The 56,361-nt window shown below is 61.2% G+C and carries 57 protein-coding genes (2 of these 57 cut by a window edge); 32 read left to right on the top strand and 25 right to left on the bottom strand.

The genetic code is table 11. The features are described from left to right. The 3 genes in view from D109_RS0105965 to D109_RS0105955 are tightly spaced (at most 40 nt apart) and all read left to right on the top strand, a layout consistent with a single transcriptional unit that may run on beyond the window. Positions 1-393: the 3' portion of a colicin E3/pyocin S6 family cytotoxin gene (locus D109_RS0105965; RefSeq protein WP_017476125.1), read on the top strand. The gene continues 744 nt to the left of window position 1, outside the view; the window shows 393 of its 1,137 coding nt (coding positions 745-1,137); the start codon falls outside the window, past its left edge; it ends in the stop codon at positions 391-393. After that, positions 390-614 (top strand): hypothetical protein, encoded by a 225-nt coding sequence (locus D109_RS0105960; RefSeq protein ID WP_017476124.1) that lies wholly within the window; start codon positions 390-392, stop codon positions 612-614. Before D109_RS0105965 ends, D109_RS0105960 begins: the two co-directional genes overlap by 4 nt. Positions 615-654: 40 nt before the next feature. Beyond that, positions 655-1,278: a DUF3916 domain-containing protein gene (locus tag D109_RS0105955; RefSeq protein WP_017476123.1), complete on the top strand. Its 624-nt coding sequence runs from the start codon at positions 655-657 to the stop codon at positions 1,276-1,278. Between the two features lie 38 nt (positions 1,279-1,316). On the opposite strand, the gene D109_RS0105950 is transcribed toward D109_RS0105955, so the two are convergent. Together D109_RS0105950 and D109_RS0105945 are read right to left on the bottom strand one after the other, a co-directional pair. Next, positions 1,317-2,690 (bottom strand): sensor histidine kinase, encoded by a 1,374-nt coding sequence (locus tag D109_RS0105950; RefSeq protein WP_017476122.1) that lies wholly within the window; start codon positions 2,688-2,690, stop codon positions 1,317-1,319. Beyond that, on the bottom strand, positions 2,687-3,349 hold the full coding sequence (locus tag D109_RS0105945; RefSeq protein ID WP_017476121.1) for a response regulator: 663 nt from the start codon (positions 3,347-3,349) through the stop codon (positions 2,687-2,689). The genes D109_RS0105950 and D109_RS0105945 overlap by 4 nt, the downstream gene beginning before the upstream one ends. Before the next feature lie 147 nt (positions 3,350-3,496). Here D109_RS0105945 and D109_RS0105940 point away from each other — a divergent pair, with 147 nt between their 5' ends. The 9 genes from D109_RS0105940 (at position 3,497) to phnX (ending at position 12,648) form a co-directional block, all read left to right on the top strand. Further along, complete coding sequence (locus tag D109_RS0105940) at positions 3,497-3,763, top strand: PepSY domain-containing protein (RefSeq protein ID WP_017476120.1); 267 nt, start codon at positions 3,497-3,499, stop codon at positions 3,761-3,763. Next, complete coding sequence (locus tag D109_RS0105935; RefSeq protein WP_017476119.1) at positions 3,763-4,308, top strand: cytochrome b/b6 domain-containing protein; 546 nt, start codon at positions 3,763-3,765, stop codon at positions 4,306-4,308. Before D109_RS0105940 ends, D109_RS0105935 begins: the two co-directional genes overlap by 1 nt. A gap of 23 nt (positions 4,309-4,331) precedes the next feature. After that, positions 4,332-5,600, top strand: coding sequence for an exo-alpha-sialidase (locus tag D109_RS0105930; RefSeq protein ID WP_026077805.1), 1,269 nt, complete (start codon positions 4,332-4,334; stop codon positions 5,598-5,600). Further along, positions 5,600-6,199: a hypothetical protein gene (locus D109_RS0105925; protein WP_017476117.1), complete on the top strand. Its 600-nt coding sequence runs from the start codon at positions 5,600-5,602 to the stop codon at positions 6,197-6,199. The genes D109_RS0105930 and D109_RS0105925 overlap by 1 nt, the downstream gene beginning before the upstream one ends. Continuing rightward, complete coding sequence (locus D109_RS0105920) at positions 6,199-8,217, top strand: LTA synthase family protein (RefSeq protein WP_026077804.1); 2,019 nt, start codon at positions 6,199-6,201, stop codon at positions 8,215-8,217. Before D109_RS0105925 ends, D109_RS0105920 begins: the two co-directional genes overlap by 1 nt. A gap of 126 nt (positions 8,218-8,343) precedes the next feature. Continuing rightward, complete coding sequence (gene psrA, locus D109_RS0105915; protein WP_017476115.1) at positions 8,344-9,435, top strand: iron-containing alcohol dehydrogenase PsrA; 1,092 nt, start codon at positions 8,344-8,346, stop codon at positions 9,433-9,435. A 92-nt stretch (positions 9,436-9,527) separates the two neighbouring features. Beyond that, the gene (locus D109_RS0105910) at positions 9,528-10,823 is read left to right on the top strand and encodes an MFS transporter (protein ID WP_017476114.1); all 1,296 of its coding nucleotides are present in this window, start codon (positions 9,528-9,530) and stop codon (positions 10,821-10,823) included. 36 nt (positions 10,824-10,859) lie between these two features. Then, positions 10,860-11,732, top strand: coding sequence for a LysR substrate-binding domain-containing protein (locus D109_RS0105905; RefSeq protein ID WP_017476113.1), 873 nt, complete (start codon positions 10,860-10,862; stop codon positions 11,730-11,732). Between the two features lie 88 nt (positions 11,733-11,820). Next, positions 11,821-12,648 (top strand): phosphonoacetaldehyde hydrolase, encoded by an 828-nt coding sequence (gene phnX / locus D109_RS0105900; protein WP_017476112.1) that lies wholly within the window; start codon positions 11,821-11,823, stop codon positions 12,646-12,648. A gap of 52 nt (positions 12,649-12,700) precedes the next feature. Here phnX and D109_RS1000000134530 read toward each other — a convergent pair whose 3' ends face one another. From D109_RS1000000134530 to D109_RS0105880, 4 genes are read right to left on the bottom strand one after another with little or no spacing between them, the layout of a single operon-like run. Then, on the bottom strand, positions 12,701-12,862 hold the full coding sequence (locus D109_RS1000000134530; RefSeq protein ID WP_017476111.1) for a hypothetical protein: 162 nt from the start codon (positions 12,860-12,862) through the stop codon (positions 12,701-12,703). Positions 12,863-12,892: 30 nt separating this feature from the next. Then, positions 12,893-13,276 carry a cytochrome c family protein gene (locus D109_RS0105890; protein ID WP_017476110.1) on the bottom strand — a complete coding sequence of 128 codons (384 nt, stop codon included), beginning with the start codon at positions 13,274-13,276 and terminating at the stop codon, positions 12,893-12,895. Beyond that, positions 13,273-13,707 carry a VOC family protein gene (locus D109_RS0105885; protein ID WP_017476109.1) on the bottom strand — a complete coding sequence of 145 codons (435 nt, stop codon included), beginning with the start codon at positions 13,705-13,707 and terminating at the stop codon, positions 13,273-13,275. Before D109_RS0105885 ends, D109_RS0105890 begins: the two co-directional genes overlap by 4 nt. Positions 13,708-13,730: 23 nt before the next feature. Continuing rightward, positions 13,731-14,273 carry a GNAT family N-acetyltransferase gene (locus D109_RS0105880; RefSeq protein WP_017476108.1) on the bottom strand — a complete coding sequence of 181 codons (543 nt, stop codon included), beginning with the start codon at positions 14,271-14,273 and terminating at the stop codon, positions 13,731-13,733. 362 nt (positions 14,274-14,635) lie between these two features. Here D109_RS0105880 and D109_RS0105875 point away from each other — a divergent pair, with 362 nt between their 5' ends. From D109_RS0105875 to D109_RS0105865, 3 genes are all read left to right on the top strand, one after another. Further along, a complete protein-coding gene (locus D109_RS0105875) occupies positions 14,636-15,013 on the top strand; it encodes a response regulator (RefSeq protein WP_017476107.1) in 378 nt (125 codons plus the stop codon). A 101-nt stretch (positions 15,014-15,114) separates the two neighbouring features. Next, positions 15,115-15,729 (top strand): biliverdin-producing heme oxygenase, encoded by a 615-nt coding sequence (locus D109_RS0105870; protein ID WP_017476106.1) that lies wholly within the window; start codon positions 15,115-15,117, stop codon positions 15,727-15,729. Continuing rightward, a complete protein-coding gene (locus D109_RS0105865) occupies positions 15,726-17,969 on the top strand; it encodes an ATP-binding protein (protein ID WP_017476105.1) in 2,244 nt (747 codons plus the stop codon). Before D109_RS0105870 ends, D109_RS0105865 begins: the two co-directional genes overlap by 4 nt. Before the next feature lie 306 nt (positions 17,970-18,275). On the opposite strand, the gene D109_RS0105860 is transcribed toward D109_RS0105865, so the two are convergent. Continuing rightward, on the bottom strand, positions 18,276-19,595 hold the full coding sequence (locus tag D109_RS0105860; protein WP_017476104.1) for an ATP-binding protein: 1,320 nt from the start codon (positions 19,593-19,595) through the stop codon (positions 18,276-18,278). Next, positions 19,592-20,302 (bottom strand): response regulator, encoded by a 711-nt coding sequence (locus D109_RS0105855; protein ID WP_026077803.1) that lies wholly within the window; start codon positions 20,300-20,302, stop codon positions 19,592-19,594. Before D109_RS0105855 ends, D109_RS0105860 begins: the two co-directional genes overlap by 4 nt. Positions 20,303-20,466: 164 nt before the next feature. Here D109_RS0105855 and D109_RS0105850 point away from each other — a divergent pair, with 164 nt between their 5' ends. The 5 genes from D109_RS0105850 to D109_RS0105830 all read left to right on the top strand — a co-directional run bounded on the left by D109_RS0105850 (position 20,467) and on the right by D109_RS0105830 (position 25,029). Then, positions 20,467-21,255 (top strand): VacJ family lipoprotein, encoded by a 789-nt coding sequence (locus D109_RS0105850; RefSeq protein WP_017476102.1) that lies wholly within the window; start codon positions 20,467-20,469, stop codon positions 21,253-21,255. Continuing rightward, positions 21,245-21,523 carry a hypothetical protein gene (locus tag D109_RS1000000132610; RefSeq protein ID WP_081585326.1) on the top strand — a complete coding sequence of 93 codons (279 nt, stop codon included), beginning with the start codon at positions 21,245-21,247 and terminating at the stop codon, positions 21,521-21,523. The genes D109_RS0105850 and D109_RS1000000132610 overlap by 11 nt, the downstream gene beginning before the upstream one ends. A 124-nt stretch (positions 21,524-21,647) precedes the next feature. Beyond that, a complete protein-coding gene (locus D109_RS0105840) occupies positions 21,648-21,842 on the top strand; it encodes a hypothetical protein (protein ID WP_017476100.1) in 195 nt (64 codons plus the stop codon). A gap of 114 nt (positions 21,843-21,956) precedes the next feature. Beyond that, positions 21,957-23,876 (top strand): alkaline phosphatase D family protein, encoded by a 1,920-nt coding sequence (locus D109_RS0105835; protein ID WP_026077802.1) that lies wholly within the window; start codon positions 21,957-21,959, stop codon positions 23,874-23,876. Positions 23,877-24,015: 139 nt separating this feature from the next. Beyond that, positions 24,016-25,029: a diguanylate cyclase gene (locus D109_RS0105830; RefSeq protein WP_017476098.1), complete on the top strand. Its 1,014-nt coding sequence runs from the start codon at positions 24,016-24,018 to the stop codon at positions 25,027-25,029. Positions 25,030-25,034: 5 nt separating this feature from the next. On the opposite strand, the gene D109_RS0105825 is transcribed toward D109_RS0105830, so the two are convergent. Then, entirely contained in the window at positions 25,035-26,063 is a 1,029-nt protein-coding gene (locus tag D109_RS0105825; RefSeq protein WP_017476097.1) for an amino acid ABC transporter substrate-binding protein, read from the bottom strand. Positions 26,064-26,257: 194 nt separating this feature from the next. On the opposite strand from D109_RS0105825, the gene D109_RS0105820 reads away from it, so the two are divergent. Beyond that, positions 26,258-27,124, top strand: coding sequence for a LysR substrate-binding domain-containing protein (locus tag D109_RS0105820; RefSeq protein ID WP_017476096.1), 867 nt, complete (start codon positions 26,258-26,260; stop codon positions 27,122-27,124). 89 nt (positions 27,125-27,213) lie between these two features. After that, the gene (locus tag D109_RS0105815) at positions 27,214-28,464 is read left to right on the top strand and encodes an aspartate aminotransferase family protein (RefSeq protein WP_017476095.1); all 1,251 of its coding nucleotides are present in this window, start codon (positions 27,214-27,216) and stop codon (positions 28,462-28,464) included. 44 nt (positions 28,465-28,508) lie between these two features. Here D109_RS0105815 and D109_RS0105810 read toward each other — a convergent pair whose 3' ends face one another. Then, on the bottom strand, positions 28,509-28,892 hold the full coding sequence (locus D109_RS0105810; protein WP_017476094.1) for a DUF1640 domain-containing protein: 384 nt from the start codon (positions 28,890-28,892) through the stop codon (positions 28,509-28,511). Beyond that, on the bottom strand, positions 28,882-29,151 hold the full coding sequence (locus D109_RS0105805) for a hypothetical protein (RefSeq protein WP_017476093.1): 270 nt from the start codon (positions 29,149-29,151) through the stop codon (positions 28,882-28,884). Before D109_RS0105805 ends, D109_RS0105810 begins: the two co-directional genes overlap by 11 nt. 293 nt (positions 29,152-29,444) lie before the next feature. On the opposite strand from D109_RS0105805, the gene D109_RS0105800 reads away from it, so the two are divergent. Then, the gene (locus D109_RS0105800; protein ID WP_017476092.1) at positions 29,445-30,782 is read left to right on the top strand and encodes a carbohydrate porin; all 1,338 of its coding nucleotides are present in this window, start codon (positions 29,445-29,447) and stop codon (positions 30,780-30,782) included. A gap of 101 nt (positions 30,783-30,883) precedes the next feature. Beyond that, the gene (locus D109_RS0105795) at positions 30,884-33,301 is read left to right on the top strand and encodes a glucose/quinate/shikimate family membrane-bound PQQ-dependent dehydrogenase (protein ID WP_017476091.1); all 2,418 of its coding nucleotides are present in this window, start codon (positions 30,884-30,886) and stop codon (positions 33,299-33,301) included. A gap of 60 nt (positions 33,302-33,361) precedes the next feature. Here the strand turns inward: D109_RS0105795 and D109_RS0105790 are convergent, their stop codons facing one another. The 9 genes from D109_RS0105790 to D109_RS0105750 form a co-directional block, all read right to left on the bottom strand. Next, complete coding sequence (locus tag D109_RS0105790; RefSeq protein WP_017476090.1) at positions 33,362-35,698, bottom strand: bifunctional diguanylate cyclase/phosphodiesterase; 2,337 nt, start codon at positions 35,696-35,698, stop codon at positions 33,362-33,364. Between the two features lie 203 nt (positions 35,699-35,901). Beyond that, complete coding sequence (locus D109_RS0105785; RefSeq protein ID WP_017476089.1) at positions 35,902-37,074, bottom strand: PotD/PotF family extracellular solute-binding protein; 1,173 nt, start codon at positions 37,072-37,074, stop codon at positions 35,902-35,904. After that, positions 37,071-38,045 (bottom strand): GTP-binding protein, encoded by a 975-nt coding sequence (locus D109_RS0105780; RefSeq protein ID WP_017476088.1) that lies wholly within the window; start codon positions 38,043-38,045, stop codon positions 37,071-37,073. Before D109_RS0105780 ends, D109_RS0105785 begins: the two co-directional genes overlap by 4 nt. Beyond that, the gene (locus D109_RS0105775) at positions 38,042-38,341 is read right to left on the bottom strand and encodes a hypothetical protein (RefSeq protein WP_017476087.1); all 300 of its coding nucleotides are present in this window, start codon (positions 38,339-38,341) and stop codon (positions 38,042-38,044) included. The genes D109_RS0105780 and D109_RS0105775 overlap by 4 nt, the downstream gene beginning before the upstream one ends. A 13-nt stretch (positions 38,342-38,354) precedes the next feature. Then, on the bottom strand, positions 38,355-39,104 hold the full coding sequence (locus D109_RS0105770) for an SDR family NAD(P)-dependent oxidoreductase (RefSeq protein ID WP_017476086.1): 750 nt from the start codon (positions 39,102-39,104) through the stop codon (positions 38,355-38,357). Positions 39,105-39,264: 160 nt separating this feature from the next. Continuing rightward, positions 39,265-40,026, bottom strand: coding sequence for an SDR family NAD(P)-dependent oxidoreductase (locus tag D109_RS0105765; protein WP_017476085.1), 762 nt, complete (start codon positions 40,024-40,026; stop codon positions 39,265-39,267). A gap of 11 nt (positions 40,027-40,037) precedes the next feature. Then, complete coding sequence (locus D109_RS0105760; RefSeq protein WP_017476084.1) at positions 40,038-41,378, bottom strand: MFS transporter; 1,341 nt, start codon at positions 41,376-41,378, stop codon at positions 40,038-40,040. A 42-nt stretch (positions 41,379-41,420) separates the two neighbouring features. Beyond that, on the bottom strand, positions 41,421-42,299 hold the full coding sequence (locus D109_RS0105755; protein WP_003234086.1) for a polysaccharide deacetylase: 879 nt from the start codon (positions 42,297-42,299) through the stop codon (positions 41,421-41,423). An 11-nt stretch (positions 42,300-42,310) separates the two neighbouring features. Continuing rightward, a complete protein-coding gene (locus D109_RS0105750) occupies positions 42,311-43,654 on the bottom strand; it encodes an amidase (protein WP_017476083.1) in 1,344 nt (447 codons plus the stop codon). A 335-nt stretch (positions 43,655-43,989) separates the two neighbouring features. Here D109_RS0105750 and D109_RS0105745 point away from each other — a divergent pair, with 335 nt between their 5' ends. The 8 genes from D109_RS0105745 (at position 43,990) to cmoB (ending at position 51,831) form a co-directional block, all read left to right on the top strand. Then, the gene (locus tag D109_RS0105745) at positions 43,990-44,979 is read left to right on the top strand and encodes a GntR family transcriptional regulator (protein WP_017476082.1); all 990 of its coding nucleotides are present in this window, start codon (positions 43,990-43,992) and stop codon (positions 44,977-44,979) included. 157 nt (positions 44,980-45,136) lie between these two features. Beyond that, positions 45,137-47,557, top strand: a complete 2,421-nt coding sequence (lon, locus tag D109_RS0105740) for an endopeptidase La (protein WP_017476081.1) — start codon at positions 45,137-45,139, stop codon at positions 47,555-47,557. Positions 47,558-47,764: 207 nt separating this feature from the next. Continuing rightward, the gene (locus tag D109_RS0105735) at positions 47,765-48,226 is read left to right on the top strand and encodes a hypothetical protein (protein WP_017476080.1); all 462 of its coding nucleotides are present in this window, start codon (positions 47,765-47,767) and stop codon (positions 48,224-48,226) included. Positions 48,227-48,366: 140 nt separating this feature from the next. Continuing rightward, the gene (locus tag D109_RS0105730) at positions 48,367-48,759 is read left to right on the top strand and encodes a protease inhibitor I42 family protein (protein ID WP_017476079.1); all 393 of its coding nucleotides are present in this window, start codon (positions 48,367-48,369) and stop codon (positions 48,757-48,759) included. A gap of 1 nt (position 48,760) precedes the next feature. Next, positions 48,761-49,414, top strand: a complete 654-nt coding sequence (locus D109_RS0105725) for a lysoplasmalogenase (protein ID WP_026077800.1) — start codon at positions 48,761-48,763, stop codon at positions 49,412-49,414. A gap of 145 nt (positions 49,415-49,559) precedes the next feature. Beyond that, positions 49,560-49,991 (top strand): hypothetical protein, encoded by a 432-nt coding sequence (locus tag D109_RS0105720; RefSeq protein WP_017476077.1) that lies wholly within the window; start codon positions 49,560-49,562, stop codon positions 49,989-49,991. 143 nt (positions 49,992-50,134) lie between these two features. Further along, a complete protein-coding gene (gene cmoA / locus D109_RS0105715; protein WP_017476076.1) occupies positions 50,135-50,878 on the top strand; it encodes a carboxy-S-adenosyl-L-methionine synthase CmoA in 744 nt (247 codons plus the stop codon). Continuing rightward, positions 50,875-51,831, top strand: coding sequence for a tRNA 5-methoxyuridine(34)/uridine 5-oxyacetic acid(34) synthase CmoB (gene cmoB, locus D109_RS0105710; protein ID WP_017476075.1), 957 nt, complete (start codon positions 50,875-50,877; stop codon positions 51,829-51,831). The genes cmoA and cmoB overlap by 4 nt, the downstream gene beginning before the upstream one ends. Before the next feature lie 107 nt (positions 51,832-51,938). Here cmoB and tadA read toward each other — a convergent pair whose 3' ends face one another. The 5 genes from tadA to era all read right to left on the bottom strand — a co-directional run. Then, positions 51,939-52,427, bottom strand: a complete 489-nt coding sequence (gene tadA / locus D109_RS0105705) for a tRNA adenosine(34) deaminase TadA (protein WP_017476074.1) — start codon at positions 52,425-52,427, stop codon at positions 51,939-51,941. Continuing rightward, entirely contained in the window at positions 52,427-53,809 is a 1,383-nt protein-coding gene (locus D109_RS0105700; protein ID WP_017476073.1) for a multicopper oxidase family protein, read from the bottom strand. The genes tadA and D109_RS0105700 overlap by 1 nt, the downstream gene beginning before the upstream one ends. A gap of 218 nt (positions 53,810-54,027) precedes the next feature. Further along, positions 54,028-54,771 (bottom strand): pyridoxine 5'-phosphate synthase, encoded by a 744-nt coding sequence (pdxJ, locus tag D109_RS0105695; protein ID WP_003210427.1) that lies wholly within the window; start codon positions 54,769-54,771, stop codon positions 54,028-54,030. Positions 54,772-54,823: 52 nt separating this feature from the next. Further along, positions 54,824-55,513, bottom strand: a complete 690-nt coding sequence (gene recO / locus D109_RS0105690; RefSeq protein WP_017476072.1) for a DNA repair protein RecO — start codon at positions 55,511-55,513, stop codon at positions 54,824-54,826. A gap of 164 nt (positions 55,514-55,677) precedes the next feature. Further along, positions 55,678-56,361 carry the 3' portion of a GTPase Era gene (era, locus tag D109_RS0105685; RefSeq protein ID WP_003210432.1) on the bottom strand. 219 nt of this gene lie beyond the right edge of the window, so 684 of the gene's 903 nt are visible here — the last part of the coding sequence; its start codon lies beyond the right edge, outside the window; the stop codon is at positions 55,678-55,680.

The raw sequence follows: 56,361 nt of genomic DNA, 5'->3' as shown, positions 1-56,361 counted from the left end.
TATCCGCCGACGGAGGCGGCCAAACAGATTCTGGTGAACCCGATTTATCCGCCGGAGTATCGGGACTTCATTCTGGTGTTCCCGGTGGAGTCGGGGGTTCGGCCGCTGTATGTGGTTGTAAGCGTTCGACCGGGTGATCATATGTACCACCCAAAACCAAAATTTTTGCCCGCATTCCCCGATGCTGTTCGTGCACCTCCCAAAACAGGAATAAAGGGCGGGGGAGGACTCAGACCCCGTTGGAAAGAAGGAAATAGCTACATTTATGAATGGGACTTCGAACGAGGAAAAGTCGAGAAATATAACCATCGTGGAAAGCATTTGGGCGAGTTCGATCCGATAACAGGTGAACGAACCAAAGACGCAGATGACCTCAGAAGAGTAGAGCCATGAAACACTTGATATACGTTGTGCCCACAGGTAGCGACAACATCTCAGCTGAAATCCCCCTCAACGTGAAAGCTGAAGATTTGCGACCCATCATGGGCTGGCAAACAGAGAGTGACGGCGTCTACGACTATCTGCTTACAGCGAAACAGATCAAAGACATTGAAGACCTCACTTCACAAGCTTTTCCAAAAAATGCGTCGCTCTACCTCGCCTGTGACGAGTAAAACCAATCTCAACATTAGAAATAAAAGAAGGTCATAGCTCATGCGTCGTCTTGCACTGTCAGACAAAAAACTCCGCAACATCCCCAGGCGCCTGCGCGCAATCAGCCGATGGGCAGACAGTTTCGAAGACTGGTTTTTAGAAGACTTCCCGGTGAGGCGAGGATTTGAAAATTTCAAAATCCCCGTCATAGAAACCTTGGTCGAAGGCAAGCAAACAACCCCGGCGATCCAGGCACATTGCGCTCAGCAATTGATCAACGCGGCCGCTAACCTGATTCAAGCCCGGCCCGATGAAACACCTGAATGCTGGGTCGTAGCAGCCATTCTGGTGCCCGACATGTTCTCAAGCGAAGTCTGCGTCTACATCGATAAAAGCCGTTACCTCGGCTCTACCCTGCCCTTCGAATACGACTATTTTCGCCAAACCCGTATTACCTGCAGAAGCCTTGCTAATGAATGGGGTCTGATCGTCCCACCTGGGCTCCACGAGGTGGGTTTTCACTTCGTCCACGAAGATGAGGACGGAGAACAGTTTGAATCTGAGCATTGGTATTTCGGCGAGGTCAGTTCATCGGATGAAGATCCGGGCGGAGATCGCTGGAAGTACAAGACGTCCAAAGCATTCCAGGCAGAGCACCCGCATTTATTCAGCACGGCAACATAGTCTTGCGGTAACCGCCGTGCCTCCAACGACGGCCTTTTTCAAACCGCCCCGTCGCTAAAACTCAACCGCGCGCACAACCCACCCACCTCCCGGTTATACAACTCCAACCGCCCCCCAATCTTCCCCACGATCATCTGCACAATCGCCAGCCCCAACCCCGCTCCATTCGCATTCCCGCGACTATAAAACCGCTCGAACAACCGCCCGATCTCCTCTTCATCAATCCCCGGCCCTGCATCCTCCACACACAGCTGCACCACTCCCGAATCCGAACGCCGTACCACCACCCGCACTTCACTCCCCGCTGGCGAAAAGTTCAGCGCATTGGTCACCAGGTTCTGCAAGGCAATCGCCAACGCCACCGGATCCGTTTCAATCCAGCCTTCCTCATCCCCTTCCAGAACCAGTTCAACGCCCTTCTCCATCGCCAGGGGCGTCAGTTCCGCAAGCTCTTCGCGTACCAACTCCGTCAACGAAATACGCAGGCGAACGGTGTTGTTCAACTGCGGCTCGATCCGCGCCATGGTCAGCAGCTGGCTGCCAATCCGTGTCGCGCGGTCCACGCCATTGACCAGAAAGTCCAATGCCTCTCGCCGCTCTTCCTCGGTCCCGGCGCTCTGGGCGTTCTGCGCATGAATGCGCAATATCGCCAACGGCGTGCGCAACTCATGGGCCGCATCCGCAATAAACCGTCGCTCGCGCTCCAGCAAGTCGTCCACCTGCACCAGCAGGCGGTTCAGCGCGGTTTGCATCGGTTCCAGGTCCGCCGGCAACGGTTCAAGTTGCAGCGGCCGCAATGTCTCGCTATCTCGCCCGCGAATCGCCTGGGCCATGGCGCGCAGGGGTTTGAGGCCCCAGCCGATGGTCAGCCAGATCAATAGTGCCAGCAGCGGCACGCCAATCAGGATGGGCCAGAGGGTGTGGCGGATGATGCGCTGGATCACGTCCTGGCGAATGTCGTCGCGTTCGCCCACCCAGATCAGCAGGCCTTGTTGCATGTCGGCGAGCATGAACGCGCACCAGTCGTTGCCGTTTTCCATCAGGTCATGCGGCCCGAGGGTGGTGGGCGGTGTGTTGAGGATCGGGGCGTCGGTGGAGCGCACCAGCAGTTGGCCGTCGGCGCGCCATACCTGGAAGGTCAGTCGGGTTTCATAAGGGTGCGCGGCGCCGTCTTCGCCAACGCGGCTCATGGCCTGGTCGAAGGCCTGGTAGAGGCGTTCCCAGTCGGCATCGCCAGGGTCGCGCTGGCGCAGTACGCCTTGCAGTAAGCGGGCACTCTGGGCGAGTTGGGCGTCGTAGACTTCTTCGATTTCGTGGTGGCTGTCCCGCAGGACGAGCCAGCTGATCAGGCCATCACCCAGCAGGATCAGCACCAGCACCGGGATGAGGATGCGCGCGCGGACCGAGTTCATGGCTTGAGTTCCACCACGTAGCCAACGCCACGCACGGTGCGGATCAGTTCGGTGGAGAGTTTTTTGCGCAGGTTGTGGATAAGGACTTCGAGGGTGTTGCTTTCGACGCGGTCCTGCCAGCCGTACAGCGCGCGGGACAGACGTTCACGGGTGACGACTTTGCCGGGGCGCACCATCAGTTGATGAAGCAGTTGGTATTCCATCGGCGTGACCACAACATCCTCGCCTTGATAGCAGACCTGTTGGGTCGCCGGGTCCAGGCTCACGCCCGCATGCTCCAGCAGTGGCTGCGCCCGGCCCAGGCTGCGGCGCAACAGAGCGCGCACGCGGGCCTTGAATTCTTCGACATCGAAGGGTTTGACCAGGTAGTCGTCGGCGCCGGCATCCAGGCCGGCAATGCGTTCGGCGGTGCCGTCGCGGGCGGTGAGGATCAACACCGGCAGGTCGTATTGCTCGGCACGCAGGGTTTGCAGGAGGGTCAGGCCGTCGAGGCGTGGCAAGCCCAGGTCAAGCAGCAGCAAGTCGAAGCTTTCGGTGCGCAGCGCGTGCAAGGCGCTGACGCCATCCTGCAGCCAGTCCAGGGTGTAGCCTTCGGCGCCCAGGGCTACACGGATCCCTTGGCCAAGGGCGCGATCATCTTCGACAAGGAGCAGGCGCATAACTGATTCTCTCTAGGAAACGGCCGCATGATGCCGCGTAACGGCCGGGGCCATTTTGGGAAAGATGTTACGGGCCGTTGCCAACTAAGCTTTCGCTAAGGTTGGTTTAGCACAGTGAAATCTCCCACATCTGCTGAGAGCGTTTCCATGCGTAAAATTCTCTTGCTGTCGCTGATTATCGCCAGCCCCATGGCCATCGCCGGCCCGCAATGCACCACTGCCGAGCGCTCGCAATGGCAGGACCAGAAGGTTTTTCAGGAGCAACTGAAAGCCCAAGGCTACGAGATCAGCAAATTCAAGGTCACCGATGGCAACTGCTACGAGATCTACGGCTTTGACAAGGACAAGCGCAAGGTCGAGATCTACCACGATCCAGTCACCGGCAAGGCCGTGAAGACTGAGATCAAGGGCTGATGCCAGCCAACTCCCTGCGCCTCTGGGACCCGGTGGTGAGGGTGTTTCACCTCTCCATCGCCGGCGTCTTTGTGGCCAATTACTTCTTCAACGAAGCAGGCGACGACTGGCATGTATGGCTGGGTTATTACGCCATGGCATGGTTGCTGGTGCGGTTGGTGTGGGGATTTGTCGGACCGCGCAGCGCACGCTGGTCGGACTTCTGGCCAACGCCGGAACGGCTCAAGGGCCATGTACGTTCACTGCTCAACCGCCGACCACAGCATCGCCTGGGCCATTCGCCCATCGGCGCGCTGGTGATGATCCTGATGTTGCTGGCGCTGCTGACCCTCGGTGTCAGCGGCTTTTTGATGCAGGAAGTCGACGCCCTGTGGGGCGCCGATTGGCCGCTGCTGTTGCACGAAACCGCCGCCAATGTATTGGCCGGCCTGGTGGGCGTGCATGTGCTGGCGGCGGTGTTTGAAAGTATCCAGGTGCGGGACAACCTGCCTTTATCCATGCTCACCGGCCGCAGGAGGCGCCTGCCGGATGATCGTGCGCAGTAATCCTTTTCCCCGACAGGTTCTCTATGCGCCCGTTTCTAATGATCTGCAGTCTGTTAGCGGTATTTGCCGCCGCCTGGCAAAGCCATCCGCCCCACGTGCTGGCACCGTTTGCTCAAGCCCCCAAGGACAACTCGCCAGCCGCGGCCACCCCGCAATACAGCAGCCGCTTTGTCTCCTCGCAGTTCAATGACTTTGTGCACTCCTCCTCGGTCACTGCGCTGCCCGGCGGCGACCTGATGGCCGTATGGTTTGCCGGCTCCCGCGAAGGCGCCGCCGATGTGCAGGTGCGCACCGCGCGCTTTGACGCCAAAAGCGCCGAATGGGGCCCGGAGCAAGTACTCGCCACCCGGGAAAGCACCCGCGACGGCACCCAGCGGTACATCCGCAAGCTGGGCAACCCGGTGATTGCCCTGGCGCCGGACAATCGCCTGTGGATGTTCTACGTCTCGGTATCGGTAGGCGGCTGGGCCACCAGTGCGATCAACGTGATGGTCTCGGACGATCTCGGCACCCACTGGTCTGCACCTCGACAATTGGTCACTTCACCGTTTTTCAACATCAGCACGCTGGTGCGCGCCGCGCCGGTATTCCACGCCGACGGTTCCATCGGCCTGCCGGTGTACCACGAGTTCATGGGCAAATTCGCCGAGTACCTGTACTTGAGCCCCGACGGTGCGGTGGTCGACAAATTCCGGATCAGCCGCGGGAAGAATTCGCTGCAACCGACCATCGTACCCCAGGACGGCCAGCGCGCCATCGCCATGCTGCGTTACGCCGGCGAGACCTATCACAAGGTCCTCGCCAGCCGCACCGAAGACGCGGGCCAAACCTGGAGCGAGCCCTACCCACTGGAGCCGTCCAACCCCAATTCCTCGTTGGCAGCCGTCAGCACTGAAGGCGACGGCTTGCTGGTGGCCCTCAACGACCTGCAGGACGGCCGCTTCAAACTGAGCCTATACGGCACCGATGCCAAGCTCAACCAGTGGCGCACCGTGGTGGAACTGGACCAATCCCCCGACCCATTGGGCCAACCGTTCTCTCCCGAGGCCTACAAGGAAATCATCGGTGAAGGCTTCCGCGCCTCCAGCGGTGCGCTGCGCCTGCCGCTGGAGCAACGTTTCCTCAGCAGCCTGGATTACCGGGTGTGCAAGCCCCGTGGCTGCGATTTCGAATACGAGTACCCGTACTTCAGCCGCAGCCCGGACGGCATGTACCACCTGGTGTACTCGTGGAATAACACCTTTATCAAACATGTCAGCTTCAATGAAGCCTGGCTGTCGGAGCGCCTGTGATGGTTTCTGTATGGCAAGCGCATTTGAGTTTTGTGCTGTTGGGTTTTGTATTGCTGAGCCTGCTGCGCGTAACGACGCCCTGGCGGCCGTGGTTGCTGCCGGTGTTGGTGGTGGTGAGTTTTATCCCGGTCAACGAGCTGCCGCTGGCGGCGTATGTGCGCAGCTTCACCGACGACCTGGCCATCAGCACCCTGGTGTTGTTGGCGTGGGTCAGCCTGTGCCGTCTGGGCGTGGTGCAGCCGCTCCAGCGCCCGCAGAAGGTGCAGGTGTTGCTGCTGTTTGGCGCCCTGAGCCTGGTGCTGTACCCCGCGACGATGGGCCTGACCTATTTCGATCCCTACCGCTGGGGTTTCAACCCTCGGCCGATGATTGTGCTGATCGGCGTGGCGGCGCTGTTGATGCTCTGGCTACGTAATACGTTGGCGGTGTGGATGCTCGCGGCGGGCACCCTGGCGTTTGCGCTTCGGCTCAAGGCCTCGGAAAACTACTGGGACTATCTGATCGACCCACTGCTGACGGGCTACTGCCTAGTGGCCGGGTTGTGGATGCTGGCGATGGCTGCCTGGCGCCCTCTTTTAAAACTGCACAGAGGTCAATGATGGGATGGTTGTACTCGCGCCGCCTGCGCTACGGCGTGGGCGCGATCGGCTTGGTATTTGCGTTGCTGGCGGCACTGCGGCTGGTATTTGTATTGGGATTTTCCGGGGTCGATCTCAGGGAAACTGCACTGCTGGAAACCTTCGGGATAGGCCTGCGTTTCGACCTGCGCCTGGCGGTGCTGATCCTGCTGCCCCTGGCCCTGCTCGCCTGGCTGCCACGCTGGAACCTGCTGACCGTCCCCGCCCTGCGCTGGCTGGCACGGGGTTATCTGCTGCTGGCGCTGAGCATCGTCGGGCTGGTGTACATCATCGACTTCGGCCACTACGCCTACCTCGGCGTGCGCATCAATGCCACGGTGCTGCGTTATCTGGAAGACGCGCAGATTTCCCAGCAGATGGTGTGGGAAACCTACCCGGTGCTGTGGATAACCTTCAGCTGGCTTACCGCAGTCGGCCTGTGGACCTACGCCCTGGTTCGCCTTGAACGCATCACCCTGGATGACGAACGAAAACCCATCGGCAAGCTGACCATTGCATCCGTGGCCACCGTTGGCGTGATCGCGGTGTTGCTGGCACTGCTCGGCCGCGTCGCCAACCTCAATCTCGAAAACCCGGTGCCCCTGCGCTGGAGCGATGCGTTCTTTTCCGGCAACAACCAGATCGCTGCCGTAGGCCTTAATCCGGTGCTGTTTTTATACGACACCCTCAAGGTCGGCCAGTCGCAATTCGACGAGGCGCGGGTGCGCGAGCATTACCCGGAAGTTGCGCGTTATCTGGGGGTCAGCCAACCCGATCCCGAGCAATTGAGCTTCGTCCGCGAACAAGCCGTGCAACCTTATCGGCTCAAGGGCGAGCGCCCGCCGAACGTGATTTTCGTGATGCTCGAATCTCTCGGTACCAGCGCTGTGGGCGCCTATGGAAACCCGCTGAACCCCACGCCGAACCTCGACAAACTGGCGAAGGAAAGCTGGTTCTTCAAACACTTCTACGTGCCCGTCACCGGCACCGCCAAAACCGTGTGGGCGAGCATCACCGGCGTACCCGACGTCACCCGCCAGGAGACGGCAACCCGCAACCCGCTGATCACCCGGCAACACACCGTGATCAATGCGTTCGAGGATTATCAGAAGCTCTACATGATCGGCGGCAATGCCGGCTGGGCGAATATCAACGCGCTGATCCGCCAGAGCATCGACAGCGTGAAGCTCTATGACGAAAGCCATTGGCGCTCGCCACGGGTGGATGTGTGGGGCATTTCCGACCTGGACCTGTTCAAGGAAGGCGATGAACTGCTGCGCGCCATCCCCAAGGACCAGCCGTTCTTCGCCTACCTGCAAACCTCCGGCAACCACCGCCCGTTCACCATCCCCAAGACCAACGATGGCTTCAAGGTGCACGACCTGACCGTGGAGCAAGTCCAGGCCGCAGGCAGTCGCAGCGTCGAGCAATACAACGCCGTACGCCTGCTGGACTTCAACATCGGCCGCCTGATGGAAATCGCCAAGGCCGGCGGTTACTACGACAACACCATCTTCGTGTTCTTTGGCGACCACAACACCCGCATCAGCCAGATCCCACACATGGCGCCGGCATTCGAGCAGCTTGGCCTGGAAAGCAACAACGTGCCGATGATGATCCACGCGCCCGGCCTGCAACCCCGAGTGATCGAAGAAGCCGTCGGCCTGGCAGACCTGCTGCCGACCGTCGCCGGCATGGCGGGCATTGCGTTCCGCAATGGCGCGATGGGCCGCGACATCCAGCAGCCTGCGCCGGAAGGCGAGCGGGTGGTGCCGCTGGTATTGCGCGAGGGCACCTTCCCGCTGATCGGTGGCGTGACTAAAGACTTCCTGCTGCAAATGGAACACGACGGCAGCTCGCCTACCCTGCATGACCTGGCGTCGCAAACACCAAGAGAAGATGTAGCCCAGGAATACCCGGAAGAGTTTCAGCGCTTGCAGGGACTGACTCGGGGGCTGCATGAGAGTGCGCGCTTGATGTTGTTCCGGAACGTTCGCTGAAAGCACTTGGCGGCTGGGCTTTACTATCGGCCCAGCCAATCCATCCCCCCAATCTATCGATTTGAGGTCCACTTCACCCTCCCCGACTATGGCGGCACTTCCAATAACAAAAACCAGGAACCCGCCATGACTGCCCGCTTCCACAACCCGGTAGACACCCGCTTCGGCTGGGGCTGCCTGCAAGCACTCGCCACCCTCACCGAAGGCCAGAGCGTCGCCCTTGTCACCTTCCCCGAAGCCCGCGAGCTCGGTCTGGTCGACCGCATCCAGGCCCTGCTGGGTGACCGCCTGGTGTACGTGATCGAAGACGTGCAGCCCAACCCCGACGTGGCCCAACTGCGCGACACCTACGAGCGCTTCTGGCAGCAGGCCGGTGACTGCCAGGTGGTGGTCGCCGTCGGCGGGGGCAGTGCCATTGATACCGCCAAAGCGTTGATCGTCGGCACCGAGTCGGGGGACTTCGACGAGCTGCTGGCGTTGCTGTCCACTGGAAAACCTTTCGTACCGGCGCGTCACAAGCAATTGATTGCCGCACCGACCACCGCCGGCACCGGCAGCGAAGTCACGCCATGGGCGACCATCTGGGATTCCGCCAGCCTCAAGAAGTATTCGCTGCACCTGGACTGTACCTGGCCAAAAGTGGCGATCATTGACCCGCAGTTGATGTTGACGGTGCCGGCCGGAGTCACGGTGTCCACCGGGTTGGATGCCTTGTCCCATGCGCTGGAATCGATCTGGAATATCAACGCCAATCCGATCTCGGACACCTTCGCCGTCTCCGCCATCGAAGACATCCTGGAATGCCTGCCCCGCTTGCGGCGCGACCTCGGCAACCAGGAGCTGCGCTCACGGATGGCGCTGGCGGCATTGAAAGCTGGCCTGGCCTTTTCCAACACCAAGACCGCCCTCGCCCACTCCATCTCCTATGAGATGACCCTGCACCACGGCCTGCCCCACGGCATCGCCTGTTCCTTCACCTTGCCGCTGGTGCTGGGCCTGGCATGGGGGCACGACGCCGCGCGTGACCGCACCCTGCAACGCATATTCGGCACCGACCTGCTCCAGGCCCAGGCGCAATTGCGCGACTTCCTCCACAGCCTGGACGTGAAGACCGAGTTTGCCGACTACGGCGTGAATGCCAGCGAGGCCGAGGCGATGATCCGCTTCGCCCTGCAAGGCGCGCGCGGCAAGAATTTCATCGGCGCGCAAGCGGCCTAGACTCATCGTAGTTCGGTCGTTTCCTGTTGCACCTATCAAGAGTGCCCCCGGCGGCTGCGGTCGCCGGGGCGAATAACAATAAGGAAAACATCATGAATCGTGCACACGTGCTGCCTGTTCCTGCCGTCCGTACTTCATCGTTCCGCTTTACCCAGTGGCGCATGCTGTTGGCAGCGATGTTTTGTTATCTGTTTTTCTACACCGGCCGCCAGACCTTTGGTTTTGCCATCCCCGGGATCCAGGCCGAGTTCGGCCTGACCAAGGAAACCCTCGGCTGGGCCTCGGCCGCGATGCTCTGGGCCTACGCGATTGGCCAGGCCATCAACGGCAACCTCGCCGACAAGTTCGGCGGGCGCCGCATCATGACCCTCGGCGCGGTGCTGTCCTGCGGGGCCAACTGGGTCACCAGTTTCGCCAGCGGCTTTGCCGGATTGATCCTGCCGTGGGGCATCAACGGTTACTTCCAGGCCCTCGGTTGGGCGCCCGGCAGCCGGCTGATTTCCAATTGGTGGAGCGCTGGCGAACGCGGCAAGGTGTATGGCTTTTATGTGTTCGCCGCCGGATGCGCCTCGGTCCTGTTGTACGTCACCTCCATCGTGGTGCTGGAAGTGTTCCAACTGGAATGGCGCTGGATCTTCCGCCTGCCGGTGCTGCTGATGTTGGCGGGCGGCATCATTTTCTACCTGGTGGCCCGGGAACGGCCTCAGGACCTGGGCTTCGAGCCCCTGGCCGATACCGGCGTGGCCAACGCCGAAGACAAGAATCATGAAGTGGCCCACGGCGAAGTCGAAACCTCGGCGCAACGCTACAAGGCCGTGCTGAAAAATCCGCGGCTGATCATCGCTGCCATCTCCCTGGGCTTCCAGAATGCCGCCCGCTACGGCCTGATCGTCTGGGTGCCGGTGCACTTCCTGGGCGCCAACTGGAAAAGCGGTGACAGCATGATCGACCCCAAGTGGATCACCGTGGCCCTGCCGGTGGGCATGGCCATCGGCGCCCTGAGCAATGGCTGGGTCTCGGACAAGCTGTTCGGCTCCAAACGCTACCTGGCGATCATGCTCTACATGTTCCTCGGCGCCGCCACCAGCCTGTGGATGTGGAGCCTGCCGCCCCACAGCGCAATCGGCCTGGTGGCGTTGTTCCTCTGCGGGTTCTTTGTATACGGTCCGGCGTCGAGTTTCTGGGCGCTGTGCCCGGACCTGGTGGGAGCCAAGCGTGCGGGTACGGCCACGGGCGTGATGAACTTCTCATCCTATCTGTTCGCCGGCCTGGCGGAACCGCTGATCGGCAGTATGCTCGACAGTACCGGCAACACCTCACTGATCTTCATCGTCGTGACCTCGGCCTGCCTGTGCAGCGCGGCGGTGGCGTTGTTTATCCGACGTTGATGACCGGCCCGGCGGACCTCAGGAACAGGACTCTTTATGTACCAGTACCACAAGTGGCTGCGCTCGTTTCATGCGGTGGCGAAGACCGGCAGTTTCACCCTCGCGGCCGAGTACCTGAGCGTCGGCCAGCCGACCGTCAGCGAGCAGGTCAATGGGCTGGAGAAGCAGTTCTCGGTGGAGCTGTTCCACCGTCGCGGGCGGTTTATCGAGATGAGCGCGGCCGGGCACGCCCTCTATGGAATCACCCAGGGGCTGTTCGGCCAGGAGGATGAAGCCATGCAACTGTTGCAGAGTTTCAAGCAGCGCAAGACCGGGCTGCTGCGCCTGGGTGCGGTGTCGCCGCCGATCGCGATGAACCTGACCTACGAGCTGATGCAGCGCCACCCGGACATCGAACTGGAAACCTCGTTTTCCCCGGAAAAGGAAACCCTGGACCGGCTCTTCAACTTCGATATCGACGTGGCGATCCTGGCCCTTTCGGAGTTCGACCAACGCTTCGATACCCAGCTTTACCGGCGCTATCCGATCATTGCAGTGGTACGCGATGACCATCCATGGGCCCAACAGAAAGAGGTGCACGTGGAACAGATCAGCCGCGAAAAGTGGGTGATGCGCGAGAAAAGCTCCCGCACCCGGCAACTGGTGGAAGAAAGCTGCAAGCGCCAGGGCGTCGCCGTGAACTGCGTGATGCAGTTGAACAGTCGCGAAGCCATCGTGCACGCAATCACCAAAGGCATCGGCATCGGTTTTGTGTCCGCCGTGGAATACGCCGAAACCCCGGGCACCACGCCGATTACCTTCGTCGACCACCCGTTTTTCATCGACTACCACCTGTGTTGCCTGGGGATTCGGCGCAACCGACCGATGATCGCGGAGTTGTTCGAGGCCAGCCCGATCCCGGTGACCTGATCGCCTTACCCGTTTAAACCCTCACCAGGCGCTTACCTCTTCTTCGACAGAGGGACGGCCTGCTCACACCTGAAAATGGAGACTTGCCATGCACTACCAACAACCGTCCAAGCTGCAAGCCGTGGTCCTGGATTGGGCCGGCACCGTCGTCGACTTCGGCTCCTTCGCCCCCACGCAGATTTTTGTCGAGGCGTTCGGCGAGTTCGGCGTCGCCGTTTCCCTGGAGGAAGCGCGCGGCCCGATGGGCATGGGCAAGTGGGATCACATCCGCACCCTGTGCAACCAGCCGCAGATTGCCGAGCGTTATCGGGCGGTGTTTGATCGCTTGCCAACCGATGAGGATGTCACCGCACTGTATGAACGCTTCATGCCGTTGCAGATCGAGAAAATTGCGCTGCATTCGGCGGTTATTCCCGGGGCTCTTGAGGCGATCAAAAACCTGCGCGAACAGGGTTTGAAGATCGGCTCCTGCTCCGGCTACCCGGCGGTGGTGATGGCCAAGGTGGTCGAGCTGGCGCGGCAGAATGGCTACGTCGCCGACCACGTGGTGGCGACCGACGAAGTGCCCAACGGGCGTCCGCATCCGGCGCAGGCGTTGGCCAACGTGATTGCCTTGGGCATCAGCGACGTGGCCGCGTGCGTGAAGGTCGACGACACCTGGCCGGGGATTCTGGAGGGCCGCAGCGCAGGCATGTGGACGGTCGCATTGACCTGTTCGGGCAATGCACTGGGTTTGACCTACGAGCAATACAAGGCACTGCCCGCTGCTGAGCTGGCGCTGGAGCGCGCGCGTATTACACAGATGTTCGAGGGCTCTCGGCCGCATTACCTGATCGACACCATCGTCGAATTGCCGGCGGTGATCGAAGACATCAATGCGCGTTTGGCGCGTGGGGAGACACCGCAAAGCTGCTAAACGCTCACCCTGTGGCGAGGAGGCAGGCTCGCTCGCCACAGGGAGTAGCGGTTCAATCCAGCAAAGCGGTGTTCTTGAGGAGTTCGTAAAGCCCTTCCGGCACCAATGGCGACTGCGCAGTCTGTTTCACCGCATCCTGGAGTTCGTGGACCAGAATTCGACCGTTGCGGTGAAAGATGCAAAGGGCAAGCGCCCGGATACGCGGTGCGTCCATGGGGTGAAACCCTTGTCTTGGAGTCGATGGTTATTGCGCCTGGAACGTTGCGAGGTAAGCCAGCAAGTTGTCGATCTTCTCCTGATCACTGATCCCCCAGAAAATCATCCGGGTGCCACTCACCACCTTTTTCGGTGCTTCGATGTAGGCGGCCAGCTTGTCCCGCGTCCAGACCACGCCTGAATTCTTCATCGCATCTGAATACTGATAGTCAGTGGTGGTGCCAGCCGGTCGACCAATGATGCCGTTGAGTTGCGGCCCGAAACCGCCCCGGGCATTTTCGCCGATGCTATGGCAACCGCCGCAGGTCTTGCTGAACAGCTTTCCACCGGCTTCGGCATCGCCTTCTGCAACAGCCTGGAGGCTGAAAGCCCCACCGATGAAGGCAATGGCCAGTAAAGCGGCGTATTTCATGAATGACTCCCCACAGGTCGTTCGCCCAACCGCTGCACCAGACGCACCAGATAGCCGTCCGGGTCTTGCACGATGAACTGCCGCTGCCCCGCTTCCACCTCACCCGCCCGGTACCAGGCGTCCTCAACGTCGCGGAACAGCGGCCAGCCGATGGCAGCCAGACGCTGCAGAACAGGCGCCACGGCAGGCACATCGATTTGCAGGTTGATGCCTCGTCCCAAGGGTTTTTCCAGGGGTGCGGTCAGCCACTGGCCGCCATCCGGGTCGTATTGCTCCAGCATGATTTGCGCGCCTTGCAGGTCGAGGTAAGCAAAGCCTTCTTCAGGACGCTGATAGGCGATGTCGAATCCCAACTGGGTGACCCAGAAGTCGAGGCTGCTCGTGAGGGACGTCACGATGAGTTCGGGGACCAGAGGGTTTCGGATAAACATGAGAATCCTTGGGGTGTCTTTACTTAACGCGCTACGACCTGCCATGACATGGCACAGCGACTGCCCGGCGCAAAACCGTGACGATACTCCTCACGCAGAGCCTCTGCCAAACGATGGTCCGGCGCCAGCGAGCGCTCTTGCTGAAATCCCAGCCGCTGGTAGAACGGGGCATTCCAGGGCACATCGCAAAACGTGGTCAAGGTGACGGCCCGCAACTGGCGCAAATATGCCTCACTCATCACGGTTTCAAGCAGTTGCCGGCCTAACCCACGACCTTGCATACCCTGCGCCACCGACAGTTCGTAGATATGCAGGTCACTGTCAAAAATCTGTGCGCTGAGGAAACCCTGAACCTGGCCGTTGTCACCCACCGCGACCCAACACGTACCCAACGCGATCAACTGCAGATGACGTTCAACACGCATGACGTCGGCATCGGCCAGCCAGCCCAAGGATTCGATGGCGCGGAAAGCTTGGGCTGCCGAGCGCTCCAACGCAGGTAAGAACGCGGCATCATGGGCGGTAGCAACCCGGACGGTGGCCAGCTTGAAGCTGCGACCACTCATGAACGCATGCCCATCCAGATCACGGCTTCAGTCCAGGCCGTCACCACCGGGTTCAACGCTCGGCTCCATGGATCGCGCGGGTCAATCTGCGCGGCCGACTGGTCATGCGGCTGCCGACGTCTTTTTCGATCAATGGGGAGGCTGGAGCGTTCACGATTAACGGCCTTGTCTTAAGGTGCCTGCGAGTACTTTCGCGCAGCACATCGTGGCGGATGCCTTACACGGTTAGCAAGTGGCGCACCCTGCCCTGGCGCAACTCCGAGACAACCCAATGACCACCCATCGCATAAAACACATCCAATCGAACCTAATCAACGGCGCCCCACTCCACCTTACTTAACCCGGATGGTGGAGTAAGGATCATGGCTCAGCCATCGATATTGGTGCTGGAAGACGACGAAATCATTCGCTCGTTGATGGTGGATGTACTGGAGGACTTCGGCGCGGTGGTGACCTCGTTCCCGTCCGCAGACGAAGGGATGATTTTTCTGGAGCGGGCCAGTGATCCGGTAGACTTGATTGTCAGCGATATCCAGATGCCGGGCTTGCTCAATGGCTACGATTTGAGCAAGGTAGTCGCCCATCGCTGGCCGACGCTGCCAGTGGTACTGACTTCGGGCAACACCGCAATGGCTTCGCAGTTGGGTTGCACCGTGCGGTTCTTACCCAAGCCATGGACCACCCAGCGCCTGCTCGATTGCGTGCAGTCGGCCCTGGTACAGGTTCCGCCCATGCATTGATAGCATCGCGATATCAGCTAACCCGAACTTCGCGGCAGTTCCTGCGGTCAGTTATCAGGCAACCCTACATGGCCAGCAGGCCCCCAGTTCGAGTTTACTGAATGCATTCACAGGCCCATGACGTTGGTGCGCCACCTGTACTTGAAGCCCTGCGCTCGGGTACTGCGTTACTGCACGTCGCCCTGGAAAAGCGCTTGCCGTTTTTCTCTCCGCAGCTGGATCACGACGGCTACCGACGCCTGCTCCAGGCCTACTACGGGTTCTACAAACCTCTGGAAGCAACGCTGAACGACAGCGGATTGATCCCTGCGGGATTTGATCAGGTGCTGCGTGTGAAGACGCCAACCTTGTTGATGGATCTCCACGCTCTGGGCCTGGACGACCAAGCCATCGCTTCGCTCCCCCTCTGCTCCTCGCTGCCGCCCCTGGACACACCCGCCGCCTGCCTCGGCGCGCTTTACGTGGTGGAAGGCGCCACTCTGGGCGGGCAGATCCTGCGCCGGGAGATGGCCCGGCGCCTGGGACTGGGTGCCGACAATGGCGGCGCGTTTCTCAATGTGTATGGCGCTGAAACCGGCCGGCGCTGGAAAGACTTTCTCGATTACCTGAGCCATGTGCCCCTCGACGCGCACGCCAAACTGCGCGCCGTAAACGCGGCCCGTTCAACATTCAGCTGCTTTGAGCAATGGCTCGACAGCCAGGAGGTACTGCTATGAAACCCGACGATTTTGAAGAATTGCTTGCCAACTGTGCCGACGAACCCATCCGCTTCCCGGGGGCTATCCAGCCTCACGGCGCGCTGCTGACCTTGTCCGAGCCTGAGCTGCATATCGTGCAGGTCAGCGCCAACGTGGCCGAACTGTTCAACCACTCACCGGAATCCCTGCTGGGCCAGCCGCTGCACACATTGATCGGCATTGAACATGCCGGAGCCGTCCAGGCCATGGTCACGCAAAACAGCTTTTTCGACGCCCCACCGCTGCACATGACCCTCAACGGCGCCGAGTTCGAAGGGCTGCTGCACCGCCATCAGGATGCGCTCGTACTGGAGTTCGAGCCACGGCTCAAGGATTTCCAGCCGCGGGCGCTCAATGGCCGGACCAGCAACCTGGGCAAGATGCTGCAACGCCTGCAGTCGGCGAAAACCCTGCAAGCCTTGTATGAAATCAGCGTCAACGAAATCCAGGCCATGACTGGCTACGACCGCGTGCTGATTTATCGCTTCGAAGAGGAAGGCCACGGCCAGGTGATCGCCGAAGCGTCAGCCCCGTCCATGGAGCTGTTCAACGGCCTGTTCTTTCCGGCATCCGACATCCCCGAACAAGCCCGGGAGCTGTACCGCACCAACTGGCTGCGGATCATCCCCAATGCCGACTATGAGGCAGTGCCGCTGGTGCCCAGGTTGCGCCCCGACACCGGCCAGCCACTGGACCTGAGCTTCGCTACGCTGCGCAGCGTGTCGCCGATCCACTGCCAGTACATGAAAAACATGGGGGTGTTGTCGTCCATGAGCATTTCCCTGATGGCCGGCGACAAACTCTGGGGCCTGATCAGTTGCGGTAACCGCCAGCCGCTGCTGGTGCCCAATGACTTGCGCACCGCGTGCCAGACCATTGGCCAGGTGCTGTCGTTGCAGATCAGTGCCATGGAAGCCCTGGACCTCAGCCGCCAACGCGAAGAAAAGGTCGAGGCCCTGGCCCTGCTCAACGAGGCCATACAGGCCTCACCCGCGAACGTCTTCGACGGCCTGGCGCAGCGCCCGCAACTGCTGATGGACCTGACCCTGGCAGGCGGTGTGGCGATCATCGAAGACAAACAACTGCACCGCTACGGCAACTGCCCGGAACCTGCGCAAATCCGCGCCCTGCACAAGTGGCTACAAGAAACGGGTCAGCCGGTGTTTGCCAGCCATAACCTGTCCTCGGTGTACCCGCCGGCAGCTGACTATCAGCAAGTCGCCAGCGGTGTGCTGGCCATGAGTCTGCCCAAGCCGGTGGACAACGGCGTGTTGTGGTTTCGCCCCGAGGTGAAGGAAAACATCAACTGGAGCGGCGACCCGAATAAACCGTTGGACCTGGAAAGCACCGACGCGGGCCTGCGCCTTCGCCCACGCACCTCGTTTGAAATCTGGAAGGTGGAAATGGCTGGCATCTCCACCAAATGGAGCCACGGCGATCGCTTCGCCGCCAACGACCTGCGCCGCTCGGCCCTGGAAAACGACCTGGCCCGCCAGGTGCTGCGCGAACAACAAGCGGTACGCGCCCGGGATGAACTGGTAGCGGTGGTCTCCCACGACCTGCGCAACCCGATGACCGTCATCTCGATGCTCTGCGGCATGATGCAAAAAGCCTTCAGTTCCGAAGGCCCACACACCTCGCGACGGATTTCCTCGGCCATCGACACCATGCAACAAGCCGCCGGGCGCATGAATGTGTTGCTGGAGGATTTGCTCGACACCTCGAAGATCGAAGCCGGGCGCTACACCGTCAAGCCGGTGGCCCTGGACGTAAGCCAGATGTTCGAGGAAGCCTATTCGCTGCTGGCGCCCCTGGCGATGGAAAAGGGCATCGATTTGTCCTTCAACGCCGAGCCCGGGCTACGAATCAATGCCGACCCGGAGCGGCTGTTCCAGGTGCTGTCGAACCTGATCGGCAACGCCATCAAGTTCACCCCGCGCCAGGGCAATATCGGCATCAGTGCGTTGAGCAATGGCGAGGAGATTGTGTTTTCGGTGCGTGATTCCGGCGAAGGGATCGCCCCTGATCAGTTGCCTCATGTGTTTGATCGCTACTGGACTCAAACCGAAAACAATCCCACCGGCAGCGGCCTGGGGCTGTACATCACCCAAGGCATCGTGCAGGCCCACGGCGGGCGGATCGAGGCTGAAAGTGAGTTGGGGCGGGGCAGCGAGTTTCGGTTTACGGTGCCCAAGCCGACTGAAACTCCCCCTCAGTAATCCGGCGAAGCAAATGAAAACCCAAAGGCCCGGAACGCTGGACCGGGCCAAGGCCACTGATCAGGACGCACTCAGAGGGAGTTGATGCGCAACGCCAACTTCCTATCAAGCGAGAGGTACGTCCATGATCGTCGGTAGCGCTTTTCACACCCAATCCCTGATTCAGCCCTTTCAGCCCGCCAAGCTGGTTCAACCCGTCCAGCCCGTACAACCCGCCTCCCCACCCAAGGACGAGCCGTCAGGTCGTAAGGAAGGCGGCGCACTAAGCGGCTTGGGAGGCAGCTTGCTCTGACCGTTCAAACGCTTCTAAACCGGTAACACCACAACGGCGGCCAACCCGCCACACGGGCGATTCTTCAACGTCAGCGTTCCACCGTGTTCCAGGACAATCGCCCGTGCCGTGGAGAGTCCCAAACCGACCCCGCCGGTACTTTTATTGCGTGAGCCTTCCAGCCGAAAGAACGGCAGGAACACTTGCTCATGCCGCTCCTGCGGGATGCCCGGGCCACGGTCCAGTACCCGCACCGTCACCACGCCGGGACTCTGTTGCAGTTCGATTTCCGGCGCCCGCCCGTAGTGGATCGCATTGTCCATCAGGTTGGTCATCACTCGCTTGAGCCCCAACGGGCGACCGAAATACACCAGCCGTGGCGGGCCATTGAAGGTGATGTCGATGGACTGGTCGCGGTAGTCGTCAATCAGCGTTTGCAGCAACTCAGCGAGGTCCAGTTGGGTGGCCTGTTCCAGACGCGCATCGTCGCGAAAGAATTCCAGCGCGGTATTGATCATCGCCTGCATCTCGTCGACATCCCGGAACAGGCGGTGCTGCTGGTCGGCATCCTCGATAAATTCACCCCGCAGGCGCAGGCGGGTCAGCGGCGCACGCAGGTCATGGGAAATCGCGGCGAGCATCTGGGTGCGGTCCTGGATGAAGTGCTGCAACTGCGCCTGCATGCCGTTGAACGCGAGGATCGCCTGGCGAATTTCATGGGGGCCGACCGGCTCAATGGGCGGCGCGCGAAAGTCGGCGCCGAAACGGCGCACGCCCTGAGTGAAATGCTGTAACGGCCGGGCCAGGCGCCGGGTGGCAATCAGCGTGACCAACGCGGTGGAAATCAGCACCAGCATCAGCACCACCAGGCTGCGCGGGCCTTCCGCCAGGCCCCAACTGCGGGACGGCGCGCTGAATACCAGCCACGACTGGTCAACCAACTGCACCACCAGCACATAGTGCCCGCCGGGGCCCAGCCAATCAGATGGCTCATAGACCTCCATTCGCCGCTCCGGCCCCTTTAGCAGCTGTTTAAACAGCTGATCGGAATGAAAAACCGGGTCTTCCAGAATCGGCACATCAATACCTGCGCGGGTGGCCGACCAACTCACGTTGAAACTGTCGTCACCCACCGCCTGCGTCAGTTGTGGGCGCTGGGAAGGCTGCGCGGCTTCGATCATCCGTACGATCACCGCGACCTTTTCCAACAGGCCCGTTTCACTCAACGGCGGCCTGGCCCAGACGCCTGCCAGTTGCACGAACAACGCGTTGAAGGCCAGCGCCGTGAGCATCGCAATCAGGATGGTCAGGGCAATCCAGCGGGCCACGGTGTCCCGGGGTTTGAAGCGGCTCATGAGCGGGTCACCGCGACGGTGAACTGGTAACCGCCGTTACGCACAGTACGTATCATCGCCGGGCGCTTGGTGTCGAATTCCAGCTTGCGTCGCAGGCGGCTGACCTGCACGTCGATGCTGCGGTCGAACGCGTCGTGGCTATGGCCCCGCGCCAGGTTCAGCAATTGCTCGCGGGTCAGCACGCGCTGAGGGTGTTCGACGAACACCAGCAGCAGGTCGAACTCTCCGGACGACAACGGGATCATCACCTGGTCCGGCGAGCGCAACTCCCGGCGCGTCAGGTCCAGTTGCCAACCGGCGAAGCGAATCAGCGGACGCGACGCGTCACCCAACGTCGGCCGGCTTTCACCCGCCCGACGCAGTACAGCGCGCACCCGGGCAAGTAGTTCACGGGCGTCGAAAGGTTTGCTCAGGTAGTCATCGGCGCCCATTTCCAGGCCCACCACGCGATCACTCAACTCGCCCATGGCGGTCAGCATGATCACCGGCGTCGCGTATTGCTGGCGCAGGCGTTGGCACAGCAACAGGCCGTTATCCCCCGGCAGCATCAGGTCGAGGATGATCAGATCGGCAGGCGTACGCTCCATGGCCGTCCACAGGTCGGTGCCATTGGCGGCAGTCTCGACCGTGTAGCCATGTTGCAGAAAAAATTTCTTCAGCAGGGCGAGGACCTCAAGGTCATCGTCCACGATTAAAAGATGGCTCACCGGTGGGCATCACTTGGTCTTGTCGATGCGCCATCTAAAACCATTCGACGCGGCCCGTCATATATTTCAATCGTGCAATAAAGCGTCAACAGCGCAATAAAGCAGACATCTTTGCGCAAGCCTCGAATGCCAGCATCGGCCTCCTTTTTCCGGAGACTGTGCTTATGCGTTCGCTGACGTACCCCCAGCACCTGGCTCGCCAGGCCGTGCTGTTGCTGACCGTGTCTTACCTGACAGGCTGCGCAAGCCCGGCCAACGTGGCGACTACTACACGCTGCGCAGAGGTTTCCTACCCGGTGTATGACCCTGCCGAGCCGGTCAACCGGGGCGTGTTCGCTTTCAACCGCGCGGTGGATGACTACGCCCTGGCGCCTGTAGCCCGCGGCTACCGCTACCTGCCAGATTTTTTCCAGCAGGGTGTGCATAACTTTGCCAGCAACTTCAGCGAACCCAAGGTATTTATCAACGACCTGCTGCAAGGTAACCCTCGGCGCTCGGTCAACACGCTGGGACGCTTTGCGGTGAACACCACCGTGGGAATCGTCGGGTTGATTGATGTTTCGGACCCGCTGTGCATTCCCCGTCACACCGCCGACTTCGGCCAGACCTTTGGCGTGTGGGGGATTGGCAACGGCCCGATCGTGGAGCTGCCTTTGCTGGGCACCGGCAACAGCCGCGATGCGGCGGGCAAGGTCTTGAACTTCCTGGTGGCGCCGCTGGGCGACAGCGATACCGTACAAACCCTGGACACCATCAGCCTGGTAGGCGGTACGGTGGATACGCGCGCGTCGTTGCTGCCGCTGACCGACAGCCTGCAAAAGTTGCCGGACTACTACAGCGCGTTGCGTAATGTGGTAGCCGAACACCGCGCGGCCTTTGTGCTGGAGGGCAAGCAGGGGGCGACGTCGCCCCGGGCCGATGATTGCGCAAAGGGAGCGGGCGATGATTTCTGATTCAAGCTCACTGATTCTGCAACATCAGGTCCGCAGACGCGGCGCCAACGCCCTGCTCTGCCGGGAAACGCGCCTGCATCTCTCCGGCGACCAGAATCGGCTGATCCTCAGTCGCTATGTCGAACAGTACAGCCCGCAGGGTGTGCGATGGGTCGAGCGCCAACACAGCGTGGCACTGGCCGATGTAATGCGCTGGCTGATGACGTCGGGAGAAGCATCCGTCACGAGCCATGAACCCCATAAGAAGGTGAATCTGACAACGTCATAATTTGACGCGAGACGTTTATAGCGAGGCAACCAGGGGATGCGTAATTTCTCGCTCTCCTTGATAGCGCTGGCTATCAAGGCAGACACCCTCTCTTTTAAAAAGGCACATCGCCATGATCCATGCTATGAACAGCTCCTTTGCACAATTGCCCACCCCATCGGTCTCCACTGAACAACCTGCGCCGGTACGAAACAAGCGAAGCCTTGAACCGTTCGCCGAAGCGAGGGATACCGTTGACTACAACGGCGCCTCGGCCAGCGACCGGAGTCGTAAAAACTCCGGCGGCCTGGACAACCTCGGCGGCGGCCGCCTGCCCTGATCCACCAACCAGAGGGCGGCATCGCCGCCCTCTCACTGGGTGTCATGCCTTGACAAAACACTGACATCCAATGCGTTACCCTTTACCCCCAACCTGTAATCAGCCGTGGCCTTCATGCTACAACCCGCCCACCTTCCTGCCGTACTTGCTGGCCCGCTGCTGCGACGCCTGGAGCCCCAGCGCCTGGTGATGTGGCTGGTAGGAAGTCGTGCCCTGGCATTGACCCTGAGGCTGCAAGTCGCCCAAGGCGAGACGCTGGATATCGATCTGGACGCCAGCCGCTGCCAGGTCGTACCCGTCGGGTGCCAGGCCTTTATCCACCTGATCGACGTGCCACTGGCCGAGGCACTGCCCCAGGATGTGAGCATCAGCTACGACCTGCTGGTAAACGGTGCCGGCATCGCCGAATGGGCGCCGCACCTGCTTTATCCGGGCGCCCAAGGCCCGAACTTCGTCCTGCACAGCCGCATCCATCAGTTGGTGCACGGCTCATGCCGCAAGCCTCACCACCGCGCCGATGAAGGTTTGCTGTGTGTTGACCGGCTGCTGGCCGAGTCGACCACTGTCGAAGCACGCCCGGCCTTGTTGATGATGAGCGGCGACCAGGTGTATGCCGATGATGTCGCGGGGCCAATGCTGCGGGCCATTCATGCGCTGATTGCCCGCCTCGGCCTGTTCGACGAACACCTCGAAGGTGCGGTCGTCGACAACAGCGCAGCACTCTATGAGCATGCCGCCAGCTACTACCACCGAGCCGATCTGTTGCCCGCCCTGGAGAGCAACGAGACCTTGCGCGAGCGTTTTTTTGGCGGCGTGAAGAAGCCGATTTTCACCAGCAGCAGCGCCGATAACCACCTGGTGACCTTCGCCGAAGTCATGGCAATGTACTTGCTCGCCTGGTCGCCCGTGCCGTGGGACCTGATCAACCCGCAAGCGCCTCAACTGCGCGCCGAAGGGCACGTCCGCTACGCCCACGAGCAAGTGCAGATCGACAAGTTTCGGGACGGCCTGGGTGGCGTGGCCAGGGTATTCGCCCACCTTTCGTGCCTGATGATCTTCGATGATCACGACATCACCGACGACTGGAACCTCAGCGCCCAATGGGAAGAAACGGCCTACGGCCACCCGTTCTCCAAGCGCATCATCGGCAACGCGCTGCTGGCTTACATGCTATGCCAGGGCTGGGGCAATAACCCGGATGCGTTTGACACAGTGCTAGGCAAAACCCTGGCCCTGACCACCCAAGCCCATGGCAACTACCTGGATGCGGTCGCTCAGGATGAGCTGGTAGACGAACTGTTGACGTTCCAGCAATGGCATTACGTGCTGCCCACCACGCCTGCGCTGGTAGTACTCGACACCCGTACCCGGCGCTGGCGCAGTGAGTTCAACCTCAAGCAACCGTCAGGCCTGCTGGACTGGGAAGCTTTAAGCGAACTGCAACAGGAACTGCTGGATCACCCTTCGGCGATCATCGTTTCACCCGCGCCCATCTTTGGCGTCAAGCTGATCGAGACCGTGCAGAAGGCCTTCAGTTGGTGCGGCTACCCGCTGCTGGTAGACGCAGAAAACTGGATGGCCCATCGCGGTGCGGCGCAGGTGATCCTCAACATCTTTCGCCATTCCCGCACCCCGGGCAACTACGTGATCCTGTCCGGAGACGTGCACTACTCGTTCGTCTACGAAGTACTGATCCGCCACCGCAATGGGGGCCCGAAGATCTGGCAGATCACCAGCAGCGGCATCAAGAACGAATTCCCACCGCGGCTGCTGGAGTGGTTCGACCGCCTCAATCGCTGGCTCTACTCGCCTCGCTCACCGCTGAACTGGCTGACCCGACGCAGGCCCATGCAGGTTGTGCCGCATATTCCTGAACACGCCGAGGCGGGTGAACGGTTGTGGAACTCTGCGGGGATCGGCCAGGTGTTTTTTAACCAGCAAGGGCAGCCTGAGGCCATCTATCAGCACAATGCCAATGGGGCGCCCAGAACGAGGATGGTAGCGCCAAATAAAAGGCTGAAGCCCCACGAATAGTGGCCCAAAGCCACAACCCCAACTAGACCAAAGCCCCCCTTTCTAAGCGCCAAAGCGCCGTTGTACAGTACCGTCAGCCACGGAGTATCGGCGTCAACAGTAACTGGCCATGAGAGCCAGCCCACGCAAGGAGCGCGCAATGGACGATACATCCGGCCAAGAACCCTCAAGGAGCGACTTTACCGACCTCAACGCCGACATGCTGCACGCCATCATGGAGCTGGTCAGCGACGGGATCTGGGACTGGAACGCCAACACCGGTTTCGTCTACCGCAACCCCGGCTGGTACGAAATGCTCGGGTACGCCCATCACTCCCTGGAAAACAGCGTATTCACCTGGGAAAACGTGATTCATCCGGATGATTATCCTCAGGTAATGGTGCTGTTCGATAACTACATCAACCGTCGCACCACTCACTATCAAGCCGAATACCGCTGCCGCAAGAAAGATGGCTCCTACCTGTGGATCGAAGACCGTGGCTACGTGATCTCACGTAACGACGACGGCTCGGTGGCGCGCATGGTCGGTGTCCACCGCAACATTCAGGCACGCAAACAGTCCATCGAACAGCTGGAACGACGCAATCAATCCCTGGAAGCCCTGGTGGCCGAACGTACCCGCGAGCTGTCGCGGGTCAATCAACAACTGCAGTTGCAACTGGATGAGAATCGCTCCCTGGCCGAACGCGACGCGTTGACCCACGTGGCCAATCGTTACCGTCTGGAGCGGGTCCTGCTGGAAGAATGCGATCGCGCCCAACGCTTTCGCCTGCCGCTGTCGCTGATTGCCATGGACATTGATGACTTCAAGCCGATCAACGACCAGCACGGCCACGCCGTCGGTGATGAAACCCTGGTGCATGTGGTGGAATGCCTGGAAGCCTGCTTGCGCCACGGCGACTTGCTGGCCCGCTGGGGCGGTGATGAGTTCATGGTGATCGTGCCCAAAAGCACGTTGGAAACCGCGCGGGAATTGGCCGAGCAAATGCGATGTGCGCTCAGGGAGTTGCCCGCCGTGGGCAACTTCAAGGTGACGCTGAGCCTGGGCGTGGTGGAGCGACGCAACGATGAATCACCCACCAGCCTGATGGCCAGGGCCGATCAGGCGTTGTATCGCTCCAAGGCGGCGGGCAAGGACACCGTGTCTGAGTAAAACCTTCAGCGAACCGGCGGCGCGTACTGGATGCCGCCGTTGCTCCACAGCGCATTCAGGCCGCGCTTGATCTTCAGCACACTGCCCTGGCCGATGTTGCGCTCGAACACTTCGCTGTAGTTGCCTACTTGCTTGACGATCTGCACCACCCAGTCCTTGCGCAGTTTCAGGTCCTTGCCGTAGTCACCGTCTGCCCCCAGCAAGCGGGCAACGTCCGGGTTCTTGCTGGACTTGGCTTGCTCTTCGACGTTCTGCGAGGTGATGCCCATTTCCTCGGCATTGAGCATGGCGAACAGGGTCCACTTGACGATACTGAACCACTCGTCATCGCCCTTGCGCACCAACGGGCCCAGCGGCTCCTTGGAAATCACTTCCGGCAACACCACGAACTCATCCGGGTGAGCCATCTTGATCCGCTGGGCGTACAGGCCCGACTGGTCGGTGGTCAGCACGTCGCAGCGGCCGGCTTCGAGGCCCTTGGCGCTTTCGTCGGCGGTGTCGAAGGTGATCGGCGTGTACTTCAGGCCGTTGGAGCGGAAGTAGTCCGAGACGTTAAGCTCGGTGGTGGTGCCGGCCTGGATGCAGATGGTCGCGCCGTCCAGGTCCTTGGCGCTCTTCACGCCGAGCTTGGTGTTCACCAGGAACCCGATGCCGTCGTAATAGGTCACGCCGGTGAACACCATGCCCATGCCCGCATCACGGGAACTGGTCCAGGTGGTGTTGCGGGAAATCAAATCGATCTCGCCGGACTGCAACGCAGTGAAGCGCTCCTTGGCGGTCAACTGGCTGAACTTCACTTTCGACGCATCACCAAACAGCGCGGCGGCGACGGCGTGGCACACATCCACATCAATGCCGGTCATCTTGCCGTTGGCGTCCGGCACGCCGAAACCCGGCAACCCATCGCTGACCCCACACTGGATAAATCCCTTCTTCTGGATCGCATCCAGGGTCGCCCCCGCGTGTGCGCTCCCGGCCAGCCCCAATACTGCAGCGGCGGTGAATGCCGCCAACGTGGATTTCATGTGCTTCATGCAAGGCGCTCCCTGTCGGTCTTTATTATTCGGCGCCACAAACCCACGCCGTTTATAGTGTTGCCGGTAAGTATCAACGGCTTTACACCTTGGCCACAAACGACGTTTAGGCTTAGGCTCCTTCCGATTTGGAATGAACTCGGCTATTTGAAAGGATCTGCGATCCCGTGATCTCAAAACGCTTGACCCCTTCGATGACCGCCTTGCAGTGCTTCGAAGCCGCCGCCCGCCACTTGAGTTTCACCCGCGCCGCCGAAGAGCTGCACCTGACCCAGAGTGCGGTGAGCAAGCAAGTGGCGCAGTTGGAAGAGATGCTCTGTCACCCGCTGTTCCAGCGAGTGCGCCAGCGTTTGTACCTGTCGCCGGCAGGCTCGCTGTACCTGGAGGAAGTGCGCAAGATCCTCAACCAGGTGGATATTTCCAGCCGCTACATCCTGACCTACGGTGGTGAAACCGAAGTGCTGCGCATCGCCACCCAGCCGACTTTTGGTGACCGCTGGCTGGTGCCCAAGCTCAAGGACTTTGCCGCTCGCCATCCCAACATCCACCTGGACGTGCGCAACGAACTGGAGCCGTTCGACGTGTTGCAGGCCAAGGCGGATATCGCGTTTTTCTTCGGCCAGGGGGCGTGGCCGGGAGCGACCTGCATCGAGCTGTTTCGCGAAGCCGTGGTGCCGGTCTGCGCCCCCGGGTTTGTTGCCGCTGGCAGCGATGCCTCGTCCCGTCACACGTTGCTGCAATGCACCTCGCGTCCGGAAGCCTGGCACGAGTGGTTTCTGGAACAAGGCCTGCACTCGCAAAACAGCTACCACGGGCCGCGCTTCGACACGTTCTACATGTGCATTCGCGCAGCCCAATCGGGGTACGGCGTGGCGTTGGTGCCGCAGTATCTGGTGGCCGAGGAATTGGCCAACGGCAGCCTGATGATCCCTTGGGATTACACGATGCCCAGCGCCGGCGCGCACTTTATCGCCCATGCCGAACATGCTGGGGAGATTCCGAAAGTGAAGGCCTTTTTGAGCTGGATGGTGGAGTACCTCACAGCACATCCCGACTTTTAATAATGACCCGGCGACTTTATTTCGTTTGCGGGGCAAGGCGGCTCACGGCTTAGATAAAAGGACGCATCCCATTCTTGAGTCCCGGATCCATGAGCCGCGAAACCATCAGCCAGTCGATTTCCATCGTCCACCCCATCAGCCTCAGCCACGGCAAGAACGCCGAAGTCTGGGATACCACGGGCAAGCGCTACATCGACTTTGTCGGCGGCATCGGCGTGCTCAACCTGGGCCATTGCCATCCGCGTGTGGTGGAGGCGATTCGCGAGCAAGCGACCAAACTCACCCACTACGCCTTTAACGCCGCGCCTCACGCGCCCTACATCGAACTGATGGACCGTCTCACCGCATTCATTCCGGTGGACTACCCGGTAAGCGGAATGCTCACCAACAGTGGCGCGGAAGCGGCGGAAAACGCCTTGAAAATTGTCCGGGGCGCGACTGGCCGTACCGCGGTCATTGCCTTTGACGGGGCGTTTCACGGGCGCACCCTGGCGACGCTCAACCTCAATGGCAAGGTCGCGCCCTACAAGCAAAAAGTCGGCGTATTGCCAGGGCCGGTGTTCCATCTGCCCTTCCCCAGCCGCGACAACGGCGTGACCTGCGGCGAAGCGCTGAAGGCAATGGACCGCCTGTTCAGCGTGGAAATCGACGTCGACGACGTGGCCTGTTTCATCATCGAGCCGGTGCAGGGCGAAGGAGGCTTCCTGACCCTGGACGTGGAATTCGCCCAGGCCCTGCGACGCTTTTGCGACGAGAAAAACATCCTGCTGATTGCCGATGAAATCCAGTCCGGCTTCGGTCGTACCGGCCAGCGTTTTGCCTTCTCACGCCTGGGGATTGAGCCAGACCTGATCCTGCTGGGCAAAAGCATCGCCGGCGGTGTGCCGCTCGGCGCAGTAGTAGGTCGCAAAACGTTGCTCGACAACCTGCCCAAAGGCGGCCTGGGCGGCACCTATTCCGGTAACCCGATTGCCTGCGCGGCGGCGTTGGCGACCCTGGATGAAATGACCGACGAACACCTGCAAAGGTGGGGCGCCCAGCAGGAAGAAGCGATCGTCAGCCGTTATGAATCATGGCGCTCGAAAAAGCTCTCGCCCTACCTCGGCCGCTTGACCGGCGTGGGCGCCATGCGTGGTATCGAACTGGCCAACGCCGACGGCAGCCCGGCCCCACAACAGCTGACCCAACTGCTGGCCCTGGCCCGCGAGGCGGGTTTGCTGCTGATGCCCAGCGGTAAATCACGGCACATCATCCGCCTGCTGGCGCCGTTGACGATTGAGGCGGCGGTGCTGGAGGAAGGGCTGGATATTCTTGAGGGGTGTTTGGCGAAGTTGGTTTAAAAGCCAGAAAGCCCGGCAGGGAGCCGGGCTTCGAACGGAAAGCGTCAGTGAACGAGTCGGGCGACGCCAAATGCGATGGCAGACAAGGCTCCAGCCGTTCCGACAAACCATTTCAACAGCCGGGTTTCCAACGATTGCATATCCGTTCTGAAATTGGCGATTGAAAGATCCAATCTAGAGGTCGCTTCAAGCAGGTCGATTTTGGTCTGCATCAGATCGGACTTGGTAGTCATGTGCTCTTGCATGCCATCCAGCTTCGTCTCGACGCGCTCCAGCCTTGCCTCAACTTGCGAAATACGCTTTTCCAAATCGCTTTCTCCTCCGTTGCCCCCACCGCCTGCGCCGCCTTTGCGGTCGCAGCCTGATGACGAACCTTGACGGTACTCCTGGCGAAGATAGCTCACATTATCCTTGAGGTCATTCGCCATTTCCGGCCTCCTTCTTCTGGGTCAAAGCATTCAATCCATCAGCTACACCCTCCATGCAGTCGATAAACTCATTCAGCTTCGCCCATGCTTCATCTGCTGCCTGTTTTACATCGGCGTCTTCACTACGTCTGAGCACGCCGGCCAGGCTGATGATGCCGGAACCGAGTCTCGCAATTGCACTGTGATACTGGCCAAGAATAATGACTAATTCCCGGGCCGTTACGGCCTCTGCCTCACCCACCATGTCATCGCCGTCCATGTCGCCCCTCCATCCGTTTTGGTGACGCAGAAAACCACGCCTTCAAACGCAAACCAATGAACAGTTTGCTACCAAATCCGACGACCCAACCCACTATTACCAAATCCGAAAGAATCCATCTTCCGTTTAGCCCTTTCTCTCCCCTCGCCAGCGCTTTATCCTTGTCAGTAACAAAGTGAAACGTTTCATCATTCCATCAGACCACCGACCGCCCGTGTTCAACGCCTTTGTGCGAACGCGCCAGGCCGCTGTTGGCGTTTCAAAACCATAAATATTAAGACTCCATTTTGCCTATGCCTGCTTTCCCAAACCTGCGCCTGTGCGCTGCGCTGCTACCGTTCGGCCTGTTCAACTGTGCCCAAGCCGCCCCTGCCTTTGACGCTGAATCACCGTGGATGCTGGGTGATTTCGGCGGCACTCGGACAGCGCTGTCTCAACAAGGCTACGACTTCAAGTTCGACTACACCGGCGAGATGGGCAGTAACCTGCACGGCGGCTCAGACCACGACCGTACCGCGCGCTACAGCGATCAGTTCGGCCTGGGTACGCACCTGGATCTGCAGAAGATCCTCGGCTGGCACGACGCGGAGTTCCAGTTGACGGTGACCGAGCGCAGCGGCAACAACATCACTAACGACCGCGTTAACGACCCGCGTGTGGGCGGGTTCACCTCGTCCCAGGAAGTCTGGGGCCGTGGCCAGACCTGGCGCCTGACGCAGATGTGGTATCAGCAGAAGTTCTTCGACCAGAAACTGGACATCAAGGCCGGGCGTTTTGGCGAAGGCGAAGACTTCAACAGCTTCCCCTGCGACTTCCAGAACCTCGCGTTCTGCGGCTCCCAGGTCGGCAACTGGGTGGGCAGCATCTGGTACAACTGGCCGGTGAGCCAGTGGGCGTTGCGGATCAAGTATCACCTGACGCCTGAGCTGTACGCCCAGGTCGGTGCCTATGAACAGAACCCGTCCAACCTGGATCGCGGCAATGGCTTCAAGCTCAGTGGCAGCGGCACCCAAGGGACCCTGCTCCCGGTGGAACTGGTGTGGACGCCCACGCTCAACGGCCTGCCCGGCGAATACCGCGCCGGTTACTACTACAGCAGCGCCAAGGCCAGCGACGTCTATAAAGACCGCAACGACCAGCCGGCGGCCCTCAGCGGCGAGGGCTATCGCAGCGCCTCCAGCAAACACGGGGTGTGGCTGGGGGTGCAGCAGCAAGTCACCAGCCTGGCCAGCGACCATTCGCGAGGCTTGAGCGTGTTCGCCAACGGCACGATGCACGACAAGAAAACCAACGCTGTGGATAACTACGTGCAGGCGGGTGTGGTCTACAAGGGCCTGTTCGATGCCCGCGCCAAGGACGATATCGGCTTTGCCGTCGCCCGGGTGCACGTCAACCCGGCCTATCGCAAAAACGCCGAGGCGACCAACCAGGCCCGCGCCGTCTTCGACTTCGACGACCCGGCCTACCTGCCCCTGCAACACACCGAATACAGCGCCGAGCTCTATTACGGCGTGCACGTCACGAACTGGCTGACGGTGCGCCCGAACCTGCAATACATCCGTCATCCCGGGGCCGTGGCCCAGGTAGATGACGCGCTGATTGGCGGGATCAAGCTGCAAAGTTCCTTCTGATTGCTGAATAAACCTAATTTGCCCTGAACCATGCCTGCGCCGGAACGTCATCTACAGTGAACTGTGCGCAACCAATTCAAAACGTAACGGAGAACCACACTATGAGCACTGATGGTGCTTCAAGTCCAAGTCGCCTGCTGCCCAGGCTGCTGGGGATCTTGCTGCTGATAATGGGCCTGGCCTTGTTGGCCGGGGGGATCAAGCTAAGCATGCTCGGCGGGTCGCTGTATTACCTGCTGGCCGGCCTCGGTATCACCGTCACCGGTCTGTTGCTGCTGGCAACACGCCGCGCGGCGCTGGGCTTGTACGCACTGGTGCTATTTGCCAGCACCGTCTGGGCACTGTGGGAAGTCGGCCTGGACTGGTGGCAGTTGGTGCCGCGCCTGGCCCTGCTGTTCGCCCTCGGCATCGTCATGCTGCTCCCGTGGTTCCGCCGTCCGTTGCTGCGTGGCCAAGCCTCACCCTTGGGCACTGGCGCCCTGAGCGTCGCCGTCGTGCTGGCCGGTGCCGCCGCCTTGGCCAGCCAATTCACCGACCCGGGTGCCATGGTCAAGAAAGGCCAACTGGACCGCGATGCGGTGCCTGGCATGGCCAGCGCCGCACCGGCCCAGGCCGAGGGTGACTGGAACTCCTATGGCCGCTCGGCCTTCGGTGATCGTTACTCGCCACTCGCGCAGATCACCCCGGAAAACGCCCACAAGCTGGTGCCTGCCTGGACGTTCCGTACTGGCGACATCCCTGGCCCAGGGGATCCCGGTGAAACCACTGCGGAAAACACCCCGCTGAAAGTCAACGGCATGCTCTACGTGTGCACGCCTCACAGCCAGGTGATTGCCCTGGATCCAGACACCGGTAAGGAAATCTGGCGTTTCGACCCGAAGATCAGCACCGAAGGCGCTGCAAACTTCAAGGGTTGGGCGCACATGACCTGCCGTGGCGTGTCGTATCACGATGACGCCGTGTATGCCTCCGAGCAGAGCCCGACTGGCAGCGCCAGCCCGGCCGCCGCGCCGAATGCCTGCCCGAAACGCATCTTCGTACCTACCGCCGACACCCGTCTGATCGCCCTGAACGCCGACACCGGCAAGATGTGCGAAGACTTCGGTGACAAGGGCCAGGTCGACCTGCGTGCCAACATCGGCACCTTCGCCCCGGGCGGTTACTACTCCACCTCGCCACCGGCTGTTACCAAGAACCTGGTAGTGATCGGCGGTCACGTGACCGACAACGTCTCCACCGACGAGCCTAGCGGCGTGATCCGCGCGTTCGACGTGCACACCGGCAAGCTGGTGTGGAACTGGGACAGCGGCAACCCGGACGACACTACCCCGTTGGCCGAGGGCAAGACCTACACCCGCAACTCGCCAAACATGTGGTCGATGTTCGCGGTGGACGAAAAACTCGGCATGCTCTACCTGCCGATGGGTAACCAGATGCCCGACCAGTACGGCGGCGACCGGACTCCGGACTCCGAGAAGTACAGCGCCGGCCTGACTGCCCTGGACATCGACAGCGGCCACGTAAAATGGACCTTCCAGTTCACTCACCATGACCTGTGGGACATGGACGTGGGCGGCCAGCCTTCGCTGATCGACATCAAGACCGCTGACGGCGTGAAAAAAGCCGTAATGGCCTCGACCAAGCAAGGCAGCATCTACACCCTGGACCGCACCAACGGTCAGCCCGTGGTGCCGATCAATGAAATCCCTGTACCGCAAGGCGCAGTGGCCGGCGATCACACCGCACCGACCCAACCGAAATCCGACCTGAACTTCATGCCACCGCCCCTCAAGGAGCGTGACATGTGGGGCGTGACGCCGTTCGACCAGATGCTGTGCCGGATTGACTTCAAATCCATGCGCTACGACGGTCCGTTCACCCCGCCATCGCTGCAAGGCTCGATCGTTTACCCGGGTAACTTTGGCGTGTTCGACTGGGGTGGCATTTCCGTCGACCCGGTGCGCCAGATTGCATTCGTGAACCCGAGCTACATGGCGTTCAAATCGAAACTGATCCCGGCCGCCGACATCGCCAAACAAGGCCCACGGGTCAGCGAAACCGAAGGCGTGCAGCCGAACAAAGGCGCGCCGTACGGCGTGATCCTTGAAGCCATGCTGTCGCCACTGGGCCTGCCGTGCCAGGCGCCGGCGTGGGGTTATGTGGCCGCGGTCGACCTGACCAACCACCAGACCATCTGGATGCACAAGAACGGCACCGTGCGTGACAGCTCGCCGGTTCCGATTCCACTGACCATGGGCGTACCAAGCCTGGGCGGGACCTTCACCACTGCCGGTGGCGTGTCCTTCCTCAGCGGTACCCTTGACCAGTACCTGCGTGCCTATGACGTGAAAAACGGCAAGCAACTGTGGGAAGGCCGCCTGCCAGCAGGCGCGCAAACCACACCGATGACCTACACCGGCAAGGACGGCAAGCAGTACGTGCTGGTCATGGCCGGCGGTCATGGTTCCCTGGGTACCAAGCAGGGCGACTATGTGATGGCGTTTAAACTGCCGGATTAAGTAAAACCGGTGGTAATGAAAAGGCGGCTACCTAATGGGTAGCCGCCTTTTTTTGTGCGTTCACACCGGCGCGTGTTCACGGCGCATCCACATTTCGAAAGCCGTGGCGTTCAAGGGCCGGCTGATCAAATAGCCCTGGGCCGTGTCGCACTTCCAGAGCTTGAGCAGCTTGAGGCTGGGCTCGAACTCCACGCCTTCAGCCACCACCTTGAGCCCCAGGTTGTGACTCATTTCGATGGTCGAGCGCACGATCACGCCGTCGCCTGAGGTGCTGTCGAGATTGCGTATGAATGACTGGTCGATCTTCAGCTCCTGCACCGGCAGGCGTTGCAGTTGCGCCAGGGATGAATAGCCGGTGCCGAAGTCGTCCACCGACAGGCTGATGCCACAACCGCGCAGTTGCTCCAGCACGCTGAGGGCCTGCACCGGGTTGTGCATGATCGCGCTTTCGGTGATTTCGAAGATCAATCGTCGGGCCGATACGCCGTAGTGCGCCAACAGCTCGGTCACCCGCAGGGCCAGGCTGTCATCGGCCAGGTCATCCACCGAGATGTTGACCGACAACTGCACCTGCAACCCGCGCACCTCCCACTCGGCCAATTGCCGAATGGCTTCTTCGATCACCCAGTGGGTCAGGTTGCCCATGCTGCCGGTGCGTTCGGCCAAGGGAATGAACTCGGCGGGAGATACCAGCCCGAGGGTCGGATGCTCCCAGCGCAGCAGCGCTTCGGCCTGGCTCACATGCCCATGGTGCAGGTCGAGCTTGGGCTGATAACACAGGTACAACTCGCCCTCCGCCGGCGCCCGGCGCAGGTCACGGATCAGGCTGATCTGCCGTTGGTGGGCGAGGTCGCGGTCCTGTTGGTAGATCTGTAAATAACCCGGGAATGCTGCCGCATCGTGACGGGCAATGGCGGCACGGCTGATCAGCTCTTCAACCTGCTGGCCGTCGGCCGGGTAAGCGGCGATGCCGATGCTCACTTCATGGCGCAGTTCATCACCGCCAATGCGCTGGGGCTCGGTCAGCAGCCCATACAGGCGGTCAGCCAGGGCCACGACGCGATCAATCTCGGTGTTTTCCAGCAGCAGCAAAAACTCGCTGCCGGTGATACGCGCAGCGGTGTCACTGGCCGAGAGGCTCGACAGCAGGCAGCGGCTGGCTTCGCGGAGCATTTCTTCCACGCCTTCCGGGCCGTAGCCTTCGTTGATCACGCGGTAGTTCTCGATCCCCAGGTACAGCAACACCACGGGCCGACCGGCGCTGATGGCACTGCCCAGGCGTTCCATGGCCAGCGCCCGGTTGGGCAGGCCGGTGAGCGGGTCATGCAGCGCGTTGTGGGCCAGTTGCCGCTCGCGCACCGCGATCCCGGTTTGCATGGCGTTGAAGGCCTGGGCCAGCAGGCCGAACTCATCATGGCTGCGAACCCGCACCGGCGTCCGGTAGTCACCGGCACCGATGCGTCCGGCTGCCTGCACCAGCGCATTGAGTGGGCGCGAAACCCGCCGCGCCAGGAACAACGCCCCCGCCAGCGACACCAGCAGCACCACCAAGGCTATTGCGAGAAATTGCCGGTCCAGCGGCGCGAAGGATTCAAGGGCGTGGTCCAGCGGGCTTTGCAGCAGCACCCGCACCTCACCGCCGTCTGCGGTGTTGCCCAAAGGCAACACCTGGCTGAGATAACGCTGGCCGTGAAACAGGTTCAGTTGCGCCTCAGGATTGATGTACGGAGCCTGCAAGTCACTGGCAATTGATGCCTGGAATACCTCGGGCTGAGTGCTGAACAATTCGCCGGGCTGACCGTGCTGCACACTGAGGAACGACACTTCCAGGTTGCTCATGGAGCGCAATTCACTGGCGAAGATTTCGTCCATGGGCAGGCCCATGACAACAAGGGCGATCGGTGTGGGGTCGACGACTTCCTGCTGCACCAGCAGAAAAGGCCGGCCATCCAGGGCCACGATCAACATTTGCAGGCCGCTGCGCCGGGCCTGGCGCAAGGCGTCGTTGTAGGGAAAGGCCTGGCCGGGGGTCAACGCCTGTAACGTACTGACCATCACCTTGCCATCGAGGCCCAGCACAAACACTTCACTGGACGTCAGGCCGGTGCCATGCCGGCGCAGGGCAGCGAGAATCTCGGTGGGCTCGCCCTCGGCGACAGACTGGCGGAAGGGCAGGTCTGCCGTGAGCCAGTTCAAACCGTATTGCAGACGCCGGCCACGCAGGTCGAGCAAGCGCTCGAACACCTGGCTGCCGGTTTCCAGTTGCACCTGGGCCTGGTTTTCCACGGCGCTATTGGTCGCGGTCTTCACGGCGAAGTACACCGCAGCCACCACCACCAGTAACAGTAGCGCCAGGACCCCGGCGATCCGGGTTTGAAAGGTATGGCGCCACCTCATTTTGTTGCCCTCTGGCAGCGCCTGTCCCCTCCAGCCGAAATGTCCCTTCGTCATACGCGTCCCTCGCGACAGCTGAACCGGCGTCAAATAAACGTCCTTTTTAAAAGGACATTCGAACTATCCAGACTAGCTGCGCAAGGGAAGAAGTGCATCCAATAAATACGGGAACTTGGGTGTCATTAAATTGGCGACAAGCGTCTGCCTCAGCTACGCGCCCGCATGAAATCCCCCCAGCGCCGCACCAGGTAGTTGTGCTCGTCCATCACCGAGTTCCACACCGCGATATGCCCCATGCGCTGCTCATAGGAGCCCCCGTCGCGCACTTCGCCCACATCAATCAGCGGCAAGCCATCGCTGCCCAACAGTTCCTCCCGCGCGGGCAGGCCGGCGTACCAGTAGTCCCACTCGGCGCTGCTCAGGTGATCACGGCTGCGGGCCGGGTTGCCGATGTAATAACCCTGGCGCGCCATCACCGCACCTGGCCAGCCGGACAGCCACCAGTTGAGGTAGGCATAAGCCGCATCCAGCACCGGGCCCTTGGCATGGCGCGACAACGACAACCCGCCGAACCACGCTCGGTAGCCTTCACGGGGTACCGCCAAGCGGTATTTGACCCCGGCCCGATGCAAGCGCATCAGGGTCGGTGACCACAGGCTCTGAATGTCGATGCTCGGGCTGAGCATCAATTGCGCCGCCTCTTCGTCATCCGACCAGAACGCCGCGAAGTGCCCTTCCTTCTGCTTGCGTACCAGGATATCCGCCAGCACATCGATCTCTTCGATGCTCATGTTGCCGATGTCCCTGAAGCTCGCGAGCCCCGCGCCTTGCACCGCCAGCGCCGCGTCGAGGGCACCGATGGCGGCGTCGCTTTGCAGCGCGGTGCGTGCGCCCCAGGCCGGGTCGAGCAGCCAGCCCCAGCTCTCGTTGACGCGGTTGAACCCTTCGGGCAAGCGCTCGGGACGGTAGGCGAAACTGTCGGCGTTGTGGGTCAGGGGCAGCATGCTGATGCGTTCGGTCACGGTGCTGCCGAGGCTGCCATCGTGCTGCACGAAAAGGCGCTCGCTGGGCACACTGCCGCTGCCCAGGCGGTCGTTGGCGGACAAACGTCCGCGCTTGGGCAGGTCGTTGATCTCATGCCATAGCGCGATGCGCCGGGTGTCGATCGGCTGGATCGCCCGGGCCGGCCACACGAAATCGACGTTGTGAAACCACTGGTCGTAGAGGTCGTAGCTGTCCGGCTGCATCACCGCGATGCGCTGGGCCTGCTCCACATCGTGCACCTGGTACACCAGACGAATACCCAGCTCTTTTTCCGCTCGCACCCGCAGGCATTCGAGCAAGGTCACCGAGGTACCGAGGACGCGAAGCGTGATCATGCGGCGAACCTTCTGGAGAACACTTCAAAGGAGCGACGCAATAACGCCGGGTCAAGACCGCGCAGGATAAACACCAGGCGTGATTGCCGATCGGTCCCCGGCCAGGCAGGCAGGTGAACCGGGGCATGCAGGCAATGCTGCACGCCATGAATGACGATGGGAGCGTTACTGGCGTTCACGTTGAGCAGTCCTTTGACGCGAAGAATACGTTCGCCGTGGCATCTTAACAGCATCGATAACCAGACCCCGAAGCCGACCCAATCCAGCGGCTGATCGAAGGTCAGGCAGCAGACTTGTGCGGCGCCGTGGTTGGCGGCGGTGGTTTGATGGAGTTTCCAGCGGCTGACTTCGGCAGCGGGTTCGGCGCTGCGCAGCCCTTCGCCAAGCAGCAGCTGTTCACCGCTGTCGATATCGCAGGTATTGAGGATCGGCGTACCGGCGTTCAGTGCCTGCAAGTGCGTGCGCAACGGGCCGCAGTCTTCGACGAGGTCGGTCTTGCTCAACAGCAAGCGATCGGCGGCGGCCACTTGCGCCAGCCATTCCGGGTGCAAGCGCTCTTGCAAAGCAGCGTGGCTGGCGTCCACCAGCGTCACCACCAGCCCGATATGAAAGCGCCCGCGCAGTTGCACGTCGTTATTCAAGGTGGCGAGAATGGGCGCCGGGTCGGCCAGGCCGGTGGTTTCCAGGATCACCCGTTTGAAGGCCGGAATCTCGCCGCGCTCACGGCGCTGCAACAGGCCGAGCAAGGCGTCTTTCAACTCGCCGCGAATCGAACAGCACACGCAGCCGCTGGGCAGCAGTACGGTGTCCGGCGCGACTTCCTCCACCAACAAATGGTCGATGCCGACGTCGCCGAATTCATTGATCAGCAACGCCGTGTCACCAAGGCTTTCGCCTTGCAGCAAGCGCTTGAGCAAGGTGGTCTTGCCGCTGCCGAGGAAGCCGGTGATGACGTTGAGGGCGATGCTCATGGCTGTTGCTCCAGATGATCCAGCAGTCGCGGGTCCAACGGGTCCAGCGGCCGACCGAGCATGGTCTCTGCCGCCCGCCACAGTTGATCCAGGCCGCTGGCCAGTTCCTGTTTGCCGGTGGCACCCAGCAGCAAATAAGACGCGCCCTGGAAGTCTTCAACCTTGAGCCGGAACACCGCCAGCACCTGGTTGATCGCCGCGATGCGGCGCAGGCGTTCGCGGCGACGCGGCAACTCATCCCCCAGGGGATCGCTCCAGTGCAAATCTTCGCCCAGCAGACCGCAGAGTCCACACATGCTTAGTGCCCGCTCATGGCATGACATCGCCGGAGTTCGGGCCGAGGGTCTGGCCGACGAACAGGTTGCCACCCGGCTCGCTGGCCAATAACACAGCAGTGGGCGCCACTTCGTCCGCCAGGCCGAAACGGCCCAGCGGCAGCTCGGCGGCCTTGGCGCGTTTCCAGGTGTCGCTGATGCCGCCGACCAACGGCGTCTCAACCGGCCCGGGCGCGATGGCGTTGACCAGGACGTTGTCCTTGGCCACTTCCAGGGCCAGGGATTTGGTGAAGCCGATCACGCCGGCCTTGGCCGCTGCATAGTGCGTCAACTCGGCGCCGCCCTTGATCCCCAGTTGCGAAGCGACATTGATGATCCGGCCCCAGCGCTGGGCGATCATGTGGGGCAAGGCGCGCTGGCTGGCGACGAAAACGCTGGTGAGGTCGACCCGCAGCATGTCGTTCCACATGTCGAGGGTGAGGTCGGCACACCGGGCCTGGGTCAGCATGCCGGCGTTGTTGACCAGGATATCGATGCCACCGTAGTGGGTGACGCAGGCATCGACGCTGGCCTGGGCGCCGTCGACGGTGCCGACGTCGGCCACGCATTCGAGGACTTCGGCGCCGAGGTTACGGCAAGTGATAGCGGTTTCGGCGAGGGTGGCGGCGTCGCGGTCGGCCAGTAGCAGGCGCGCACCTTCGACGGCGTAGGCGCGGGCGATGGCGGCGCCGATGCCGCTGCCGGCACCGGTGATCACGGCGCGGCGGTTAGAGAGTTGGGGCATGGTGAACTCCTGAAATAATCAAACGGCGAACGCGGTCAAAAATGTGGGAGCGGGCTGCTCGCGAATGCGGTGGATCAGTTCCACATGTATTGGCTGGCACTCCGCTTTCGCGAGCAAGCCCGCTCCCACATTTGGAGCGAGTCCGGCTTAAAACTGGGGGTTAGTCCGGCCAGCGCACGGTCAAGCCACCATCAATCACAATGCTCTGCCCGGTGAGGTAACTCGATTCCTCACTGGTCAAAAACCGCACCAGAGACGCGACTTCATCCGCCCGCCCTACCCGGCCCAGCGGAATCGCCCGCGCCGCTTTCGCCAGCCCTTCCGGCCCGAGGGAGTTCTTCGCGTCCAGCGACTGGGGCGTCTCGATCAACCCCGGAATTACCGCATTACAGCGAATTCCCAACGGCGCCAATTCCACCGCCAGCGACCGACACAACCCCGGCACACCGGCCTTGGCCGCCGCATAGTGCGCGTGCTCCTGCCAGCCATACACGCCACCGGCAATCGACGAAATCGCCACCAGCGCGCCGCCTTCATGCATATGCCGGGTCGCCGCCCGGAAGGTGCGCATCACCCCGGTCAGGTCGACGTTGAGCATCTCGTTCCACAGCGCGTCTGTCATCTCCAGCAGTGGCGCACGGCGCAACAATCCTGCGTTGGCCACCGCGTAATCGAGGCGACCGAAGTGCTGGACCGCCTGCGCCGCCAGGTTATCCACCGACGCGGTATCGCCCACGTCCAATGGCAACATCAGGCATTCACCGCCGGCCTCTTCCACCAGCGCAACCGTGTGATGCGGGTCATGGGGATCGGCCGGGTAATACCCGCCCACCACCGCCACGCCGCTGCGGGCATACGCCACCGCGAGGGCCTGGCCGATGCCGCTGGCGGCACCGGTAATCAATGCAACTTTACGACTCATCAACTGACTCCTTACTGGACGGTTTCCGGACGCACATGGCGCGCGGCAAACATCAACGCACCGGACAGGAAGCACGGCAGCGCGCCGAACCACAGCGCAGCGGTCTGCCAGTCACTGCCGGCCGACAACACTTGGGTCGCGCCAAACCCGGCAACCACCGCACCAATGGGGCCCATTGCATGGATGATCGCGCCGCCGGTGGCCCGGATGCTGGTGGGAAAACTTTCGCTGATGAAAAACAGTGCCGCCGAGTACGGCCCGATCAGGAAGAACAGGCCCAGACTGTAGAGCCCGACCACCATCGCCATGTTGCTCGGGCCAAACAGCATCCCGGCGAACGACAGCCCGCCGAGCATCCAGCCCAGGCCGATGACGTTGCGCCGGCCGATCTTGTCGCCCATCCAGCCGTGGCTGAGGTAGCCGCAGTAACCCACCAGGTTCGACAGCACGAGGATGATCAGCGAGTTCTCGAACGAGATGTGGTGCACGCTGACGATCACCGACGTACCCAACACGCTGAACACCTGGATGGCTGCCCAGTTGAGCAACAATGCCGCACCAATCACCAAGGTTGCACGGCGGGCCGGGCCACGGAAGGCGGCCTTGAGGCCAGCCTTGCTGTGTTCGTCATAGTCCACGCCGTAGGTCACGGCGACGTTTTGCGCTTCTTTCACCGAGCCGCTTTTGCGCAGCTCGCTGATGCGCTGGTGAATCTGGAACTGCGGGCTCTCCTTGAGCTTGCGCGCCATGACCGCAATCACAATCGCCGGGATCGCCGCAAACACAAAGCAACCCTGCCAACCAATCACCGGCAGCAACAGCGCGGTCAACCCTGCCGCGATCAACGCGCCCACCGGCCAGCCACCTTGCACCAGGCTGTAGATAAAGCCACGGCGCTTGGCCAGTTTCGGGTCGTCCGAGGCGGCGTACAGCTCGCTCAGGTAAGTGGCGTTGACCGTTTCCTCGGCATACCCCAGGCCGCCCAGCGAACGGATCAGGATCAGTGAAGACTTGCCCCACGCGCCGCCAATGGCGGTCAGTGCCGAGCAGATTGCCGAACCGGCGACGGTGAAAATAATCCCTTTGCGCCGGCCCAGCTTGTCCACGATCGGACCGATGGCCAGCGCGACCACGGCGGTGCCGACCGCCACCCATGTCGCTATCTGCGCTTGCTCCACTTCACCCCAATTAAAGTGCCGCCCGATTTCCGGCAGCAAAGTGCCGAAAAGAATGAAGTCATACACCGCAAACACCCAGGCGAAAAACGCAATCCAGGTGGCGAAACGCACTTCCTTGGGCGTCAGTTGCCGGGGTTTCCAGCCAGTCAGATCAAGCTTGTTGTAGATAGACATGAATCGCGCCTCGGGAGGTTGGCCAGGGTTTAGGTACAGGTGTCAGGTACGCGGTTGGCGGCGGATAAAGTCATCGGCGATTTCGTCGAAGGTGACGAAGCGCACGCCGGCATGGCTCTGGATATGTTCGATCAGCCGCTCAAGCATCAGCAGCACTTGCGGGCGGCCGGAAACGTCGGGGTGGATGGTCATGGTGAACACCGCGTGTTCGTGCTCGCGGTAAACCCAGTCGAACTGGTCGCGCCACATTTCTTCGAGGTGACGCGGGTTGACGAAGCCGTGGCTGTTGGGGGCTTTCTTGATGAACATCATCGGCGGCAGGTCGTCGAGGTACCAGTTGGCCGGGATCTCCACCAGGTCGGTTTCTTCGCCGCGCACCAGGGGTTTCATCCAGGTGTCGGGGTGCTGGCTGTAGTCGATCTTGGTCCAGCTGTCGCCCTTGCGCACGTAGTACGGATGGAAGTCGTTGTGCATCAGGCTGTGGTCGTACTTGATGCCTTTTTTCAGCAGCAGTTCGTTGGTGACCTTGCTGAATTCCCACCAGGGTGCGACGTAGCCGGTGGGGCGTTTGCCGGTGACCTGGGTGATCAGTTCGATGGACTTGTCGAGGACGATTTCTTCCTGCTCGGCGGTCATAGCAATCGGGTTTTCGTGGCTGTAGCCGTGCACGCCGATTTCGTGGCCAGCGTCGGCCACCGCCTTCATTTGCTCGGGGAAAGTTTCCATCGAGTGGCCGGGGATAAACCAGGTGGTGCGCAGGCCGTAGCGCTCGAACAATTTGAGCAGGCGTGGCGCACCGATTTCACCGGCGAACAGGCCACGGGAAATGTCGTCCGGGGAGTCTTCGCCGCCATAGGAACCGAGCCAACCGGCGACCGCGTCGACGTCGACGCCAAATGCACAGAGGATGTCTTTAGCCATGATGTGTCTCCTTAAAAAGTGAGTGCGGTTTCGACTGACAGCGCGGCCCGAAGCAGGCGCGCGTCTTCGCCGCTGGGGGCGCTGAGCAGCAAACCCGTGGGCAGGCCCAGGGCATCGCGGCCGCTGGGCAGGCTGACGCCGGGCATGTCCAGCAGGCTGCCGGGCATGGTCAGGCGCAGGGTGGCGAGGTTGGTGCTGACGAACAGTTGGTCGTCGGCTTCCAGCGGCGCCAGGGCCGGGGCCACATGGGCCACGGTGGGGGTGATGAGGATCGCGCCGTCGAGTTCGTCGACAAGCTGCTGTTGCAGGCGGCGACGGGCGTCGTACAGCGCCAGCAGTTGGCTGGCCGGCAGCGTACGGGCGGCTTCAAGGCGACGGCGTACCCGGGGGTCGAGTTGCTCGGCATCAGGGCTGTCGAGCAGGGCTTCGTGGAGGGCGAAGGCTTCGAAAGCGCCAAGCCAGCCTTGGTGCTGGATCAGGTCGAGGGTGGCCTGGAAGGTCTTCGAGGGGCGCACATCAATCAGTGCGCCGTGCGCCTTCAATTGGTCCACACAACGTTGCAGGTTGTCGCGCACCGCAGGTTCAACCCGTGCGTCTTCCAGCACACTTTGCTCGACCCGGAACCGCTGGCCATTGAGGCTGCGGGGCTGGCGTGGCGGGCGCTGGTCGCGACCATTGAGCAGGTCGTCGATGGCCAGCGCATCGCGCACGCTGCGGGTCAGCGGGCCGAGGCTGTCGAGGGTGTGAGCCAGGGGGAAAACACCATCGCGGCTGTAGCGCCGGCAACTGCTGCGGTACCCCACCACGCCATTCAGCGCAGCGGGAATACGGATGGAGCCGGCGGTGTCGGTGCCCATGGCGATCGGTACGATGCCTGCCGCCACGGCGACCGCCGAACCCGACGATGAGCCGCCAGGAATCCGTGGCTGATCGATGCTGCTCGGGTTATGCGGCGTGCCGAAATGCGGGTTCAGGCCCAGGCCGGAGTACGCCAGCTCGCTAAGGTTGGTCTTGCCCACGCTAACCATGCCGGCGCGGCACAACAGGCCTACGCTCGGCGCATCCAGCAAGGCGGCTGGCGCGTGGCTGCGATAGGCCGCGCCCGCCGTGGTAATGCTGCCAGCCACATCAAACAGATCTTTCCAGGCCAGGGGCACGCCGTCGAACACGCTCAACGGCTGGCCCGCACGCCAGCGGGCGGCAGACGCTTCGGCCTCACGGTGGGCGCGCTCGGCAGTCAGGGAGATGAATACGCTGGGGACTTGGCTCGCATGAGCAAGTGCATGTTCAAGGGCCTGCACCGGGTCGCTGCGGCCGCTGGCAAAATCCTCGGCCAGTGAAGTGGCGTCTGACATGGGAATGACCTTATAAAACGTACATATTAATAAAATGTACATTTTACAAAGGCAGCTTTCGTGCCAGTCTCGTAGGCACCGTATTGGGCGCATTCGACAGCTTTGAGCAGATACACGGGCTAGATGGGTTTCAGACATCAAAAGAAATATCGGCTGAGTTCTAATCCTCGCCCACAATGAAATAATGTATCTTTTATTAATAAGTACATTTTGGTGCAAAAAAGTAACAACCCTCCTTTGAAGGCCCCAAAAAAGTGCCACCGACGTGGCGCAGAGTGACAGGCGCAACTATGAGAGAATCCCCGGCCACCGACCCGTTTGCTCCAGAGAACCCGATGAAAGCAGTGTCAGCCTCGGCTTCCCGTTACGCGATGATTCACCAGGTTTTGCGCGACGCCATCACCCACGGCACCGCCCGCCATGGCCTGGTGTTGCTGGAAGCGCCGCTGGCCGAGCTGTTCGGTACCAGCCGGGTGCCGGTGCGCAAAGCCCTGAACCTGTTGCATGACGAAGGGTTGATCTGCCGCTTCGATGGCCGGGGTTACCTGATCAACCCCGACGGCCTGGACATGGAGCCGCTGCGCCTGCCCCTGAGCCATGCGCACCTGGGCCTCAACGGTGAAGATGAGCTGGTGGATACCCGGCCACTGGGGGAGCGGATCGTCGAGGAAATCGGCGCAGCGCTCTCGACCTGCATCGCCTTCGGGCATTACCGCCTCGATGAACAGGCCGCCGCCGAGCACTACAACGTCAGCCGCGCGGTGGTGCGTGAAGCGCTGATGCGCCTGCGGGACCGTGGCCTGGTGGAAAAGGAACCCTATTCCCAATGGCTGGCCGGGCCACTGACCGCCCGGGAAGTCACCGAAGACTACGAACTGCGCGCCTGCCTGGAGCCGGAAGCCCTGCGCCAAAGCGCGCCGAACCTCGACCGCGACCTGCTGCAAGCCATGTTGCAGCGGGTGCTTGATGCGCAAGAGAGCGCCCACTGCAGCCTGGAGGAAATCGAGCAGATCGAGGAAGACCTGCACCAGCACTGCCTGGCGGGCCTGCAAAACCGCAAGATCGCCGCGCTGATCCGCCAGGGCCAGAGCCCGATGATCATCAGCCGGATTTTCTACCGCCTGCTGGGGATTGGCGCCGATCCGGCGATGCTGGCCGAGCACCGGTTGATCCTGGAGCTGTTGCTGCATGGCGCCTTCGACGCCGCCGCGCTGAACCTGCGCGAGCATCTGCAACGGGCTCGGCAGCGGATGTTGCAGCGTTTGAAGGTGCTGTCGGTGCTGCCCGAACAGCCTTTACCGGCCTACTTGCACAAACTCAGTTGACGAAATGCAATCGAAAATCTGGGAGTGGGCTTGCTCCCACACTTGTTCAGCGGCGCTTTTGAAAATATTGTGCAATATGTTGCTATCTCACCCCACCCATTGAAACCACGGCTGACCTGCCCCATCTAACTTGCATACTTCCTTATGCAGGTGCCCCATGAGCGACCAGCAAGAATTCCCGGACATCGACCTCAACGACTACGCCGATCCGGAAAACGCTGAACACACTTCCACCAACACTGGCCTGGCCCTGCCAGGGCAAAACCTGCCCGACAAGGTCTACATCATCCCGATCCACAATCGGCCGTTCTTCCCGGCGCAAGTGTTGCCGGTGATCGTCAATGAAGAGCCTTGGGCCGAAACCCTGGAGCTGGTGAGCAAATCCGACCACCACTCCCTTGCCCTGTTCTTCATGGAAACCCCGCCTGAAGACCCGCGCCACTTCGACACCTCCAGCCTGCCGCTGTACGGCACCCTGGTGAAGGTGCATCACGCCAGCCGCGAAAACGGCAAGCTGCAATTTGTCGCCCAGGGCCTGACCCGCGTGCGGATCAAGACCTGGCTCAAGCACCACCGCCCACCGTACCTGGTGGAAGTCGAATACCCGCACCAGCCGACCCAGCCGACCGACGAGGTCAAGGCCTACGGCATGGCGCTGATCAATGCGATCAAGGAACTGCTGCCGCTCAACCCGCTGTACAGCGAAGAGCTGAAGAACTACCTCAACCGCTTCAGCCCCAACGATCCATCGCCACTGACCGACTTCGCCGCCGCCCTTACCTCGGCCACCGGCAATGAGCTGCAGCAAGTGCTGGACTGCGTGCCCATGCTCAAGCGCATGGAGAAAGTCCTGCCGATGCTGCGCAAGGAAGTCGAAGTCGCGCGCCTGCAAAAAGAAATCTCCGCCGAAGTGAACCGCAAGATCGGCGAGCACCAGCGCGAGTTCTTCCTCAAGGAACAACTCAAGGTCATCCAGCAAGAGCTGGGGCTGACCAAGGACGATCGCAGCGCCGACGTCGAGCAGTTCGAACAACGCCTGGTGGACAAGGTACTGCCGACCCAGGCGCAAAAACGCATCAGCGAAGAAATGAACAAGCTGTCGATCCTGGAAACCGGTTCGCCGGAGTACGCGGTCACCCGCAACTACCTGGACTGGGCCACCTCGGTGCCATGGGGCGTGTATGGCGAGGACAAACTCGACCTCAAGCACGCCCGCAAAGTGCTCGACAAGCACCACGCTGGCCTGGACGACATCAAGAGTCGCATCCTCGAATTCCTCGCGGTGGGCGCCTATAAAGGCGAAGTCGCCGGTTCTATCGTGTTGCTGGTGGGGCCGCCGGGTGTGGGCAAGACCAGTGTCGGCAAATCGATTGCCGAATCCCTGGGCCGGCCGTTCTACCGCTTCAGCGTCGGCGGCATGCGTGACGAGGCCGAGATCAAGGGTCATCGCCGCACCTACATCGGCGCGATGCCGGGCAAGTTGGTGCAAGCCCTCAAAGATGTGGAAGTGATGAACCCGGTGATCATGCTCGACGAGATCGACAAGATGGGCCAGAGCTACCAGGGCGACCCGGCCTCGGCCCTGCTCGAAACCCTCGACCCGGAACAGAACGTCGAATTCCTCGACCATTACCTGGACCTGCGCCTGGACCTGTCCAAAGTGCTGTTCGTGTGCACCGCCAACACCCTGGATTCAATCCCCGGCCCATTGCTGGACCGGATGGAAGTGATTCGCCTGTCGGGCTACATCACCGAAGAAAAGGTTGCGATTGCCAAGCGCCACCTGTGGCCAAAACAGTTGGAAAAAGCCGGAGTGTCGAAAAACAGCCTGTCCATCAGCGACGGTGCACTGCGCGCGCTGATCGATGGCTACGCCCGGGAAGCCGGTGTGCGTCAGCTGGAAAAACAGTTGGGCAAACTGGTGCGCAAGGCGGTGGTCAAGCTGCTGGATGAGCCGGATTCGGTGATCAAGATCGGCAACAAGGACCTGGAAGCCTCCCTGGGCATGCCGGTGTTCCGTAACGAGCAAGTGCTGTCGGGCACCGGCGTGATTACCGGCTTGGCGTGGACGAGCATGGGCGGCGCGACCCTGCCGATCGAGGCGACGCGCATCCACACGCTGAACCGTGGCTTCAAGCTCACCGGGCAACTGGGTGAGGTGATGAAGGAATCGGCCGAGATTGCCTACAGCTACATCAGCTCGAACCTGAAGTCGTTTGGCGGTGACCCGAAGTTCTTCGATGAAGCCTTCGTGCATCTGCACGTGCCGGAAGGTGCCACACCGAAAGACGGCCCGAGCGCGGGCGTGACCATGGCCAGTGCGCTGCTGTCCCTGGCGCGTAACCAGCCGCCGAAAAAAGGCGTGGCGATGACCGGTGAGCTGACGTTGACCGGGCATGTACTGCCGATTGGCGGGGTACGCGAGAAGGTGATTGCGGCGCGGCGCCAGAAGATTCACGAGTTGATCTTGCCGGAGCCTAACCGCGGAAGTTTTGAGGAACTGCCGGAGTACCTGAAAGAAGGGATGACGGTGCACTTTGCCAAGCGCTTTGCGGATGTGGCGAAGGTGTTGTTCTGAGTTGAATTACAGAAAAACAAAGGGGGCCAGGCATGATGCCTGGCCCCCTTTTTTGAGTCTTATAACCGAATGCGCAACTACCAATAGCCTATCAAGCTATAAAACTGTCAACTCTGACAGTTACAGCCAAGGGTCTGAACACCGTTAAATACGTTCTCAGCCTTCTGCAAACCTGCAGAACATACTTTCTGCCTACGGGAGAGAACAATGAGCACGACAAAGGCAGCCCCTCTGAACCCTGCAAACACCACCGGTTCTATGAAAGCGAACGTCGCTCATCGCGCTCATTTTGAAACGCAAGATTTGGCTTACATTGCCGACTCGGTTCAATTTCAAATCACCGCAACGGCACAGCGTGGTTCGCCACAAAGTAGCCGGAGTATCCTTATAGGCTTGGACGCCGACATCGTGTCCGGAGATTATGATTTCATTAGAGGGGGGACGGGTAAAATAAGAAGTTTCGTGTATTCCGAAGTGGTCAAGACCGGCAATAATTATTTCCTTTTACCAGCGACGACCGAAAAAGCCTCACTCACACTGCACGTCGAAAACAGCAACCAACTCTACCGCGGTACCTTTACGCTGACGGCCAGAACAACAGCGGGTCTGCCCATTGAGATCACAGACGGACATTTCACCGCTTACCTGCCCATCCCCCCTACGCCTTAACATCACGAGCGGGTGGCCTCCCAACAGCTGGCCAAACCGACCGGGACAGATCCAGCATCTGCTCCCCGATGCACACCTCTGTCACACCTTATCTCATCTTCGGTTATGCTCGCCGTTCGTCGTGAATGAACGGAGCCCCCATGACCGCCGCCCGCCTGCTTCTCCCCCTGAGCCTTTGCCTGCTCGCCGCCTGCGCCAGTGCGCCGAAGCAAAACGTCACCGTGGAAAAACAGAGCGCCTGCCCGCTGCAACTCAAGGCCGGGCAAAACCTGATCCTGACCCTGCCCAGCAATCCCACCACCGGTTACCGCTGGGCCATCCAGGATTCCGCCGGCGGGGTACTGCGCAGCCTGAGCCCCGAGGTCTACAGCAACACCGAAGGCACCGGCGTGGTCGGCAGTGGCGGACAATCCACCTGGCGCTTCCAGGCCTTCAACGCCGGCCAGGGCCGTTTGCGCCTTACCTCCCAACAACCCTGGGAGCCAGAAGCGGAACCGGCCGAGACCTTCGACTGCGCCATCACGGTGAACTGATATGCCATGGATGATCCTTGCGTTGATGGGGGCGGTAACCTTTATCTACGGCCTGAGCACCCACGCAGCCCTGCTCTGCCTGTTGGTAAAGCCATTGCCGGTACTGGCGCTGCTGGGCTGGCTGCATGATGCGCCGCCCACCGACTATCGACGCTGGATCAGCCTGGGGCTGATTTTTTCCCTGGTGGGCGATGTGCTGCTGGCCTGGCCCGGCGACTTGTTCATCTTCGGCCTCGGGGCATTTTTGTTCGCGCACCTGGCGTACCTGAAAGCCTACTTGAGCGACTGCCGCCGCCCGGCCATTTTGCCGCTGGTACTGGCGCTGGTGGTGGGCGCGATCTTGCTGAGCATCCTGATCTCCCACGGCCTGGGTCCGTTGCTGGTGCCGGTGGTGGTTTACGCGCTGGTGATCAGCGCGATGCTGTGGCGAGCACTGGCACGATTGGGCAGCGATGTGCCCAGGCGCTCGGCCTACCTGGCGGCGGCAGGCGCCGTGTCGTTTGTGTTTTCCGACACGCTGATCGGGATCAATCGGTTTGTGGTGGCGTTTGAAGCAGCGCCGTATTTGCTGATCGTCAGTTATTGGCTGGGGCAGTGGGGAATTACCGCCTCGGCATTTGCTCAACCAACTCGTGAAAGACACACAAGGCACTAGTTTACAGCCAGGCAGAAAGGTTTATTCCGTTACGCTCTACAAGTAATCACTAAAAATCCTAAAAAACTGTCAATTATGACAGTTCTCGGCAACCGCCAGCTTCGGTAGTTTCCTTACGGAGTAATCCAACGTAAAGGAATTAATCATGACTGCGCGCAAACATAAAAAGATCACATCCATCACCCATACGACCGGACCGTTCAATGGCAAGTCTATAACAAGCTTTGTGCCTGACTATAGTGAAGCGTACGTACACCCCAGCGAAGACGTCATTATTATTAGAGCGGTGCAATTATATTCTCCGAGTACGATATCTGAGATATTCCTTCAAATGGATAAAAACATTCAGAACGGTGAGCATGAGTTCCCGGGGAGTTCAGGCCTTCATTACCTGGACATATACCCTTTGATCGGTGGTGGCCCCTACAAAGTGACCCAGGCAAAACTCACCGTCAATTTTGACCTCACAAAAGGTCACTTCAAAGGAAGCATTACCCTCGACGGCTACTTGCATGGAAATACAACTAACACAATTAATTTCACCTGTGCGTACGACTTGAAATCAGGCCTGCGTTAAAAACTCCAAGCCCATGATCGCCTCTGCCTACACGGTGAGGTGATCGTGACCGGAAATCAGATTTATCAGGCTAAAAGCTCACTGCATCCACGGGCAGTTACGCTAAAATACGCGCCTTTTCCCCCTTCGTCGCCGGAACAGCCGTGAGCAAAGAACCCGATCGCCTATTCGCCCAGCCCCTGCCCCAGGTGCCGGACTTCGCCTTCAACGAAGACGTGGTGCGGGTTTTCCCGGACATGATCAAGCGCTCGGTGCCCGGTTACCCGACCATCGTCGAGAACCTCGGCGTGCTCGCGGCGCAGTTTGCCCAGCCCAATAGTGTGCTCTACGACCTCGGCTCATCCCTCGGCGCGGTGACCCAGGCCCTGCGCCGTCATGTGCGCACCGACGGTTGTCGGGTGATCGCGGTGGATAACTCGGCGGCGATGGTCGAGCGTTGCCGCGAATACCTCAATGGCCAGGACTCGATGTTCCAGGAGTTGCTGCCGGTGGAGGTGATCGACGGCGATATCCTCGCGCTGCAATTCCAGCCGGCGTCGGTAGTCGCGTTGAACTTCACCCTGCAATTCATCGCCCCCGAACAACGCCTGGCGTTGCTCTCGCGCATTCGCCAATCGCTGCTGCCGGGCGGCGCGCTGATCCTTTCGGAAAAGCTGCGCTTCAATGACCCGGAAGAACACGCGCTGCTCACCGACTTACACATCGCCTTCAAACGCGCCAACGGCTACAGCGAACTGGAAATCGCCCAGAAGCGCAGCGCCATCGAAAACGTCATGAAGCCCGACAGCCTCGAAGAACACCGCGAACGCCTACTGGCGGCCGGGTTCTCGAAAGTCGTGCCGTGGTTCCAGTGTCTTAACTTTGCCTCGTTGATTGCCTTGCCATGATTGATCTGTCGCCCCTCGCCCGCCACCTGGTCGGCACTCCCCTGGCCGTTTGGGCCCAGGGCCTGCAAGCGCAACTCGATGCGAAGATGGAAAAAGGTCATGGCGACCTGGAGCGCTGGCAAAGCGCGCTGAATGCGCTGCCAAAGATCATGCCCAGCGAAATCGACCTGCTCAATGGCCTGGTACTCGACACCGATTGCGACGAAGACACCCGTGCGCAAATGCGCACCGCGCTGATGGGATTGTGCCCGTGGCGCAAGGGGCCGTTCGATCTGTTCGGCGTGCACGTCGACACCGAGTGGCGCTCGGACTGGAAGTGGTCACGGGTCGCGCCGCACCTGGACCTCAAGGGCAAACGCATCCTCGATGTGGGCTGCGGTAACGGCTATTACATGTGGCGCATGCTCGGCGCCGGGGCGGACAGCGTGATTGGCGTCGACCCGAACTGGCTGTTCTTCTGCCAGTTCCAGGCGGTACAGCGTTACCTGTCAGAGCCGAGGGCCTGGCACCTGCCATTCCCGTTTGAAGACCTGCCGTCGAACATGGAGGGCTTCGATACGGTGTTTTCCATGGGTGTGTTCTACCACCGACGCTCGCCGATCGAGCATTTGCTGGCGCTGAAGGATTGCCTGGTAAAGGGCGGTGAGCTGGTGCTGGAGACGCTGGTGGTTGAAGGCGATCAGCAGCAGGTGCTGGTGCCGGAAGACCGTTACGCGCAGATGCGCAACGTGTGGTTCCTGCCGTCGGTACCGGCGCTGATGCTGTGGCTGCGCCGCGCGGGCTTCAGTGAGGTGCGCTGTGTGGATGTGAGTGTGACCACGGTCGAGGAACAGCGCGGCACGGAGTGGATGAAGTATCAGTCTCTCAGCGACTTCCTGGACCCAGAGGATCACAGCAAGACCATCGAAGGGCTGCCGGCGCCAATGCGCGCGGTGATCGTCGCGAAGAAGTAACTGATCGTTCCCACGCTCTGCGTGGGAATGCAGTCAGGGACGCTCCGCGTCCCAAAAGCGGACGCAGAGCGTCCTGTGAGATGTTCCCACGCGGAGTGTGGGAACAATCAACGCGCGCGGCGTGCCTTGAAGAACTCGCTCAATACCGTCCCGCACTCTTCAGCCAACACTCCACCTTCATACAGCACCCGATGGTTGAGAAAGCCCTGGGTAAAAAACTGCCCCTGGCTTTGCACAATCCCGGCTTTTGGCTCCAGCGCGCCGTACACCACTCGGGCAATCCGCGAGTGGACGATCAGCCCGGCGCACATGCTGCACGGCTCCAGCGTGACGTAGAGCGTACTGCCCGGCAGCCGGTAATTGCTGACAGCCTGGGCGGCGGCCCGAATCGCAACCATCTCGGCATGCGCACTGGGGTCATTGCCGCTGATGGGGCAGTTGAAGCCACGCCCGATGATTTCTCCGTCCTGTACCAGCACCGCGCCCACCGGCACTTCCCCCAGCGCGGCGCCTTGGGCAGCCAAGGCCAGCGCTTCACGCATGAAGTCCTGGTCGCGGCTGCGGTCGATAATCGCCGTGGGGCGAAACTGGCGCATCACGCCACCTCGATGGCGGCCATCAGGCCGGTTTCCATGTGGTCGATCACATGGCAGTGGAACATCCAGACACCCGGGTTATCCGCCACCAGCGCCACCCGGGCACGTTCGTTCTTGCCCAGCAGGTAGGTGTCGGTGAAGTACGGAATCACCTTGTGGCGGTTCGAGGCGATGACCTTGAAACTCATGCCGTGCAGGTGGATCGGGTGTTGGTACTGAGTCATGTTCTTCAATTCGAAAATGTAGCTCTTGCCCTTTTCCAGCTTGGCAATCGGCCGGTCGGCGCAGGTCTTGTCGGTGATGTCCCAGGCTTGGCCGTTGATCTGCCACAGGCTCGGCGGCTTGCCATTGTCCACGTTCACCGAGACCGATCCCACCCATTCGAAATTGAAGTTGAGTTTCTCGGCATTGGCCAGGTCTGGCTCGGCAATCGGGTTGGCGGGCAGCGCAGGCGGCCATTCGGTGGGGGCGTCGGTGCTGGCCACCGAGCGAAAGGTGCCCAGGCGTACCGGACCGTTGCGGATCGACAGTTCTTCACCGGCCGGCGGTGCCTTGATCGCCAGGCAGATACGCATGCCAGGGCCCAGCCAGTATTCCTTGCCCAACGGGCGTGGCTCGACAGGGTTGCCGTCCAGCGCATAGATCTGCGCTTCAACGTCGGGGATGTTGATGCGATACGTCAGGGTGTTGTCGAGGTTGAGCAGGCGCACGCGGGTGATCTGCCCGGCGGGCAAATCGATCACGGCCTGGGACACGCCGTTGATGGTCGACAGACGCCCGGCAGTACCGCCACGAGCCGCTTCACGCGGGACGCTGAAGGCCACGAAGGCGCCCTCTTCGTCCACATGCCAGCTTTTCAGGCTCAGGGTGCGTTCGTGCTTGAAACCGGTGGGTTCGCGCTCTTCGATGATCAGCGGGCCCACCAGGCCACGGCCCAGTTCTTCGCTGCTGTTCACGTGGGGGTGATACCAATAGCTGCCGGCATCGGGCACGCGGAATTTGTAGTCGAAGTATTCGCCCGGCAGTACCGGCAGTTGCGAGACGTAAGGCACACCGTCCATTTCCAGCGGCAGGCGAATGCCGTGCCAGTGGATGGTGGTGGCGACCGGCAGGTGGTTGATAAAGCGCACCCGCAGCCATTCACCCTGGCGCACCCGCAACTCGGTACCCGGCGCCGAAGGGCCGAACGCCCAGGCTTGGGTCTTGTGCCCCGGCACCAACTCCACGTCCAACGGCGCGGCGATCAACTCGTAATCGTGCCCCGCCTCAGCCTCGGCGACCTTGCCCAGCCAATAGCGGTAAGCACCACCGGCACCGACGCCCACTACCGCGAGACCGGCAAGACCACCCAGGATTTGTCGACGGGAAAACGATTGGGACACAGCAACCTCACGTATCTGCCGCGGGTCCGAGACCCGCAAAGGGCAGATACCATACACCGGCATCACCTAAACAGTAAGGGTTCGCATTGACACATGTGGGAGCGGGCTTGTGTGGGAGCGGGCTTGCTCGCGAAAGCAGTGGGTCAGTTACTCATGCATCGGCTGACACGCCGCCTTCGCGAGCAAGCCCGCTCCCACATTGGATCTTCAGCGCTCTTTTAATGTTTGGCAGCGGCCAGGATCAAGGCTTTCATCTCGGCGACGGCACCTTTGAAGCCAACGAACAGCGCGTGCGCCACCAGCGCATGGCCGATGTTCAGCTCGTTGATGCCCTTGATCGCAGCCACCGCTTCGACGTTGTGGTAGTGCAGGCCGTGGCCGGCATTGACGATCAGGCCTTCGCCCAGGCCGCAGTTGACGCCGTCGATGATGCGCTGCAACTCATCGGCGACTTCGGTCGGCGTGGTGGCATCGGCATAACGGCCGGTGTGCAGCTCGATGGCCGGGGCCCCGACACGGCGCGAGGCTTCGATCTGGCGCTCGTCGGCGTCGATGAACAGCGAGACTTCGCTGCCGATCTTCGACAGGCGCTCCACGGCGGCCTTGATCCGCGCTTCCTGGCCGGCTACATCGAGACCGCCTTCGGTGGTCAGTTCCTGGCGGGTTTCCGGCACCAGGCAGATATGCGCCGGGCGGATGCGTTCGGCGAACGCCATCATTTCTTCGGTGACGCCCATTTCAAAGTTCATGCGGGTTTGCAGCACATCCTTGAGCAGCAGCACGTCGCGCTCCTGGATGTGGCGGCGGTCTTCGCGCAGGTGCACGGTGATGCCGTCGGCGCCCGCTTCTTCGGCGTCCAGCGCGGCCTTGACCGGATCCGGGTAACGGGTGCCCCGGGCCTGGCGCAGGGTGGCTACGTGGTCGATGTTCACGCCGAGAAGAATGCGATTGCTGGTGGTCACGAAAAGCGCTCCTGAAGAGGGAAGGAATCGCTGCACAGCATACACGGGGATGTCAGGGCTTTCGAAACAACTCGCGGCTGACCAGTGGCCGACCGCCCAAATGCACGGCCAGGGCCTGGCGCATCAGGCGCTTGGCGGCAGACAAGGCGCCGGGGGCGGTCCAGTCGGCTTCGCTCATGGCCAGAAGCTCAGTGCCTTGGAACAGGCCGGGTTGCAGCAGGTAGACCCGCTCCAGGCCTGCGTCCACTTGCAGGCGGTACATGCCGTCGGCGTCGATGGGGTCGCCATGCAGGTCGTTGCTCAGTTCGAAGCCGTAGCCCAAGTCATCCAGCAGGCGCCATTCGAATGCGCGCAGCAGCGGTTCCAGGGGACGGCCTTCGGCGAGGGCGAGCAAGGTGGCGGCGTAGTGATCGAAGACGCCGGGGTGTGGGTCTTCGGCGGGCAGCAGGCGGATCAGCAATTCGTTGAGGTAGAGGCCGCTGAACAGCGCCTCACCATTGAGCCAGTTGGAAGCGCCGGCGGCTTCCATGCGGCCGACGTTCTTCAGCTCGCCACGTCCACGAAACTCCACTTCCAGGGCCACGAAGGGCCGCGCCAGGGTGCCGGCCTTGCCGCGGGCGCTGCGCAAGACAGCGCGCAGGCGGCCTTGGGGTGTGAGGAAGTCCACCAGGGCACTGGTCTCGCGGTAGGCGCGGCTGTGCAAGACGTAGGCGGGTTGGCCGGTGGGCGGGGTTTGGGACATGGGGTTCTCGCTGCGGGAACACGGTCTGGAAAACAACGACTATCCAATGTGGGAGCGGGCTTGCTCGCGAATGCGGGGTGTCAGTCAACACATCTGGTGACTGATCCACTGCATTCGCGAGCAAGCCCGCTCCCACATTTGTCCTGCGGTGTTGCGCAGACCTGTTACAGGTCGCCGTAACCCAACGAACGCAACGCGCGCTCATCATCGGACCAACCACCCTTAACCTTCACCCACAGGTTGAGCATGATCTTGGAATCAAACAGCAATTCCATGTCCTTGCGCGCTTCGGTGCCGATGCGCTTGATGCGCTCGCCCTTGTCGCCAATGATGATTTTCTTCTGGCCGTCACGTTCAACGAGGATCAACGCGTGGATATGAAGAGTCTTGCCCTGCTGCTTGAACTCTTCGATTTCGACGGTGATCTGGTACGGCAGCTCGGCGCCCATCTGGCGCATGATTTTCTCGCGTACCAGTTCGGCGGCGAGGAAACGGCTGCTGCGGTCGGTGATCTGGTCTTCCGGGAAGAAGTGCTCGTTCTCCGGCAGGTACCCGGCGATCACACGCTCCAGGGCTTCGAGGTTGTGCCCGTGCTGGGCCGAGATCGGCATGATCTGGGCGTTCGGCAGTTGTTCCTGCAGCCAGCTCAGGTGCGGCATCAGCTCGGCCTTGTCTTCGATGCGGTCGGTCTTGTTCAACGCGACGATCAACGGGCCGGTGACGTACTGCACGCGCTCCAGCACCATCTGGTCTTCGTCGGTCCACTTGGTGCGGTCGACCACGAAGATCACCACGTCGACGTCTTTCAACGCCGCCGAAGCGGTTTTGTTCATGTAGCGGTTCAGGGC

This window comes from Pseudomonas sp. PAMC 26793 (assembly GCF_000313235.1).
GTDB lineage: Bacteria > Pseudomonadota > Gammaproteobacteria > Pseudomonadales > Pseudomonadaceae > Aquipseudomonas > Aquipseudomonas yamanorum.
The sequence above is the reverse complement of the archived record's forward strand: the minus strand, read 5'-3'. Positions and strand labels throughout refer to the sequence as shown.

Coding starts and splice junctions, on each gene's coding strand:
- D109_RS0105820 (WP_017476096.1), top strand. CDS start 26,258: ATGACCGCCTTGCAGTGCTTCGAAGCCGCCGCCCGCCACTTGAGTTTC.
- D109_RS0105725 (WP_026077800.1), top strand. CDS start 48,761: ATGCCATGGATGATCCTTGCGTTGATGGGGGCGGTAACCTTTATCTAC.
- D109_RS0105720 (WP_017476077.1), top strand. CDS start 49,560: ATGACTGCGCGCAAACATAAAAAGATCACATCCATCACCCATACGACC.
- D109_RS0105745 (WP_017476082.1), top strand. CDS start 43,990: ATGAAAGCAGTGTCAGCCTCGGCTTCCCGTTACGCGATGATTCACCAG.
- D109_RS0105840 (WP_017476100.1), top strand. CDS start 21,648: ATGAACAGCTCCTTTGCACAATTGCCCACCCCATCGGTCTCCACTGAA.
- D109_RS0105920 (WP_026077804.1), top strand. CDS start 6,199: ATGGGATGGTTGTACTCGCGCCGCCTGCGCTACGGCGTGGGCGCGATC.
- D109_RS0105730 (WP_017476079.1), top strand. CDS start 48,367: ATGACCGCCGCCCGCCTGCTTCTCCCCCTGAGCCTTTGCCTGCTCGCC.
- D109_RS0105860 (WP_017476104.1), bottom strand. CDS start 19,595: ATGAGCCGCTTCAAACCCCGGGACACCGTGGCCCGCTGGATTGCCCTG.
- D109_RS0105835 (WP_026077802.1), top strand. CDS start 21,957: ATGCTACAACCCGCCCACCTTCCTGCCGTACTTGCTGGCCCGCTGCTG.
- D109_RS0105930 (WP_026077805.1), top strand. CDS start 4,332: ATGCGCCCGTTTCTAATGATCTGCAGTCTGTTAGCGGTATTTGCCGCC.
- D109_RS0105940 (WP_017476120.1), top strand. CDS start 3,497: ATGCGTAAAATTCTCTTGCTGTCGCTGATTATCGCCAGCCCCATGGCC.
- D109_RS1000000132610 (WP_081585326.1), top strand. CDS start 21,245: ATGATTTCTGATTCAAGCTCACTGATTCTGCAACATCAGGTCCGCAGA.
- D109_RS0105945 (WP_017476121.1), bottom strand. CDS start 3,349: ATGCGCCTGCTCCTTGTCGAAGATGATCGCGCCCTTGGCCAAGGGATC.
- D109_RS0105805 (WP_017476093.1), bottom strand. CDS start 29,151: ATGGACGGCGATGACATGGTGGGTGAGGCAGAGGCCGTAACGGCCCGG.
- D109_RS0105780 (WP_017476088.1), bottom strand. CDS start 38,045: ATGAGCATCGCCCTCAACGTCATCACCGGCTTCCTCGGCAGCGGCAAG.
- D109_RS0105795 (WP_017476091.1), top strand. CDS start 30,884: ATGAGCACTGATGGTGCTTCAAGTCCAAGTCGCCTGCTGCCCAGGCTG.
- D109_RS0105955 (WP_017476123.1), top strand. CDS start 655: ATGCGTCGTCTTGCACTGTCAGACAAAAAACTCCGCAACATCCCCAGG.
- D109_RS0105885 (WP_017476109.1), bottom strand. CDS start 13,707: ATGTTTATCCGAAACCCTCTGGTCCCCGAACTCATCGTGACGTCCCTC.
- D109_RS0105910 (WP_017476114.1), top strand. CDS start 9,528: ATGAATCGTGCACACGTGCTGCCTGTTCCTGCCGTCCGTACTTCATCG.
- D109_RS0105770 (WP_017476086.1), bottom strand. CDS start 39,104: ATGCCCCAACTCTCTAACCGCCGCGCCGTGATCACCGGTGCCGGCAGC.
- D109_RS0105825 (WP_017476097.1), bottom strand. CDS start 26,063: ATGAAGCACATGAAATCCACGTTGGCGGCATTCACCGCCGCTGCAGTA.
- D109_RS0105935 (WP_017476119.1), top strand. CDS start 3,763: ATGCCAGCCAACTCCCTGCGCCTCTGGGACCCGGTGGTGAGGGTGTTT.
- D109_RS0105765 (WP_017476085.1), bottom strand. CDS start 40,026: ATGAGTCGTAAAGTTGCATTGATTACCGGTGCCGCCAGCGGCATCGGC.
- D109_RS0105865 (WP_017476105.1), top strand. CDS start 15,726: ATGAAACCCGACGATTTTGAAGAATTGCTTGCCAACTGTGCCGACGAA.
- D109_RS1000000134530 (WP_017476111.1), bottom strand. CDS start 12,862: ATGGACGCACCGCGTATCCGGGCGCTTGCCCTTTGCATCTTTCACCGC.
- psrA (WP_017476115.1), top strand. CDS start 8,344: ATGACTGCCCGCTTCCACAACCCGGTAGACACCCGCTTCGGCTGGGGC.
- recO (WP_017476072.1), bottom strand. CDS start 55,513: ATGTCCCAAACCCCGCCCACCGGCCAACCCGCCTACGTCTTGCACAGC.
- tadA (WP_017476074.1), bottom strand. CDS start 52,427: ATGCGCCAGTTTCGCCCCACGGCGATTATCGACCGCAGCCGCGACCAG.
- D109_RS0105810 (WP_017476094.1), bottom strand. CDS start 28,892: ATGGCGAATGACCTCAAGGATAATGTGAGCTATCTTCGCCAGGAGTAC.
- D109_RS0105870 (WP_017476106.1), top strand. CDS start 15,115: ATGCATTCACAGGCCCATGACGTTGGTGCGCCACCTGTACTTGAAGCC.
- D109_RS0105755 (WP_003234086.1), bottom strand. CDS start 42,299: ATGGCTAAAGACATCCTCTGTGCATTTGGCGTCGACGTCGACGCGGTC.
- D109_RS0105760 (WP_017476084.1), bottom strand. CDS start 41,378: ATGTCTATCTACAACAAGCTTGATCTGACTGGCTGGAAACCCCGGCAA.
- D109_RS0105960 (WP_017476124.1), top strand. CDS start 390: ATGAAACACTTGATATACGTTGTGCCCACAGGTAGCGACAACATCTCA.
- D109_RS0105815 (WP_017476095.1), top strand. CDS start 27,214: ATGAGCCGCGAAACCATCAGCCAGTCGATTTCCATCGTCCACCCCATC.
- D109_RS0105850 (WP_017476102.1), top strand. CDS start 20,467: ATGCGTTCGCTGACGTACCCCCAGCACCTGGCTCGCCAGGCCGTGCTG.
- cmoB (WP_017476075.1), top strand. CDS start 50,875: ATGATTGATCTGTCGCCCCTCGCCCGCCACCTGGTCGGCACTCCCCTG.
- lon (WP_017476081.1), top strand. CDS start 45,137: ATGAGCGACCAGCAAGAATTCCCGGACATCGACCTCAACGACTACGCC.
- D109_RS0105750 (WP_017476083.1), bottom strand. CDS start 43,654: ATGTCAGACGCCACTTCACTGGCCGAGGATTTTGCCAGCGGCCGCAGC.
- D109_RS0105950 (WP_017476122.1), bottom strand. CDS start 2,690: ATGAACTCGGTCCGCGCGCGCATCCTCATCCCGGTGCTGGTGCTGATC.
- D109_RS0105800 (WP_017476092.1), top strand. CDS start 29,445: ATGCCTGCTTTCCCAAACCTGCGCCTGTGCGCTGCGCTGCTACCGTTC.
- D109_RS0105905 (WP_017476113.1), top strand. CDS start 10,860: ATGTACCAGTACCACAAGTGGCTGCGCTCGTTTCATGCGGTGGCGAAG.
- D109_RS0105875 (WP_017476107.1), top strand. CDS start 14,636: ATGGCTCAGCCATCGATATTGGTGCTGGAAGACGACGAAATCATTCGC.
- D109_RS0105790 (WP_017476090.1), bottom strand. CDS start 35,698: ATGAGGTGGCGCCATACCTTTCAAACCCGGATCGCCGGGGTCCTGGCG.
- D109_RS0105880 (WP_017476108.1), bottom strand. CDS start 14,273: ATGAGTGGTCGCAGCTTCAAGCTGGCCACCGTCCGGGTTGCTACCGCC.
- D109_RS0105785 (WP_017476089.1), bottom strand. CDS start 37,074: ATGATCACGCTTCGCGTCCTCGGTACCTCGGTGACCTTGCTCGAATGC.
- D109_RS0105775 (WP_017476087.1), bottom strand. CDS start 38,341: ATGTGTGGACTCTGCGGTCTGCTGGGCGAAGATTTGCACTGGAGCGAT.
- D109_RS0105890 (WP_017476110.1), bottom strand. CDS start 13,276: ATGAAATACGCCGCTTTACTGGCCATTGCCTTCATCGGTGGGGCTTTC.
- D109_RS0105735 (WP_017476080.1), top strand. CDS start 47,765: ATGAGCACGACAAAGGCAGCCCCTCTGAACCCTGCAAACACCACCGGT.
- phnX (WP_017476112.1), top strand. CDS start 11,821: ATGCACTACCAACAACCGTCCAAGCTGCAAGCCGTGGTCCTGGATTGG.
- D109_RS0105830 (WP_017476098.1), top strand. CDS start 24,016: ATGGACGATACATCCGGCCAAGAACCCTCAAGGAGCGACTTTACCGAC.
- D109_RS0105925 (WP_017476117.1), top strand. CDS start 5,600: ATGGTTTCTGTATGGCAAGCGCATTTGAGTTTTGTGCTGTTGGGTTTT.